Origin of the sequence: Mycobacterium sp. 852002-51163_SCH5372311 (assembly GCF_001667115.1) — a bacterium.
Classification (GTDB): domain Bacteria; phylum Actinomycetota; class Actinomycetes; order Mycobacteriales; family Mycobacteriaceae; genus Mycobacterium.
The window spans coordinates 1-55,292 of sequence record NZ_LZIJ01000120.1; the positions used below are offsets into that span (position 1 = coordinate 1).

General features: G+C 66.8%; 59 protein-coding genes and 1 pseudogene (1 of these 60 running past the window's edge). 24 read left to right on the top strand and 36 right to left on the bottom strand.

All coding sequences use genetic code 11. The features are described 5' to 3' along the window. Both A5791_RS14915 and A5791_RS14920 read right to left on the bottom strand, forming a co-directional pair. Positions 1-909, bottom strand: a 909-nt coding sequence (locus tag A5791_RS14915) for a class I SAM-dependent RNA methyltransferase (protein ID WP_067238186.1), incomplete at its 3' end; no start/stop codon positions are given. Further along, positions 906-2,903, bottom strand: a complete 1,998-nt coding sequence (locus A5791_RS14920) for an APC family permease (protein ID WP_067238028.1) — start codon at positions 2,901-2,903, stop codon at positions 906-908. The genes A5791_RS14920 and A5791_RS14915, both read right to left, overlap by 4 nt. 133 nt (positions 2,904-3,036) lie before the next feature. On the opposite strand from A5791_RS14920, the gene A5791_RS14925 reads away from it, so the two are divergent. Beyond that, entirely contained in the window at positions 3,037-3,720 is a 684-nt protein-coding gene (locus A5791_RS14925) for a TrkA family potassium uptake protein (protein ID WP_156661328.1), read from the top strand. Positions 3,721-3,745: 25 nt separating this feature from the next. Continuing rightward, a complete protein-coding gene (locus A5791_RS14930; RefSeq protein ID WP_067238034.1) occupies positions 3,746-4,432 on the top strand; it encodes a TrkA family potassium uptake protein in 687 nt (228 codons plus the stop codon). Here the strand turns inward: A5791_RS14930 and A5791_RS14935 are convergent. After that, entirely contained in the window at positions 4,429-5,121 is a 693-nt protein-coding gene (locus tag A5791_RS14935) for a DUF3159 domain-containing protein (protein ID WP_067238038.1), read from the bottom strand. The two genes, A5791_RS14930 and A5791_RS14935, sit on opposite strands and share 4 nt — an antisense overlap. 38 nt (positions 5,122-5,159) lie before the next feature. Next, positions 5,160-5,528 carry an OB-fold nucleic acid binding domain-containing protein gene (locus A5791_RS14940; RefSeq protein ID WP_067238040.1) on the bottom strand — a complete coding sequence of 123 codons (369 nt, stop codon included), beginning with the start codon at positions 5,526-5,528 and terminating at the stop codon, positions 5,160-5,162. A 148-nt stretch (positions 5,529-5,676) separates the two neighbouring features. Between A5791_RS14940 and A5791_RS14945 the strand changes: the two genes are divergently transcribed. Next, positions 5,677-6,375 (top strand): alpha/beta fold hydrolase, encoded by a 699-nt coding sequence (locus tag A5791_RS14945; protein WP_067238190.1) that lies wholly within the window; start codon positions 5,677-5,679, stop codon positions 6,373-6,375. Positions 6,376-6,496: 121 nt separating this feature from the next. On the opposite strand, the gene A5791_RS14950 is transcribed toward A5791_RS14945, so the two are convergent. Continuing rightward, a complete protein-coding gene (locus A5791_RS14950) occupies positions 6,497-7,294 on the bottom strand; it encodes a DUF3710 domain-containing protein (RefSeq protein WP_067238042.1) in 798 nt (265 codons plus the stop codon). Between the two features lie 48 nt (positions 7,295-7,342). Beyond that, a complete protein-coding gene (gene dut / locus A5791_RS14955; protein ID WP_067238045.1) occupies positions 7,343-7,807 on the bottom strand; it encodes a dUTP diphosphatase in 465 nt (154 codons plus the stop codon). A gap of 25 nt (positions 7,808-7,832) precedes the next feature. On the opposite strand from dut, the gene A5791_RS14960 reads away from it, so the two are divergent. Beyond that, positions 7,833-8,315: a DUF3093 domain-containing protein gene (locus A5791_RS14960; RefSeq protein WP_067238046.1), complete on the top strand. Its 483-nt coding sequence runs from the start codon at positions 7,833-7,835 to the stop codon at positions 8,313-8,315. A 9-nt stretch (positions 8,316-8,324) separates the two neighbouring features. Here A5791_RS14960 and A5791_RS14965 read toward each other — a convergent pair whose 3' ends face one another. Further along, positions 8,325-8,627, bottom strand: coding sequence for a DUF4193 domain-containing protein (locus A5791_RS14965; RefSeq protein ID WP_036468275.1), 303 nt, complete (start codon positions 8,625-8,627; stop codon positions 8,325-8,327). 215 nt (positions 8,628-8,842) lie between these two features. On the opposite strand from A5791_RS14965, the gene cei reads away from it, so the two are divergent. Beyond that, complete coding sequence (gene cei, locus A5791_RS14970; RefSeq protein ID WP_067238049.1) at positions 8,843-9,493, top strand: envelope integrity protein Cei; 651 nt, start codon at positions 8,843-8,845, stop codon at positions 9,491-9,493. 3 nt (positions 9,494-9,496) lie between these two features. Here cei and A5791_RS14975 read toward each other — a convergent pair. After that, positions 9,497-10,374: pseudogene (locus A5791_RS14975) on the bottom strand (inositol monophosphatase family protein). Positions 10,375-10,487: 113 nt separating this feature from the next. On the opposite strand from A5791_RS14975, the gene ppgK reads away from it, so the two are divergent. From ppgK to A5791_RS14990, 3 genes are all read left to right on the top strand, one after another. Then, positions 10,488-11,282, top strand: coding sequence for a polyphosphate--glucose phosphotransferase (ppgK, locus tag A5791_RS14980; RefSeq protein ID WP_067238052.1), 795 nt, complete (start codon positions 10,488-10,490; stop codon positions 11,280-11,282). Positions 11,283-11,470: 188 nt separating this feature from the next. After that, positions 11,471-13,039, top strand: a complete 1,569-nt coding sequence (locus A5791_RS14985; RefSeq protein WP_067238193.1) for an RNA polymerase sigma factor — start codon at positions 11,471-11,473, stop codon at positions 13,037-13,039. Between the two features lie 97 nt (positions 13,040-13,136). Beyond that, complete coding sequence (locus tag A5791_RS14990) at positions 13,137-13,910, top strand: cutinase family protein (RefSeq protein ID WP_067238057.1); 774 nt, start codon at positions 13,137-13,139, stop codon at positions 13,908-13,910. A gap of 93 nt (positions 13,911-14,003) precedes the next feature. Here A5791_RS14990 and A5791_RS14995 read toward each other — a convergent pair whose 3' ends face one another. Then, positions 14,004-15,614, bottom strand: coding sequence for an alkaline phosphatase family protein (locus A5791_RS14995; RefSeq protein ID WP_067238061.1), 1,611 nt, complete (start codon positions 15,612-15,614; stop codon positions 14,004-14,006). Positions 15,615-15,978: 364 nt separating this feature from the next. Between A5791_RS14995 and A5791_RS15000 the strand changes: the two genes are divergently transcribed. After that, complete coding sequence (locus A5791_RS15000; protein ID WP_067238064.1) at positions 15,979-16,383, top strand: RidA family protein; 405 nt, start codon at positions 15,979-15,981, stop codon at positions 16,381-16,383. On the opposite strand, the gene A5791_RS15005 is transcribed toward A5791_RS15000, so the two are convergent. Beyond that, entirely contained in the window at positions 16,335-16,688 is a 354-nt protein-coding gene (locus A5791_RS15005) for a DUF952 domain-containing protein (protein ID WP_067238066.1), read from the bottom strand. The genes A5791_RS15000 and A5791_RS15005 overlap by 49 nt on opposite strands. A gap of 127 nt (positions 16,689-16,815) precedes the next feature. On the opposite strand from A5791_RS15005, the gene A5791_RS15010 reads away from it, so the two are divergent. Beyond that, complete coding sequence (locus A5791_RS15010) at positions 16,816-17,001, top strand: hypothetical protein (RefSeq protein WP_067238069.1); 186 nt, start codon at positions 16,816-16,818, stop codon at positions 16,999-17,001. 64 nt (positions 17,002-17,065) lie between these two features. Continuing rightward, the gene (locus tag A5791_RS15015) at positions 17,066-18,040 is read left to right on the top strand and encodes a YihY/virulence factor BrkB family protein (RefSeq protein WP_082966938.1); all 975 of its coding nucleotides are present in this window, start codon (positions 17,066-17,068) and stop codon (positions 18,038-18,040) included. On the opposite strand, the gene A5791_RS15020 is transcribed toward A5791_RS15015, so the two are convergent. Then, complete coding sequence (locus A5791_RS15020; protein WP_067238196.1) at positions 18,041-18,280, bottom strand: DUF3039 domain-containing protein; 240 nt, start codon at positions 18,278-18,280, stop codon at positions 18,041-18,043. A gap of 95 nt (positions 18,281-18,375) precedes the next feature. Between A5791_RS15020 and A5791_RS15025 the strand changes: the two genes are divergently transcribed. The 3 genes from A5791_RS15025 to ideR all read left to right on the top strand — a co-directional run bounded on the left by A5791_RS15025 (position 18,376) and on the right by ideR (position 20,804). Then, complete coding sequence (locus tag A5791_RS15025) at positions 18,376-18,792, top strand: DUF3099 domain-containing protein (protein ID WP_369828075.1); 417 nt, start codon at positions 18,376-18,378, stop codon at positions 18,790-18,792. 175 nt (positions 18,793-18,967) lie between these two features. Then, positions 18,968-19,981 (top strand): sigma-70 family RNA polymerase sigma factor SigB, encoded by a 1,014-nt coding sequence (gene sigB / locus A5791_RS15030; RefSeq protein WP_156661332.1) that lies wholly within the window; start codon positions 18,968-18,970, stop codon positions 19,979-19,981. 130 nt (positions 19,982-20,111) lie between these two features. Next, positions 20,112-20,804, top strand: coding sequence for an iron-dependent transcriptional regulator IdeR (ideR, locus tag A5791_RS15035; RefSeq protein ID WP_067238074.1), 693 nt, complete (start codon positions 20,112-20,114; stop codon positions 20,802-20,804). Between the two features lie 28 nt (positions 20,805-20,832). On the opposite strand, the gene A5791_RS15040 is transcribed toward ideR, so the two are convergent. Next, on the bottom strand, positions 20,833-21,891 hold the full coding sequence (locus A5791_RS15040; protein ID WP_067238202.1) for a DUF4192 domain-containing protein: 1,059 nt from the start codon (positions 21,889-21,891) through the stop codon (positions 20,833-20,835). 111 nt (positions 21,892-22,002) lie between these two features. Here A5791_RS15040 and sthA point away from each other — a divergent pair, with 111 nt between their 5' ends. Next, the gene (gene sthA, locus A5791_RS15045) at positions 22,003-23,409 is read left to right on the top strand and encodes a Si-specific NAD(P)(+) transhydrogenase (RefSeq protein ID WP_156661337.1); all 1,407 of its coding nucleotides are present in this window, start codon (positions 22,003-22,005) and stop codon (positions 23,407-23,409) included. A gap of 10 nt (positions 23,410-23,419) precedes the next feature. Here the strand turns inward: sthA and A5791_RS15050 are convergent, their stop codons facing one another. Beyond that, positions 23,420-24,163, bottom strand: a complete 744-nt coding sequence (locus tag A5791_RS15050; RefSeq protein WP_067238080.1) for a serine protease — start codon at positions 24,161-24,163, stop codon at positions 23,420-23,422. A 180-nt stretch (positions 24,164-24,343) separates the two neighbouring features. Here A5791_RS15050 and A5791_RS15055 point away from each other — a divergent pair, with 180 nt between their 5' ends. Both A5791_RS15055 and A5791_RS15060 read left to right on the top strand, forming a co-directional pair. After that, complete coding sequence (locus tag A5791_RS15055; protein WP_067238083.1) at positions 24,344-25,330, top strand: proteasome assembly chaperone family protein; 987 nt, start codon at positions 24,344-24,346, stop codon at positions 25,328-25,330. A 48-nt stretch (positions 25,331-25,378) separates the two neighbouring features. After that, entirely contained in the window at positions 25,379-26,401 is a 1,023-nt protein-coding gene (locus A5791_RS15060; RefSeq protein ID WP_067238206.1) for an alpha/beta fold hydrolase, read from the top strand. Positions 26,402-26,475: 74 nt separating this feature from the next. Here A5791_RS15060 and A5791_RS15065 read toward each other — a convergent pair whose 3' ends face one another. The 3 genes from A5791_RS15065 to A5791_RS15075 all read right to left on the bottom strand — a co-directional run bounded on the left by A5791_RS15065 (position 26,476) and on the right by A5791_RS15075 (position 28,123). After that, on the bottom strand, positions 26,476-26,961 hold the full coding sequence (locus A5791_RS15065) for a peroxynitrite isomerase (protein WP_067238086.1): 486 nt from the start codon (positions 26,959-26,961) through the stop codon (positions 26,476-26,478). Positions 26,962-27,003: 42 nt separating this feature from the next. Then, positions 27,004-27,468 (bottom strand): transcriptional regulator NrdR, encoded by a 465-nt coding sequence (gene nrdR / locus A5791_RS15070; RefSeq protein WP_067238090.1) that lies wholly within the window; start codon positions 27,466-27,468, stop codon positions 27,004-27,006. 163 nt (positions 27,469-27,631) lie between these two features. Then, positions 27,632-28,123: a LysM peptidoglycan-binding domain-containing protein gene (locus A5791_RS15075; RefSeq protein ID WP_067238093.1), complete on the bottom strand. Its 492-nt coding sequence runs from the start codon at positions 28,121-28,123 to the stop codon at positions 27,632-27,634. 292 nt (positions 28,124-28,415) lie between these two features. Here A5791_RS15075 and lexA point away from each other — a divergent pair, with 292 nt between their 5' ends. Then, on the top strand, positions 28,416-29,111 hold the full coding sequence (gene lexA / locus A5791_RS15080; RefSeq protein ID WP_067238096.1) for a transcriptional repressor LexA: 696 nt from the start codon (positions 28,416-28,418) through the stop codon (positions 29,109-29,111). A gap of 16 nt (positions 29,112-29,127) precedes the next feature. Here the strand turns inward: lexA and A5791_RS15085 are convergent, their stop codons facing one another. The 9 genes from A5791_RS15085 to A5791_RS15125 all read right to left on the bottom strand — a co-directional run bounded on the left by A5791_RS15085 (position 29,128) and on the right by A5791_RS15125 (position 40,306). Further along, positions 29,128-31,521, bottom strand: a complete 2,394-nt coding sequence (locus A5791_RS15085; RefSeq protein ID WP_369828077.1) for a hypothetical protein — start codon at positions 31,519-31,521, stop codon at positions 29,128-29,130. A 414-nt stretch (positions 31,522-31,935) separates the two neighbouring features. Then, positions 31,936-33,096, bottom strand: a complete 1,161-nt coding sequence (locus A5791_RS15090) for an acyl-CoA dehydrogenase family protein (RefSeq protein WP_067238099.1) — start codon at positions 33,094-33,096, stop codon at positions 31,936-31,938. 86 nt (positions 33,097-33,182) lie between these two features. Continuing rightward, a complete protein-coding gene (gene hflX, locus A5791_RS15095) occupies positions 33,183-34,595 on the bottom strand; it encodes a GTPase HflX (protein ID WP_156661342.1) in 1,413 nt (470 codons plus the stop codon). 89 nt (positions 34,596-34,684) lie between these two features. Further along, positions 34,685-35,554, bottom strand: coding sequence for a diaminopimelate epimerase (dapF, locus tag A5791_RS15100; protein ID WP_067238101.1), 870 nt, complete (start codon positions 35,552-35,554; stop codon positions 34,685-34,687). A gap of 4 nt (positions 35,555-35,558) precedes the next feature. Then, the gene (gene miaA / locus A5791_RS15105; protein WP_067238216.1) at positions 35,559-36,506 is read right to left on the bottom strand and encodes a tRNA (adenosine(37)-N6)-dimethylallyltransferase MiaA; all 948 of its coding nucleotides are present in this window, start codon (positions 36,504-36,506) and stop codon (positions 35,559-35,561) included. Next, the gene (locus A5791_RS15110; RefSeq protein WP_067238105.1) at positions 36,503-37,198 is read right to left on the bottom strand and encodes a hypothetical protein; all 696 of its coding nucleotides are present in this window, start codon (positions 37,196-37,198) and stop codon (positions 36,503-36,505) included. Before A5791_RS15110 ends, miaA begins: the two co-directional genes overlap by 4 nt. Positions 37,199-37,227: 29 nt before the next feature. Then, positions 37,228-38,181: a DMT family transporter gene (locus A5791_RS15115; RefSeq protein WP_067238108.1), complete on the bottom strand. Its 954-nt coding sequence runs from the start codon at positions 38,179-38,181 to the stop codon at positions 37,228-37,230. A 69-nt stretch (positions 38,182-38,250) separates the two neighbouring features. Next, positions 38,251-39,231, bottom strand: coding sequence for a DMT family transporter (locus A5791_RS15120; protein WP_067238112.1), 981 nt, complete (start codon positions 39,229-39,231; stop codon positions 38,251-38,253). A gap of 85 nt (positions 39,232-39,316) precedes the next feature. Continuing rightward, positions 39,317-40,306 (bottom strand): DMT family transporter, encoded by a 990-nt coding sequence (locus A5791_RS15125; RefSeq protein ID WP_067238220.1) that lies wholly within the window; start codon positions 40,304-40,306, stop codon positions 39,317-39,319. 311 nt (positions 40,307-40,617) lie between these two features. On the opposite strand from A5791_RS15125, the gene A5791_RS15130 reads away from it, so the two are divergent. Next, positions 40,618-41,955 carry a DUF349 domain-containing protein gene (locus A5791_RS15130; RefSeq protein ID WP_067238115.1) on the top strand — a complete coding sequence of 446 codons (1,338 nt, stop codon included), beginning with the start codon at positions 40,618-40,620 and terminating at the stop codon, positions 41,953-41,955. On the opposite strand, the gene A5791_RS15135 is transcribed toward A5791_RS15130, so the two are convergent. The 4 genes from A5791_RS15135 to recA form a co-directional block, all read right to left on the bottom strand. Continuing rightward, positions 41,952-42,626: a hypothetical protein gene (locus A5791_RS15135; RefSeq protein WP_082966940.1), complete on the bottom strand. Its 675-nt coding sequence runs from the start codon at positions 42,624-42,626 to the stop codon at positions 41,952-41,954. The two genes, A5791_RS15130 and A5791_RS15135, sit on opposite strands and share 4 nt — an antisense overlap. Continuing rightward, positions 42,623-44,155 (bottom strand): tRNA (N6-isopentenyl adenosine(37)-C2)-methylthiotransferase MiaB, encoded by a 1,533-nt coding sequence (gene miaB / locus A5791_RS15140; RefSeq protein ID WP_067238118.1) that lies wholly within the window; start codon positions 44,153-44,155, stop codon positions 42,623-42,625. Before miaB ends, A5791_RS15135 begins: the two co-directional genes overlap by 4 nt. A 78-nt stretch (positions 44,156-44,233) precedes the next feature. Beyond that, positions 44,234-44,755, bottom strand: coding sequence for a recombination regulator RecX (gene recX / locus A5791_RS15145; RefSeq protein WP_067238121.1), 522 nt, complete (start codon positions 44,753-44,755; stop codon positions 44,234-44,236). After that, positions 44,721-45,761 (bottom strand): recombinase RecA, encoded by a 1,041-nt coding sequence (recA, locus tag A5791_RS15150; RefSeq protein ID WP_067238224.1) that lies wholly within the window; start codon positions 45,759-45,761, stop codon positions 44,721-44,723. Before recA ends, recX begins: the two co-directional genes overlap by 35 nt. A gap of 208 nt (positions 45,762-45,969) precedes the next feature. Here recA and A5791_RS15155 point away from each other — a divergent pair, with 208 nt between their 5' ends. Beyond that, positions 45,970-46,641: a (2Fe-2S)-binding protein gene (locus tag A5791_RS15155; RefSeq protein ID WP_067238227.1), complete on the top strand. Its 672-nt coding sequence runs from the start codon at positions 45,970-45,972 to the stop codon at positions 46,639-46,641. Between the two features lie 97 nt (positions 46,642-46,738). Here A5791_RS15155 and A5791_RS15160 read toward each other — a convergent pair whose 3' ends face one another. Then, positions 46,739-46,945 carry a DUF3046 domain-containing protein gene (locus A5791_RS15160; protein ID WP_067238230.1) on the bottom strand — a complete coding sequence of 69 codons (207 nt, stop codon included), beginning with the start codon at positions 46,943-46,945 and terminating at the stop codon, positions 46,739-46,741. Further along, the gene (locus A5791_RS15165; RefSeq protein ID WP_067238234.1) at positions 46,935-48,107 is read right to left on the bottom strand and encodes a glycosyltransferase; all 1,173 of its coding nucleotides are present in this window, start codon (positions 48,105-48,107) and stop codon (positions 46,935-46,937) included. The genes A5791_RS15160 and A5791_RS15165 overlap by 11 nt, the downstream gene beginning before the upstream one ends. 37 nt (positions 48,108-48,144) lie before the next feature. Between A5791_RS15165 and A5791_RS15170 the strand changes: the two genes are divergently transcribed. Beyond that, positions 48,145-48,576, top strand: a complete 432-nt coding sequence (locus tag A5791_RS15170) for a limonene-1,2-epoxide hydrolase family protein (RefSeq protein WP_067238124.1) — start codon at positions 48,145-48,147, stop codon at positions 48,574-48,576. 3 nt (positions 48,577-48,579) lie between these two features. Then, positions 48,580-48,978 (top strand): DUF5313 domain-containing protein, encoded by a 399-nt coding sequence (locus A5791_RS15175; RefSeq protein WP_067238128.1) that lies wholly within the window; start codon positions 48,580-48,582, stop codon positions 48,976-48,978. Between the two features lie 108 nt (positions 48,979-49,086). Here the strand turns inward: A5791_RS15175 and A5791_RS15180 are convergent, their stop codons facing one another. From A5791_RS15180 to pgsA, 4 genes are all read right to left on the bottom strand, one after another. Next, complete coding sequence (locus A5791_RS15180; protein ID WP_067238131.1) at positions 49,087-49,908, bottom strand: hypothetical protein; 822 nt, start codon at positions 49,906-49,908, stop codon at positions 49,087-49,089. An 18-nt stretch (positions 49,909-49,926) separates the two neighbouring features. Beyond that, positions 49,927-50,748 carry a phage shock protein PspA gene (gene pspA, locus A5791_RS15185; RefSeq protein ID WP_067238134.1) on the bottom strand — a complete coding sequence of 274 codons (822 nt, stop codon included), beginning with the start codon at positions 50,746-50,748 and terminating at the stop codon, positions 49,927-49,929. 139 nt (positions 50,749-50,887) lie between these two features. Next, positions 50,888-51,226, bottom strand: a complete 339-nt coding sequence (gene clgR / locus A5791_RS15190) for a transcriptional regulator ClgR (RefSeq protein WP_067238138.1) — start codon at positions 51,224-51,226, stop codon at positions 50,888-50,890. A gap of 123 nt (positions 51,227-51,349) precedes the next feature. Next, positions 51,350-51,940, bottom strand: a complete 591-nt coding sequence (pgsA, locus tag A5791_RS15195) for a CDP-diacylglycerol--glycerol-3-phosphate 3-phosphatidyltransferase (RefSeq protein WP_067238141.1) — start codon at positions 51,938-51,940, stop codon at positions 51,350-51,352. A gap of 56 nt (positions 51,941-51,996) precedes the next feature. Between pgsA and A5791_RS15200 the strand changes: the two genes are divergently transcribed. After that, positions 51,997-52,521, top strand: a complete 525-nt coding sequence (locus A5791_RS15200; protein WP_197504698.1) for an amino-acid N-acetyltransferase — start codon at positions 51,997-51,999, stop codon at positions 52,519-52,521. A gap of 25 nt (positions 52,522-52,546) precedes the next feature. Here A5791_RS15200 and A5791_RS15205 read toward each other — a convergent pair whose 3' ends face one another. Beyond that, positions 52,547-55,018 (bottom strand): DNA translocase FtsK, encoded by a 2,472-nt coding sequence (locus A5791_RS15205; RefSeq protein WP_067238147.1) that lies wholly within the window; start codon positions 55,016-55,018, stop codon positions 52,547-52,549. Positions 55,019-55,187: 169 nt separating this feature from the next. On the opposite strand from A5791_RS15205, the gene A5791_RS15210 reads away from it, so the two are divergent. Next, a protein-coding gene (locus tag A5791_RS15210) for a putative quinol monooxygenase (RefSeq protein WP_067238151.1) crosses the window boundary here: on the top strand, positions 55,188-55,292 show its 5' end (the start). It continues 210 nt past the right edge of the window; only the first 105 of its 315 coding nucleotides appear in the window; it begins with the start codon at positions 55,188-55,190; its stop codon lies beyond the right edge, outside the window.

The following is a 55,292-nucleotide window of genomic DNA, read 5'->3' on the forward strand; positions in this document are numbered from 1 at the left end:
GGGCAGATCAGCCAGTGCGGTCCGGGCCCCCCGCCCGGCCGCCCGGGAGGTGTCGACGGAGAGCACCCGCCCCGACTCCCCCACCGCTTCGCCCAGCGCCGCGGCGAAAACACCTGCGCCGCCGTAGAGATCCCACACCGTCATGCCGGCGCGAGGCTGGGCCCAGTCGACGACCAGGCTGCTGTAAACGCTCGCGGCGGCCCGATGCGCCTGCCAAAAAGCTGTTACCGGCACCTGCCAACTGCGCCGGCCTACCCGCTGCACGGCCTCGTAACTGCCTTCCATCACCTTGGTGGCGGTCCGCTTGCCGTGGCGCACGGTGCGGACCACGTGCCGGGTGCCGTCGTCGTCGAGGGCGACGTGCAGCTGCGCGCCGGGGGGCCAGTCCGGCGCGTCCAGCCCGTCGAGCATTCCGTCCGGTAGCTGCGCGCAGCGCAGCTCGGTCACCAGCTCGTCGCTGTGGTAGCGGTGAAAGCCGGGGCGACGGTCAGCGCCCACCTCGAGGCGGACCCGCGTTCGCCAACCGGTGGGGCCGGAATCAGGCAACGGGTCCGCTTGCCCGATCCAGCTGTGGCCGCCGAGCCGTTGCAGCTGATTGGCCACCACCTGCCCCTTGAGTTGCCGCGCGGCATCCGGCGTGACGAATGCCAGGTCGCAACAGCCGGCCCCGTCCACCCCGGCGATCGGGCACAGTGACTCCGTCCGGTCGGCTGACGGCTCGATCACTTCGAAAGCCACTGCGTGGCAATATGATCCGCGGTCGGCCGTGACCCGTACCCGCACCCGCTCACCGGGCAGCGCATAGCGGACGAACACCACCCGGCCCTCGTGATGAGCCACACAGCTGCCGCCGTTGGCAGGCGCACCGGTTACCAGAGTCAGCTCGGTGCAACCAGATTGAAGCGTCAATCGAAGATTCCCCGGCGGGCATCGCCTGGCGCGACGTGCGGCTGCAGGGTTTTGATCCGCTCCGACGAAGTCAACTGCCAGGGCACCGACGTCACCATCACGCCCGGCATGAACAGCAACCGGCCCTTGAGCCGCAACGCACTCTGGTTGTGCAGCAACTGTTCCCACCAGCGGCCCACCACGTACTCCGGAATGAACACCGTCACCACCGTGCGCGGTGACTCCTTGCTGACCCGCTTGACGTAATCGAGTATGGGACGGGTGATTTCACGGTAAGGCGAGGCGATGACCTTCAGCGGCACACTGATGTCGCTTTCCTGCCACTTGTGCACCAGCTCACGGGTTTCCGCGTCGTCGACGCTGACGGTGATCGCTTCGAGCACATCGGGGCGGGTGGCTCGCGCATAGGCCAGCGCACGCAGGGTGGGCAGGTGCAACTTCGACACCAGCACCAGGGCGTGATTGCGGCTGGGCAGCACGACATCGTCGCCGTGCGCGGCGGCTTGCTCCTCCAATTCGCGGCTGACGTTGTCGTAGTGCTTGCGGATCAGCTTCATGATCACGAAGAGAACGGCCATCGCGGCGATGGCGTATTTCGCGCCAGCTTGGAATTTGGTGACCAACACAACCACCAGAACCGCGCCGGTGGAGAGTAAGCCGACCGAGTTGACCACCCGCGAGCGCATCATCTTTCGCCGCACCCGCGGCTCGGTCTCGGTGCGAAGCAACCGGGTCCAGTGCCGGACCATGCCGATCTGGCTCAGTGTGAACGATATGAACACGCCGACGATGTAGAGCTGGATGAGCGCGGTGACCTCGGCGCGGAACGCGATGATCGCCAAGAGTGCCGCCCCCGCCAGAAACAGGATTCCGTTGGAGAACGCCAACCGGTCGCCGCGGGTGTGAAGTTGGCGCGGAAGGTAACTGTGCTGCGCCAGGACCGAACCCAGCACCGGAAACCCATTGAACGCCGTATTGGCGGCCAGCACCAGGATCAGCGCCGTCACCGCGGCGATCAGCAGGAATCCGATGTGAAAGCTGCCGAACACCGTCTCTGCCAGTTGCGTCACCAGGGTCTTCTGGTAATAACCCGGCGGTGTGTTGGAAAGCTGCGTCGCGGGATCATCGACGAGCTGAACCCCGAGCGTCTTGGCCAGCACAATGATGCCCATCAACAGCGTCACCGCGATAGCGCCCAGCAACAGCAATGTCGTTGCCGCGTTGCGTGATTTGGGTTTTTCGAACGCCGGCACCCCGTTGCTGATCGCCTCTACACCGGTCAGTGCCGCGCATCCGGAGGAGAACGCCCGGGCCACCAGGAAAACCAGCGCGAACCCGACGATCTTGCCGTGCTCGGAATGCATCTGGAAATGTGCGGACTCGGCTCGCAACGGGTTTCCCAATACGAAGATTCGAAATAGCCCCCAGCCGACCATGCCGATCACGCCGATGATGAAAGCGTAGGTGGGGATGGCGAAAGCCAGCCCTGACTCGCGAACCCCGCGCAAATTCATTGCCGTCACCAAAAGGATTGCGGCGACACAGAACCACACCTTGTTCTGCGCGACCACGGGGACTGCCGAGCCGATGTTCGACATGGCCGATGCCGTCGAAACCGCAACGGTGAGAACGTAATCCACCATCAGAGCACTGGCCACGACCAGGCCCGCGGTGTTGCCCAGGTTGGTGGTCACCACTTCGTAGTCGCCGCCCCCCGACGGGTAGGCGTGCACGTTCTGCCGATAGCTGGCCACCACCACCAACATGACCGCGGCCACCGCCAGGCCGATCCACGGCGTCAGCGCGTACGCCGCCAAGCCGCCCACCGACAGCATCAGGAAAACCTCTTCGGGCGCGTACGCCACCGAGGACAGCGCGTCCGAGGCGAACACCGGCAGGGCGATCCGTTTCGGCAGCAGAGTGTGACTCAGCCGGTCGCTGCGAAACGGCCGGCCGATGAGCAACCGGCGCGCGGCGGTTGAAAGTTTGGACACGAGAGCCAAGGGTAAGCCCACCCGGGTTTGGCGGTAGCGTTCCCTAGGCGAGAATTGTCCCCACCGAAATCGGCTGGCCAATGTGGCTTACCGATAAGCGTGGACATGCAGGACGCAGCCGGGAGGGCCGCAAGTGCGGGTGATTGTGATGGGGTGCGGCCGAGTGGGGTCTTCGGTTGCCGACGGGCTGTCCCGCATCGGCCACGATGTCGCCGTCATCGACCGTGACAGCGCGTCTTTCAACCGGCTCAGTCCGGAGTTCGCCGGCGAGCGAGTGCTGGGCCAGGGGTTCGACCGGGATGTACTGCTCAGGGCGGGTATCGAGGAGGCCGACGCGTTCGCCGCGGTCTCGTCCGGGGACAACTCCAACATCATCTCGGCGCGGCTGGCCCGGGAGACGTTCGGTGTGCAGCGCGTCGTCGCGCGGATCTACGACGCCAAGCGCGCCGAGGTCTACGAGCGTCTGGGCATCCCGACCATCGCCACGGTGCCCTGGACAACCGATCGGCTGCTCCACGCTCTGACGCGGGAGACCGAGACCGCCAAGTGGCGCGACCCGACCGGTACCGTCACGGTCTCCGAGGTGGTCTTGCACGAGGACTGGGTGGGACACCGCGCCACCGACCTGGAGCAGGCCACCGGCGCGCGGGTGGCCTTCATGATCCGGTTCGGGACAGGCATCCTGCCGGAGGCCAAGACGGTCATCCAGGCCGGCGATCAGGTCTACGTCGCCGCGATATCCGGACGAGCCGCCGAGGCGGTGGCGATTGCGGCCTTGCCGCCGAGCGAAGACCTGGACTCGGGACCGAGCCGATGATCCCGTCGACCGAGGAGCGCCGGAAATGAAGGTAGCTGTCGCGGGTGCTGGTGCGGTCGGCCGCTCGGTCACCCGCGAACTCGTGGAGAACGGCCACGACATCACCCTGATCGAGCGCAACCCCGACCACGTCGACGTCGACGCCATCCCGGCCGCGCACTGGCGGCTTGGCGACGCGTGCGAGCTGAGCCTGCTGGAGTCGGTGCACCTCGAGGAGTTCGACGTGGTGGTCGCGGCCACCGGCGACGACAAGGTCAACGTGGTGCTCAGCCTGCTGGCCAAGACAGAGTTCGCGGTCCCCCGCGTGGTGGCCCGCGTCAACGATCCCCGCAACGAGTGGCTGTTCACCGACGCATGGGGGGTGGACGTAGCGGTGTCCACGCCACGGATGCTGGCGTCCTTGATCGAGGAGGCCGTCGCGGTGGGCGACCTGGTGCGGCTGATCGAGTTCCGCAAGGGTCAGGCGAACCTGGTCGAGATCACCCTGCCCGACGACACCCCGTGGGGCGGCAAGCCGGTGCGCAAGCTGCAGCTGCCGCGAGACGCCGCGCTGGTGACGATCCTGCGCGGGCCCCGGGTCATCGTCCCCGAGGCCGACGAGCCGCTCGAAGGTGGGGACGAACTGCTCTTCGTCGCGGTCACCGAGGTGGAAGAGGAGCTCAGCAAGCTGCTGCTGTCGAGCCAGGACAATCGGGCGCAGCCCGGCGCTTAGTCGCGCTCGGCACCACCGACGGTCTCGCTGCCGCCGGGTGTCGGAGCGCCGTCAGCAGCCTTGTCAGCGGCCTTATCAACGGCTGGCATGGCACGGTGAGCGGCCTTGACCGCCGCGTATGTCCCGAGCGCGGCGACCGCGGTCAGCGGCCAGCCCATCGCGATCCGCGCTATCCCGAGCCAACCGGTCTTGTCCGCGTCGTACAACAGCTCCTGGACCACGAACCGGGCGGCGAAGACCAGCGTCCAGCACAGCGTGGCGACGTCGAACGCATACACCGCCCGGGATACGTTGCGCCAGCCCTGATCACGCCCGCTGGCCCAGCTCCACAGGTAACCGACCACCGGCTTGCGGATCGCGATCGACACCGCGAAAACCACCGCCCAGAACAACGACATCCAGATGCCCAGCAGGAAGTAGCCCTTCGACTCACCCATCGCATAGGCGATCAGCGCGCAGATGGCCACCCCGAAGAATCCGGAAAGCGCCGGCTGCGTCGTTTCCCGACGGATCAGCCGCCACACCAGGATCAAAGCGGCCGCGCCAACGGCGAACCCGATCGCCGGCAGCAGGCCGGCGACGCTGGAGGCCGCCACGAAGATCACCACCGGCACGGTCGAGTAGACGAGGCCGGCCACCCCACCAACCTGCGCGAGCAGCCGGTCCGGGTGGACACGCTTGGCGGTCACGGGAGACCCCGGTGAATCTCCCAGATCACTCGGAACGGTCACCGCTGAATCTCGTAGTGCGGGTTGTAGATGGCTTTGGACCCGTTCTCGAGCTTGCCCAGCCGGCCGTGCACTCGCAATGTGCGGCCCGAGTCGATGCCGGGGATCCGGCGTTGACCCAGCCAGACCAGCGTGACGGTGTCGCTACCGTCGAACAGCTCCGCGCGCACCCCGCCGGAGCCGCCCTTGCCGGTGGTTTCCACGCTGCGCAACGTACCCACCATCGTCACTTCCTGACCCCGGTGGCAATCGATCACGCGCTGCGCCCCGGTGCTGATGACTTCGTCGGACAGCTCCTCGCAGTCGCGTTCCTCCGGGTCCTCCGTCAACCGACGGGAGAGCCGGCGCAGAAAACCTTGGGCCCCCATGGCCACTCCTGACAGTGCTCAGCAATTGGCACGCTTCTCTATGCCAACGGCAACCGTAGACCTGTTGGTTCCCCGGCGCCACCGAGCCGAAACCGGCCCCACTGCCAGCTATCTTGGTGCACCCGCGGACGCCGGGCACTATCTAGGGGTGGCTGTCGATTTGCGCGGTGTCACCACGGTGCTGCTGCCCGGAACCGGATCCGACGACGACTACGTCGGCCGGGCGTTTTCGGGCCCCCTGCACGGCGTCGGCGCCGTGGTGGTCACGCCGCCGCCGCAGCCGCACCGGCTGATCGACGGATATGTGTCCGCCCTGGACGAGGCCGCTCGCTCCGGCCCGATCGTCGTCGGGGGCGTGTCGATCGGCGCCGCCGTCGCCGCCGCCTGGGCGCTGGCCCATCCCGGTCAAGCGGTGGCCGTCTTGGCCGCGCTGCCGCCCTGGACCGGAGACCCGGGCTCGGCTCCGGCCGCTTTGGCGGCCCGGCACTCGGCGTCCCAGCTGCGCCGCGACGGCCTGCAAGCCACCACCATGCAGATGCGGGCATCCAGCCCGCTCTGGCTGGCCGACGAGCTGACCCGGTCGTGGCGCCATCAGTGGCCGCAGCTGCCCGACGCCATGGAGGCGGCGGCGGCCTACATCGCCCCGAGCCGAACCGAGCTGCAGCGGCTGACTGCGCCGCTGGGAGTGGCCGCCGCGGTCGACGACCCGATTCACCCGCTGCAGGTCGGTGTCGACTGGGCGAGCGCCGCGCCACGCGCAGCGCTGCGCACGGTGACGCTGGATCAGATCGGCGCGGACGCCGCCGCGCTGGGCGCGGCCTGCCTGGCCGCCCTCGCCGACGCTTAGCTACGGCTTGAGTGCATCGAGCCTGCGCTCAGGGCTGCACGATCGCCGGCAGGTGCGCCCTGGGCGCAGGCTCGGCGCCGCCATTGCAGGCTCGGCGCCGATACCGCGCGATCTACGCCGGCTAGCCGCCTGTGGTCGTGCGCAACTGCTGCATCGCCGATCCCTCGGCACCGCGGCGCGCGGTGGGCTGGCTGGACTGCTCTTGGGCCTCTGTCTGTTGGGAGACCGCCTGCGCGGCCTGTTGCGCGGCCGCCTCACGCAACTGCTCGACCATCGGCTCGGGCAGCTGGACCAGCAGTGGCGTGCGCACCGGCAGCGGCGTGTCGCCGCGACGAACCACGGTGTCCGCCAGTGCCGTGCGCGCTTCCTCGACCAGCGCGTCGATGGTCTCGTGTGAGCCGTTGACGACGCAGCGGATCATCCAGCGGTAGCCGTCGACCCCGATGAAACGCACCACGCCCGAGGCGGTGCCGACGACTTCCCGACCCCACGGGCCATCCTTGATGCTGACCTGGGCCGAGTCTTGGCGTAACGAATCGGCGAGTTCTCCGGCCACCTCACGCCACAGGCCGCCCGTCTTGGGTGCCGCATATGCGGCGATGGTGAAACGGCCATTGGCCGTGACGACCCACACCGCGCTGGGCACCCCGCTCTCGGTCAGCTCGACCTGCAGCTGGCCACCCGCCGGCATGGGGATCAGCACCGAGCCGAGGTCGAGTCGGGCCAGCTCCGCATCCGCCGGGTCGTCGAAGTCGTCGATGTCGAACGGGCCTTCCAGCTCCCCGTCGGCTGGCTCGGCTGCGTTCTCTGCGGCCGTTGGCGCTGGCTCGGAGCCGGCGGGCTCTGGCGTTTCGTCCGCCGGCTCGACGGGAGCCTTCGCGCTGTCGTCTTTGCCTGAGCGTCTACCGAATGCCGCCATCAGCGCCGCTCCTCTCCATCGGTCTCTCGTTCTGCATCGTCGCCGGCGTCACAAGCTTGCATGACCGCCGGAGGAACCGTGACCGCCGTCGCCACGGGAGGTTTCGGCCAGCCCGGCCTCGTCGAAGGAGGAGACCTCCACCAGCTCGAGTAGCTCGACCCGCTGCACCAGCAGCTGGGCAATCCGGTCGCCGCGGTGCACGTCGATCGGCGTGTGTGGGTCGAGGTTGATCAGCGAAACCTTGATCTCACCACGGTAGCCCGCATCGATGGTCCCCGGACTGTTGACGATCGAAAGCCCCACGCGGGAAGCCAATCCCGAACGCGGGTGGACCAAGCCCACCATCCCGTATGGGACGGCGACCGCGACGCCCGTGCGCACCAGGGCGCGATGCCCGGGTGCCAGCTGTACATCTTCTGCGCTGTACAGATCGACGCCGGCATCGCCGTCGTGAGGGCGGCTGGGCAGGGGCAGACCCTTGTCGAGACGGACTACGGCCAGACTGGTCGACACGGGGCCACAGACTACCCTTGACCGCGTGTCCGGTACGCGTATAGCGCCGCACAGCGTGCGATATCGCGAACGACTGTGGGTGCCATGGTGGTGGTGGCCGCTGGGCTTCGCGCTGGCGGGGCTCATCGCCTTCGAAGTCAACCTCGGCATCACGGCGCTGCCCGACTGGCTGCCCTACGCAATCCTGTTCACCGTCGCGGCCGGAGCGCTGCTGTGGCTCGGCCGGATCGAGATCCGGGTCACCGGTGAGTCACCGGCCAGCGAGGTCGAGCTCTGGGCCGGCGAGGCGCATCTACCGGTCACCGCCATCGCGCGGTCCGCCGAAATCGTCGCCTCCGCCAAGTCCGCGGCGTTGGGCCGTCAACTCGACCCGGCGGCGTTTGTGCTGCACCGGGCATGGGTTGGCCCGATGATTCTGGTCGTCCTCGACGACCCTGATGACCCCACGCCGTACTGGCTGGTGAGCTGCCGTCACCCCGAGCGGGTGCTGTCGGCCCTGAGAAGCTGAGTGCAGCTGTCAGGCGGCGCAGTCGGTACAGATCATGACGCCGTTCTTCTCGCTGGCGAGCCGGCTGCGATGTTGCACCAGGAAGCAACTCGAGCAGGTGAACTCGTCCGCCTGCTTCGGAATGACGCGCACAGACAGCTCTTCACCGGACAGGTCGGCGCCGGGCAACTCGAAATTCTCAGCGGATTCGGATTCGTCCACGTCGACCACGGCCGAGGCCGCCTCGTTCCGCCGCGCTTTGAGCTCCTCCAGCGAGTCCTCCGAGACGTCGTCAGTCTCGGTGCGCCGTGGAGCGTCGTAGTCGGTAGGCATCGTCCTATCCCCGTCCTATCCCCTCTTGCCTAAAACCCTCTGTGCCCTTAAACCCGCAATATCCCAAGCAACGCTTTGTACCAGCGTCGAACGCATCCACCAAATGATTCGTGCCCGGATCGCCGCTCATTAGAGTGTGATTTACGTCACACCACTGAATTGACTCTTGAGTTCGCCCTTAAACAGTGCGTTTGGCGTCCGACTAGAGTGCACCTGTGGTCGCACAAATCACCGAAGGTACCGCTTTCGACAAGCACGGTCGGCCCTTTCGGCGACGCAACCCCCGGCCCGCCATCATCGTGGTGATCCTCCTGACGATCATGACCGGCATCATCTGGACCATTGCGCTAACTCGGCCGGCGAAGGTCCGCGAGGCCGTGGCGTGTAACCCGCCACCGCAGGCGGCCGAGTCGACGACGGTCAAGGTCGGTGAGCCGGTGTCGCGGTCGGAGATGACGGACGTGGCGCCGGCCAAACTCAGCGAAACCAAGGTCCGCGTCCTCAATGCCAGCGGTCGCGGCGGTCAGGCCGCCGACGTTTCCGGCGCGCTGCGGGATCTGGGCTTCGCCCAGCCGTCGGCCGCCAACGACCCGGTCTACGCCGGAACCCGGCTGAACTGCCAGGGCCAGATCCGTTTCGGCACCGCCGGGCAGGCCACTGCGGCCGCGGTCTGGTTGGTGGCGCCATGCACCGAGCTGATCCACGACAGCCGCGCCGACGACTCGGTCGATCTGGTCCTCGGTACCGAATTCAGCGCGCTGGCGCACGACGACAACATCGACGCCGTCCTCGCCACCCTGCGCCCGGGGGCTACCGAGGCCGCCGATCCCGCACTGTTGTCCAAGATCCACGCCAGCAGCTGCTGATCGTCAGTCGGGAATCGGCTCCAGGCCCTTGCACCGCTTGAGGGCCGCCAACAGCTCGTCTGCGATTCCGGGCGCTGCCGCCACCACCAGTCCCGCGCTGCCGTCCGGTGAGCTGTAGTCGGGCAGCACTACCCGTGCGCCCGCCTCGGCGGCGATGAGCGCACCCGCCGCGCAGTCCCACGGCTGCAGGCCGTGCTCGTAGTAGGCATCCAGCCGGCCCGCCGCCACCATGCACAAGTCCAGCGCGGCCGAGCCGATCCTGCGCACGTCACGGACCATCGACAGCATCCGCGCCACCAGCGCCGCCTGGACGGTGCGGCGCCGCAGCGAGTACGCGAAGCCGGTGCCCACCAACGCCATCGACAACTCCTCGACGGCGGTGCAGCGCAACGGGTGCGTCCCCTGCTCGTCGGCGACCTGCGCGCCCCGCCCGCTCGCGGCCGAATACACGCGCCCGGCGACGACGTCGGCGACCGCGCCGGCCACCGACACGCCATTGATCTGCGCTGCGACCGACACCGAGTACACCGGGATGCCGTACACGAAGTTCACCGTGCCGTCGATGGGATCCAGCACCCAGGTGACGGTGTCGGCGGGCGAGACCGTCCGGCCACTGGGGCCGCCGCCTTCCTCACCCACGATCGGATCCCGGGCCGCAGCTGCGCCAGCCGGTCACGCAGCAGGCGTTCGGTCTCGGTGTCGACCACCGTAACCGGATCGGTCGGGGTGCTCTTCGTCCTCACGACCTTGACGTCGGCCGCGGTGGGGGTAGCGCCGCCGAACACCTGTGCACGACGGGTTCGCACGAACGCAGCGGCTTCGGTGGCCAGCGTCTCGGCGGCTGAGCGCAGCCGCTCCGGGTCGTTGTCAGCGGGCGTCACCGCTATATCGCATCACAGTTGCCGGGCACGGCGCCCAACTCCTCAACCGCGGCAATCCCCGGGTTTAAGGTGGGCGGGCAGCCCCAACCGTCTCGTCTCGCCGAGGAGATTCGATGACCAGCACCGATCCCCTGTCCGAAACAACCGGCGCCGCGGCGCAACGTCGTGGATTCGGCATCGACGTCGGCGGCAGCGGCACCAAAGGCGGAATCGTCGACCTGGACACGGGTCAGCTGATCGGCGACCGGATCAAGCTGCTGACCCCCCAACCGGCTACCCCCTCGGCCGTCGCCAAGACCATCGCCGAGCTCGTCAACGCATTCGGGTGGACCGGTCCGCTGGGCGTGACCTACCCCGGCGTGGTCACCCACGGCATCGTGCAAACCGCGGCCAACGTGCACAAGTCCTGGATCGGGACCAGCGCGCGCGACATCATCAGCGCCGAACTGGACGGCCAAGACGTCACAGTGCTCAACGATGCGGACGCGGCCGGGCTCGCCGAGGAGCGGTACGGAGCGGGAAAAGGCCACACCGGGCTGGTGGTGGTGCTCACGTTCGGCACCGGAATCGGGTCCGCGGTCATTCACAACGGGACGCTGATACCCAACACCGAGTTCGGCCACCTCGAGGTCGACGGCAAGGAGGCCGAGCATCGAGCGGCGTCCTCGGTCAAGGAGAACAACGGCTGGAGCTACAAAAAGTGGGCCAAAGAGGTGACCAAGGTGTTGATCGCCATCGAGAACGCGATGTGGCCGGACCTGTTCATCGCCGGCGGCGGCATCAGCCGCAAGGCCGACAAATGGATACATTTGCTGGAAAACCGCACCCCGGTGGTGCCGGCGGCCCTGCAGAACACGGCCGGGATCGTCGGTGCGGCGATGGCCTCGACCACAGACGTCACGCACTGAAAACGCGTTGAATTTTGCCTGCTGGCGCAGTATGGGCGCCCACTGTCGTTACAATGGTCAGCGGCGGCCGCCCAACCGATAACGCGCGAGTATTCACGCTGGTATCAACGCCGACATTCGACATAGCAGACACTTTCGGTTAAGCACGCCCAGATCCACCGGAAGTGAGTCCGACCGAAGGGGTCTATGTGGCAGCGACCAAGACGAGCCCAGCAACTGACGATCCGGTGAAGCGCACCGCGAAATCGTCCGGGTCTTCTGGCTCTCACGGGTCTCCGGCCAAGGCAGTTGCCAAGCGTTCGCCGGCGAAGGCCGGCAACGGCACCGCCGCCCCCGCAAAACGGGCCACCAAGACTGCGTCCAAGGCCACCAAATCCGCCGCCACCGCCCAGGCAGCCGAGGCCCCCAAGAAAAGCCGTGCAAAAGGCGCTGACGCAAAGGCGACGTCGGGCCGCGGTGCCAAGGCCAGTGCCAAAGGAGCCCCCGCCGCGCAGGACGCTGACGTCCTCGCCGGCGCCGATGACGCGGAAGCCACCGAAGACCTCGACGCCGACCTTGACGTGGAGCCCGACGAAGACCTCGATATCGATGCCGCCGATCTCAACCTCGAAGATCTCGAGGAAGTCGCCGCCGAGGCCGACGAGGTCGATCTCGAAGCTGAAACCGAGGGCGACGACACTGAGGCCGTCGCGGTCCCGGCGCCCGCCGAAGCCGCCGCCGAAGACGAGGAAGAGATCGCTGAACCCACCGAAAAGGACAAGGCCTCAGGCGATTTCGTTTGGGACGAGGACGAATCCGAAGCGCTGCGACAGGCGCGCAAGGACGCCGAACTCACCGCATCCGCCGACTCGGTACGCGCTTACCTCAAGCAGATCGGCAAGGTGGCGCTGCTCAATGCCGAGGAAGAGGTCGAGCTGGCCAAGCGGATCGAAGCGGGCCTGTACGCCACGCAACTGATGGCCGAAATGGCTGAGCGCGGCGACAAGCTACCCGCCGCTCAGCGCCGCGACATGATGTGGATCTGTCGCGACGGCGACCGTGCGAAAAACCATCTGCTGGAAGCCAATCTGCGGTTGGTCGTTTCGCTGGCCAAGCGCTACACCGGTCGCGGCATGGCATTCCTCGACCTGATCCAGGAAGGCAACCTGGGCCTGATCCGGGCGGTCGAAAAGTTCGATTACACAAAGGGGTACAAGTTCTCCACCTATGCGACGTGGTGGATCCGGCAGGCGATCACGCGCGCCATGGCCGACCAGGCGCGCACCATCCGCATCCCGGTGCACATGGTCGAGGTGATCAACAAGCTGGGCCGTATTCAGCGCGAGCTGCTGCAGGATCTGGGCCGCGAGCCCACACCTGAGGAGCTGGCCAAGGAAATGGACATCACGCCCGAAAAGGTGCTGGAGATCCAGCAATACGCCCGCGAGCCGATCTCGCTGGATCAGACCATCGGCGACGAGGGCGACAGCCAGCTCGGCGACTTCATCGAAGACAGCGAAGCCGTCGTGGCCGTCGACGCCGTGTCCTTCACGCTGCTGCAGGACCAGCTGCAGTCGGTGCTGGAAACGCTGTCCGAGCGCGAGGCCGGTGTAGTACGGCTGCGCTTCGGCCTCACCGACGGCCAGCCCCGTACCCTCGACGAGATCGGACAGGTCTACGGCGTGACCCGCGAGCGCATCCGCCAGATCGAGTCCAAGACGATGTCAAAGTTGCGTCACCCCAGCCGTTCTCAGGTCCTGCGCGACTACCTGGACTGAGCGACACGTCCGGTCGTCGCCGATGACCAGACAGCGCGATCAAAATCCGATCACGGAGTTGAACGTCAGCGCTCGTAAGTCGTGGTTTAGTAACCACATGCATGGGCACCGCGGCAGGGTCGCACGACACATCCCTCGTTTGCTTGCTCCGGCGGTGGTCGCGGCGTCGGGAGTGGGCGCTTCGGTCCTCGCGTCGGCAATCCCTAACGCCTCCGCCGATCCGTGTCCGGACGTTCAGGTGGTGTTCGCCCGCGGCACCGACGACCCTCCTGGGCCCGGCCCGACCGGACAGGCATTCATCGACTCCCTGCGCCCGCGCGTTGGCGCAAAATCGTTCGACGTATATCCGGTCAACTACCCCGCTACCTTTGACTGGACGAACTCGGGCAAGGATGGCATCAGAGACGCGGGCGCGCATATCGTTTCGATGGCGCACGACTGTCCCAATACCAAGATGGTGCTTGGCGGTTATTCCGAAGGCGCTGCCGTGATGGGCTTCGTCACGTCACCTGCCGTACCGGCTGGGATCGATCCGGCGAGCGTACCCAAACCGATGGACCCCGAGGTGGCCAACCACGTCTCCTCGGTCGTGCTCTTCGCAATGCCCAACGACAGGACGATGAACTTCTTCGGCGAGCCGCCGGTCGTCATTGGGCCGCTCTATCAGCCCAAGACCATCCAGGTATGCGCTCCCGAGGACCCGATCTGTTCCGACGGGATGAATTTCGACGCACATAAGACGTACTCGACCAACGGCCCAATAATTGACACGGGCGCGGCCTTCGCGGCCAGTCGTCTCGGCGGAGGTCCTGCCGCACCGGCGACTGCCGTCGCGACGCCGTCACAGCCAGACGGAGGCGCTGGCAGCTAATCCGTGCCGAAGCGTTCGTTCGCGCGGCAGGACGCTTTCCACTACGTACGCGAAGTGCCCTACGCCTGGGTGGCTCCCAGAAGAAGGCTCACGCTAGGGCCAGTAGTCGTTCATCGCAGTGGCGAACTTGTCATTGTTGGTGAGCCGGGGAAGTTGGAGCGAGTCTTCGATGGTGCGCAGCAGGCTGTAGTGGTTGTTGTAATGGCCTGCAATGAAGTGGCCTTGGCGCATACCGGAATTCGGGGACGGGATGACGATCATGGGAACGTGGTTGCCTTCGTTGCCGATGCCGAGTGAGATGTTGTTGTAGTCCTCGTCCCATGTGATGAAGATGGCGCTGCGCTGCGTTTGGAACGCGGGCGAATTCACGATGATGGGTAGCGTGTCCGCGAGGAACTTATCGCCGGACTTGATGTTGTACTGATGATCTGTGAGCAGGCTGATGATGAACTCGAGGTTGATGGGTCCTTCCATGTTGTGGTTTTCGTCCGCAGCCCACCACACGTAGTTCGGGGTGGTGGCGGGCGAGGCGAGGTCCGTGGCCATCCGCTCCAGCGGCAACACATGTTGCTGGCAGCGAGTGGGGTTGGAGACGATGTCGTGGAAGGCGAGAAATGGTAGTTCGCCGGGGCTGTAGGGGCCCGAGGACTGCGTGAAACACGGGGCAGGCATGGACTGTTCGTAGCTGGCCCAGCCCTTGCCCGCTCTCTCGACGTTGTCGACCAGGTTCGGTTCGTCGAAGCAGTCCAATTCGCAGTTGTAGTTGAAGCCGAAGTCTGATCCGCCGAGGATCGGGTAGTAGTTCGGAATGCTGGGGTGGGTTTGGGCGTAGTAGTTCGCCCCGTATCCGTAGTTGTCGATGAGGCCGTTGATGTATGGGGCATTGCGGCTGCCCTTGATGTCCTTTACGCCATGGTTCTCGAGATAGATCATGAACACGTGGTCGAGGGGGCCGACTTTTGACATGGGTGGTGTCGGTGGCGGTGGCGCGGGCAGTGGAGCACCCACAGTGAACGAGATGTTGTCGGCGTAGGCGTTGTTGTAGCTGCCGAATACCGGATTGCAGTCTTTGAAAGTCACGACCACACGGGCGCTTTGGGTGCCCACGGGAATCGTTCCGGTGGTTTGACGTTCGAGAAACGCCGTCCTCAACCGGCGATCGAGCACAGTGACGGGGCCGATCTTGCCTGTGCCCACCTGCGCTTGGTTCGCGTCCAAGAAGGTGACTGTGACAGTCGTTGCGGACGGGTCTTCCAGGAAGCCTCCGAGCCATCCGCTCAACTTGTAGGGCACGGCGCCGGTGGCGGGCAGGCCGCGGAGGTCGACGGTTTGGGTAAGCGTCGATGTAGCCACGTTTCCACCGCCGAAGAACTGAACTGCGCCGTCCGGGGGTCCGTTCTGAGCGCGCGGAAATCCTAGGGCTGCGGGCAAAGTTGGCCCAGGCGACCCGAGGGGCCACGGCAGGCGGCGCTGGGTGCCGTACTTGATGACAGTCGGTGTGCCGGTCACGGTCCAGCCCGGGATGGACACCGAACTGTATCCCGACAACGACGGGTCGCCGAGCTCGGCGCCCGGGTTGACCAACAGATTCGGGCTCTGAACGTCGAAGGGGTCGACGGCTGATGCCGGCCCGGTATCCGTCGAGAAGATCAGCAGAGCAACTCCCGCGAGCGCACCAACCACACGCCATGAGCGACAAGACATCAGGCAATCACCTCTGTGGTTTGAGACGCTCGCATTGCTCCGTTGATGGTGGCCCACGCACCGCTATCCACCTATGTGGTTGTGCAAACTGATACCGAGGGGATGCCGTTTGGTGACCGCGTCGATGATGCGATCGCAGCGGAAATCGTGTAAAGGCCGCACGGTGATGGGTTTCGCAATTCGACGTGGTCAAAGCTGTTGTGGCAGCTGTCCGTAACGGCGCGCTAGGTGTATCAAGTACGAATTATGTTGCGGTACAACACCCTTTCACAAACCGTCAAGGACGCGTCAGCGCGGCGCCCCGATCCCTCGCAGCGCCGAAAATTCTGATGCGCCAACGGCGGCATGGACGTAGGGTCAGCACATGCCAGCCGGTCGCCAAAATGTCTCGTCGGGATCCGATTTCGAATCGATCGTGGGGTATTCGCGCGCGGTGCGGGCGGGCCCGTACGTGGCGGTGGCCGGAACCACCGGCAGCGGTGACGATCTCACCGCGCAGACCCGAGACGCTCTGCGCCGCATCGAGGTTGCGCTCACCCAGGCGGGCGCGACGCTGACCGACGTGGTCCGGACCCGCATCTATGTGACCGACATCTCTCGCTGGCGCGCAGTCGCAGAGGTACACGCGGAGATTTTCCGGCAGATACGTCCGGTAGCCACCATGGTCGAGGTCTCCGCGCTGATCGAACCCGGCTTATTGGTGGAAATCGAAGCGGACGCCTATGTGTCGGCCAGCAACGGGAAGCTGCCGTCAGGTGCCGGTGAATAGGCGGTGACCTTGATCACAGCGCTCGCCGGCAGCGCGCCGTACAGATGTGGGAACAGCATCGACTGCGGATCCGTCGCCACTCCCGGCTCCCAGCGCACCGGTGCGTCAAGCGCCTCCGGGTCAATGTAGAGCAGAAGCAGGTCGCTCCGACCGCGGTAGAGCCGGTTGGCCGGCAGATGCACCTGGCCCGGGGTCGACAGGTGCACAAACGGCGCGCCCCCGTCGGGCCGGATTTCACCGCAGCTGCCGACGCGCGACCACTTCTCGGCCGGGCACAGGTGCACCAGTACACGCGCGGACGGCATGATAGCCAGCTTGCCTGACGAACGAGTGGGAATCCGTGAGAAACGACACACCTGACAACGGCCGGGGAACAAGGCGAAAACCCCAAACGTCTGACACAGTTGAAGACACGCCAGAAACGGAGACGCCATGAACGCAACTCTGACCAGTCCCGAACTGACTAGAGCTGACCGCTGCGACCGCTGCGGCGCAGCCGCCCGCGTCCGTGCCAAGCTGACTTCCGGAGCTGAGCTGCTCTTCTGCATGCACCACGCGAACAAGCACCAGGCGAAGCTGACCGAGCAAGCCGCCGTGCTCGAGGTAAGCGGAAGCTGAATTCATAAACTCCTCCACCACCAGAGTGGGCTGTGCGAGCAGTCATCGGTAATGCTGGATAGGTATGAGTGCCCAGGCAGCCAAGCCGTCGCGCCACCATGTGTGGCGAATAAGTAAAAGGGCGTTATCGAAAAGCTGGGATGACTCGATCTTCTCGGAGTCCGCGCAAGCGGGCTTCTGGTCGTGCTTGTCCCTGCCGCCGCTACTGCTGGGAATGCTGGGCTGCCTGGCCTTCGTAGCGCCGCTCTTCGGCGCGGACACGCTGCCCGCCATCGAGAAATCGTTGGTCACGACCGCTCACAGCTTCTTCGCCCCCAACGTGGTCAACGAGATCATCGAGCCGACCATCCGCGACGTCACCAAGCACGCACGTGGCGAGGTGGTGTCGCTGGGCTTCGTCATTTCGCTGTGGGCGGGATCGTCGGCGATCTCCTCGTTCGTCGATTCGGTGGTGGAGGCGCACGACCAGACGCCACTGCGGCATCCGGTGCGACAACGATTGTTTTCGTTGTTCCTGTACGTGGTAATGCTGCTTTTCCTGGTGGCGACCGCGCCGCTGGCCGTCGTAGGCCCACGCAAGGTCGCTGAGCACATTCCACCGACGTTGGGCAACCTGTTGCACTACGGCTACTACCCGATGCTGGTTTTCGGCCTCATGTTGGGCGTGATGGCCCTGTACCGCGTTTCCCTGCCGGTACCGCTGCCGTCGCATCGGCTGATGATCGGCGCCATCTTCGCGACAGGGGTGTTCGTGACCGCCACGCTGGGGTTGCGGTTCTACCTGAAATGGATCACCAGCACCGGCTACACGTACGGGGCCTTGGCCACGCCGATCGCGTTTCTACTGTTCGCGTTCTTCGGAGGCTTCGCCGTCATGTTCGGCGCCGAGCTCAACGCCGCGATCCAAGAGGAGTTCCCCGCGCAGGCCACCCATGCCCACCGGTTGCGTCGCTGGCTGGTCGCGCGGGTGCGCAGCGACCCGGAATACCAGCCTCCCCCGTCACAGGACAACATTGCCCCGGCGGACCAGGCGAGCTGATCAGCCCTTTTTGAGCTGTTCGTAGATCTGCTTGCATTCCGGGCATACCGGCGAGCCCGGTTTGGCCGCGCGTGTGACGGGAAATACCTCACCGCACAACGCCACAACGTGACTGCCCATGACGGCGCTCTCGGCGATCTTGTCCTTGCGGACGTAGTGGAAGTACTTGGGCGTGTCGTTGTCGGTCCCGTCGTCGACGCGTTCGTCGGTATCAGTGCGTTCGATCGTCTGGGTCTGCATACCCGACATTGTGTCACCTGGTCGAGTGTCACCTTGACGACCTGGCGCTGGCGGCCGGAACCAACGGCGAAACCGGATAAGCCGGAATCGATCTGGTGTGGGAGAGTGGAGGGATGAAGCGCGGCTCCGACCAGGGGTTCGACGACGACGGCAGGCCAGTGCTCATTACCGCCGCCGCGCCCTCGTACGAGGAAGAGCATCGCGCCCGCGTGCGTAAGTACCTGACGCTGATGGGGTTCCGCATTCCGGCTCTCATCTTGGCCGCCGTCGCGTACGGCGCCTGGCACAACGGCCTGATCTCGCTGCTGATCGTGGCGGTGTCGGTGCCGTTGCCGTGGATGGCCGTGCTGATCGCCAACGACCGGCCCCCGCGCCGCGCCGACGAGCCGCGCCGGTTCGACCGAGTCCAGCGCCGGACGCCCTTGTTCCCGACGGCCGAGCGGCCCGCGCTCGAGGCCCGGCCACATCCGGCCGGCCAGTTCCACCCACCCGGCCACGACGACCTCGCTTAGGTCCACCGCGCTCCGAGTCTCCGAATAGCGCCCACTGACCGCACTTCTCAGGACATTCTCAGGTCCACGGCACATTTCTGCACGTCAAGGCGTGTGAGATGACAAACCGCTGGGAACTCTCACTAAGGGTTTGTCGTTAGACCACATGACAGCACAAGCCGATCGGGAGGGCGCAATGGCGAACGCAGCCATCAGGGGGGCCAACGCAGGCATCAGAGGGGCCGACCCCACCACACGGGCCACCACGAGCCGCATCGAGAGCGATCTGGATGCGCAGAGCCCGGCGGCGGACTTGGTACGCGTGTACCTGAACGGCATCGGCAAGACGGCGTTGCTCAACGCGGCCGACGAGGTCGAGCTGGCCAAGCGCATCGAGGCCGGCCTGTATGCCGAACACCTGCTCGAGACCCGTAAGCGCCTCGGCGAGAACCGCAAACGAGAGTTGGCGGCTGTGGTGCGCGACGGTGCGGCCGCCCGCCGCCACCTGCTGGAAGCCAACCTGCGCCTGGTCGTGTCGTTGGCCAAGCGCTACACCGGGCGTGGCATGCCGCTGCTGGACCTCATCCAGGAGGGCAATCTCGGGCTGATCCGCGCCATGGAAAAGTTCGACTACACAAAGGGATTCAAGTTCTCGACGTACGCCACGTGGTGGATCCGTCAGGCCATCACCCGCGGCATGGCCGACCAGAGCCGCACCATCCGGCTACCCGTGCACCTGGTCGAACAGGTCAACAAGCTGGCGCGGATCAAGCGCGAGATGCACCAGAATCTGGGCCGCGAAGCCAGCGACGAGGAGCTCGCCGCCGAATCGGGCATACCGGTCGAGAAGATCAACGACTTGCTCGAGCACAGCCGCGACCCGGTGAGCCTGGACATGCCGGTCGGCTCCGAGGAAGAAGCCCCGCTGGGCGACTTCATCGAGGACGCCGAAGCGATGTCTGCCGAGAACGCGGTGATTGCCGAGTTGCTGCATGTCGACATCCGCAGCGTGCTGGCCACGCTGGATGAGCGCGAGCACCAGGTGATCCGGCTGCGCTTCGGTTTGGACGACGGCCAGCCGCGCACGCTGGACCAGATCGGCAAGCTGTTCGGTTTGTCCCGCGAGCGGGTCCGCCAGATCGAGCGCGACGTGATGTGCAAGCTCCGCCACGGCGAGCGCGCCGACCGGCTGCGCTCGTATGCGAGCTGACGACGCCCCCCACAGCTAGGTAGCAGACAGTATGCCCGCCGCGTCGCGGCGGGCATACTGCTTGCCTAGGACGCGTTGGACCCATTCACGCAGCTGGCCAAGTAGACTCAGCGTCAATGGAGGGTGCTGGATGAACGAGCTGGTCGATACCACCGAGATGTACCTGCGGACCATCTACGACCTCGAGGAAGAGGGCGTGACGCCGCTGCGTGCCCGGATCGCCGAGCGGCTCGACCAAAGCGGGCCGACGGTCAGCCAGACGGTATCCCGGATGGAGCGCGATGGACTGCTGCATGTGGCCGGCGACCGCCATCTGGAACTCACCGACAAGGGCCGGGCGCTGGCCGTCGCAGTGATGCGCAAGCACCGCCTCGCCGAACGACTGCTCGTCGACGTCATCGGTTTGCCGTGGGAAGAAGTGCACGCCGAGGCATGCCGGTGGGAGCACGTGATGAGCGAGGACGTCGAGCGGCGGCTGGTCAAAGTGCTCAACAACCCGACCACTTCCCCGTTCGGCAACCCGATTCCGGGTCTGTTGGACCTGGGCGTGGGCTCGGAGTCCGACGCCGACGGGGTCAACCTGGTGCGGCTGACCGAGTTGCCTGCCGGATCGCCGGTGGCAGTGGTCGTCCGCCAGCTGACCGAGCACGTGCAGGGCGACATCGATCTGATCACGCGGCTCAAAGACGCCGGCGTCGTGCCCAACGCACGGGTGACCGTCGAGACCAGCCCGTCGGGCGGCGTGACCATCCTCATACCTGGACACGAGAACGTCACCCTGCCACACGAGATGGCGCACGCCGTCAAGGTCGAGAAGGTCTGACCCCTAGCTGGCGAGAAGACGCAACCTGTTAGCCCGCGCGCCGGCCGAACGTCTGTCGCGGCGGCAGCCGCACACCGAGTTGCCTGGCGAGCCGATAACCGGTGAGCGCGAGTTCACGGATGCGCTCGGGCCGCAGGCCGGACTGCAATGCCGTGTCCAGCATGCCGGCCATCCGATGGTCGCCATCGCAGCGCAATGCGGCCTCCAGCGACACCCCCGCCAGCGGTCCGTCGCCGCGCACGTAAGCGCTGAAGGCCAGCAGCACCAGCGCCTCCACCCGCCACGGCGGCGGCAGCCTTCGCGACAGCTCAGCCCACAGCGCCTCCGCTTCACCGGCATTCGCACCCACTGCGAGCGCATAGAGCATGTCGCGAACCTGCCCGTCGGTCAGCGCGCAACCCAGCTCCGCCGCCTCCGCATCGGGTAGCACCTGGCCGCCTGCGACCCGGGCGGCAGCGGCCATCGCCTTCTCCACGTCGACGCGACACCGGCCCACCGGGTCCGTGCGATGTGCCAGCTCGCGCGCGGTTGCTTGCTGTTCGACAGCTGCGGCCAGCTCCGCGCTGCGCATCGTGTCTTCGACGGCGATGACGGCCTGCAGATCGGCGCGGCGCGGGTAGAGGCGACGGCCGTCCAGTACCGCCGCGACGGCCAGCGGCGATGCCGACGGGTCGTCGATCAGCCCACCCCTGCCGCAACCGTCGACGCAGTGCCACCGGCCGCCGCGAGCCACCCGATCCACCACATGCGCCGCCCACAGCACGACGCCGTGTTGCGACAGCGCGTCGGTGAGCTCTTCGGACAACTCGCGGTAGTCCTCGTTGCAGCACGGACACTGCGCGCCCTCGGCGTCGACGAAAACCGCGACCGCCGCCGCGGGATCGGCGGCCGCGGCAACCTCGGCGAGGTGCTCGATCCGGTCGGGCAGCTCGTCAGAGAGGTCGACGCGCAACACCGACCCCAGTTCGTCACCATCCATCGACACCACCACCAGTGATTTCTCCGGCACGAAGCCGAGGACTGCCGGTAGCGCGGCGATCAGCGCCGCGGGACGGTTGAGTTCAAAGTCAGATCGATGCGTCGTCATGGGCACCAACGTGGCAACCGCCACCGTCAGCCTGCACTCGCACAATGAGATTGAGCTGTCGTCTGTGGAGAAAGTCGCGACTGTGGGCTCTATCGTCTATGCATGGGTTCGATGCAGGAGTACGACATCGTCGTCATCGGTTCGGGGCCCGGCGGCCAGAAGGCCGCCATCGCCGCGGCCAAGCTGGGTAAAACTGTCGCGATCATCGAACGGGGCCGCAGTCTCGGCGGCGTCTGCGTCAACACCGGCACCATCCCCTCGAAGACGTTGCGCGAGGCCGTGCTCTACCTCACCGGGATGAATCAGCGCGAGCTCTACGGAGCGAGCTACCGCGTGAAAGATCGCATCACCCCTGCCGATCTGCTGGCACGAACCCAGCATGTGATCGGCAAGGAAGTCGACGTGGTGCGCAACCAGTTGATGCGCAACAGGGTCGACCTGCTGATCGGGCACGGCCGGTTCGTCGATCCACACACCATCTGCATCGAAGACCCGGGCCGCCGCGAAATGACCACTGTCACAGGGGATTACGTCGTCATCGCCACCGGCACCAGGCCGGCTCGACCGTCCGGCGTCGAATTCGACGAGCAACGCGTGCTCGACTCCGACGGCATCCTCGATCTCAGGTCGCTGCCGTCCTCGATGGTCGTGGTCGGTGCGGGTGTGATCGGCATCGAATACGCGTCCATGTTCGCCGCGCTGGGAACCAAGGTGACCGTGGTGGAAAAGCGCGAGACGATGCTGGACTTCTGCGACCCCGAGGTGATCGAAGCGCTGAAATTCCACCTGCGCGACTTGGCGGTGACCTTCCGGTTCGGCGAGGAAGTGACCGCGGTCGACGTGGGCTCCGCGGGCACGGTCACCACGCTGGCCAGCGGCAAGCAGATCCCCGCCGAGACGGTGATGTACTCAGCGGGGCGCCAGGGTCAGACCGACCACCTCGATCTGGAGAACGCCGGGCTGGAGGTCGAGGGCCGCGGCCGGATCTGGGTCGACGGCAGCTTCAAGACCAAGGTGGAACACATCTACGCCGTCGGTGACGTGATCGGGTTCCCCGCGCTGGCCGCGACATCTATGGAGCAAGGCCGCCTGGCGGCGTACCACGCCTTCGGGGAACCGGTGGACGGCATCACCGAACTGCAGCCGATCGGCATCTACTCGATTCCCGAGATCTCCTACGTCGGGTCCACCGAGGTGGAGCTGACCAAGAACGCAATCCCCTACGAGGTGGGTGTGGCCCGGTACCGGGAACTGGCCCGCGGCCAGATCGCCGGCGACTCCTACGGCATGCTCAAGCTGCTGGTGTCCACCGACGACCGCAAGCTGCTCGGGGTGCACATCTTCGGCACCAGCGCCACCGAGATGGTGCACATCGGGCAGGCCGTGATGGGCTGCGGCGGCACCGTCGACTACCTCGTCGACGCGGTGTTCAACTATCCGACGTTCTCCGAGGCATACAAGGTCGCCGCGCTCGACGTGACCAACAAGATGCGCGCCCTCAACCAGTTCCGCCGCTGACCCGAGCAGGTCAGCAGCCGTCGTCGTAATCCGTCGGCGCTTTGTCCCCCGGGCCGCCGGCTTCGGCACGGGCCAGCAGCTGCGCGATGTGTTCGTCGAACGGCGCCGAGTACGACATGTCCGCCTGGCATCCGCCGCCTTCGGGGCCGCCGATCACGGCGGTCACCGCGGTGCCATTGACCCAGGGCGCGCCGCTGGTGCCGCCGACCAGCCCGTCGCAGGCCAGCGCGGGGAAACCGTCCGGGGTGATTGCGGTGGTGGCCTGGCAGTTGATCGGCGAGCCGTCCGCTCCGGCCGGATAGCCGGTCACGGTGACGCGGGTCCCGGGGGCCGGCGCGGTGCCCAGCACCAGGCCGGAGCCGGCGTGCGCCTCCAGGGACCCACCGTGCTGATTGCTGACCCGGGCGATCGCGTAGTCGGCTCGCGGATCCTTGGTGGCGACCCAGCGTGAATCGAGGTAGACGTCGTCGACCTGCCACAGGTCGGCCGGCTCGGCGTGGCCGGAGAAGCCAGGGGCAAACGTGGCGCGGAAGCCGCCCAGCAGGCAGTGCGCGGCGGTCAGCATGAGGTTCCCGCTGCTGGAGTGCAGCACCGAACCCGTGCAAAAGTGCACCTTGCCGCCCTCGGGGAAGATCGCGCCCACCCGCGGGTCGGGCAGTGCGGGAGCCGCGGCGGGACCGTCCCCGGCGGGGTCGCACGCCAGCAATGTCGTCAGGCTCACCAGCGAGCACAGCCATACCGTCGGGAAGCGCATCGCGTTTCATCATGCCTTTCGGGGTGCGCGCCCACGATGGCCGGCGTCGAATACCCTGCGGCGCTATTGCGTTTCGACGAGCAGGAAAGTCTTCGATTCGTTGTTCGATGTGGGTGCCCGTGTGATGTGAGGGACACTGGTTAGGGCACCCTGGAGATAACTGGGAGGGAGGCAACACCGATGGCGCGCCATCGCAACCCGGATGACGACTACTACCAGCCAGGGCAGCCCGGCATTTACGAGCTGGAGTTCCCGGCACCGCAGTTGTCGACGTCCGACGGCCGCGGCCCGGTGCTGGTGCACGCACTGGAAGGGTTCTCCGACGCCGGTCACGCCATCCGGCTGGCGGCTGCCCACCTCAAGGCGGCCCTGGACACCGAGCTGGTCGCGTCGTTCGCGATCGACGAACTGCTGGATTACCGCTCGCGCCGCCCGCTGATGACCTTCAAGACCGACCACTTCACCCACTACGAAGATCCCGAGCTGAGCCTGTACGCGTTGCGCGACGCCGCCGGCACACCGTTTCTGCTGCTGGCCGGCATGGAGCCGGACTTGAAGTGGGAGCGCTTCATCACCGCGGTGCGTCTGCTCGCCGAGCGCCTCGGCGTGCGGCAGACCATCGGTCTTGGCACCGTGCCGATGGCGGTCCCCCACACCCGGCCGGTCACCATGACCGCGCACTCGAACAACGCGGAGCTGATCGCCGACTTCCAGCCGTGGATCTCCGAGATCCAGGTCCCCGGCAGCGCGTCCAATCTGCTGGAGTACCGGATGGCCCAGCACGGTCACGAGGTCGTCGGCTTCACCGTGCACGTCCCGCACTACCTGACGCAGACCGACTACCCGGCTGCGGCCCAGGCACTGCTCAAGCAGGTGGCCAAAACCGGGTCGCTCGAGCTGCCCCTGACCGCACTGTCCGAAGCAGCCGCGGACATCCAGGCCAAGATCGACGAGCAGGTGCAGGCGAGCGCCGAGGTCGCCCAAGTGGTGGCGGCGCTGGAGCGCCAGTACGATGCCTACATCGAGGCCCAGGAGAACAGGTCACTGCTGAGGCGCGATGAGGAGCTGCCTAGCGGCGACGAGCTTGGTGCGGAGTTTGAGCGATTCCTGGCTCAGCAGGCAGAGAAGAAGTTCGACGACCCCCCTGACCACCCAGACCCGACCTGATCGCCCTGAGCCGTCCCGACAATGACGTTGGGAGAGAGGTTTCGCGAGATGACCGAGCGAAAGCGCAATCTTCGCCCGGTGCGGAAAGTGACTGCGCCTTCGCTGCAGTTCCGCACCATCCACGGCTATAAGCGGGCGTTCCGGATCGCCGGTGAAGGTCCGGCGATACTGCTGATCCACGGCATCGGCGACAATTCCACCACCTGGGATGGCGTACACGCCCAGCTCGCCCAGCGTTTCACCGTCATCGCCCCGGACCTGTTGGGCCATGGGAAGTCCGACAAGCCGCGCGCCGACTACTCGGTCGCGGCCTACGCCAACGGCATGCGCGACCTGCTCAGCGTGCTCGGCATAGAGCGGGTGACCATCGTCGGCCATTCGCTCGGCGGTGGGGTGGCGATGCAATTCGCCTATCAGTTCCCCCAACTGGTCGAGCGATTGATCCTGGTCGGCGCCGGCGGCGTCACCAAGGACGTCAACTTTGTGTTGCGGTTGGCCTCGCTACCGATGGGCAGCGAGGCAATCGCGTTGCTGCGGTTGCCGCTCGTGCTGCCGGCCGTGCAGGTTGCCGGCAAGGTAGTCGGCAAGGCCCTGGGAACCACCGCGCTGGGACACGACCTGCCGAATATGCTCCGCGTGCTGAACGACCTCCCCGAGCCGACGGCCTCGGCCGCGTTCAGCCGCACCTTGCGCGCCGTCGTCGATTGGCGCGGGCAGATCGTCACCATGCTGGACCGATGTTATTTGACCGAAGCCATCCCGGTGCAGATCATCTGGGGCAGCAGGGACTCGGTGCTCCCCGTCCGGCACGCCACGATGGCCCATGCCGCCATGCCGGGCTCGCGGCTCGAGATCTTTGAAGGCTGCGGTCATTTCCCCTTCCACGACGACCCCGCTCGGTTCATCGACATCGTCCAGCGCTTCATCGACAACACCCAGCCCGCCGAATACGACCCGGTTGCGCTGCGCGCACTGCTCAGCAGAGGCGGCGAAGGAACCGTCCACGGGCCGGCCGACACCCGCGTCGCCGTGCTGGAGGCCATCGGTTCCGACGAACGCAGCGCTACCTGATCCTCGCGACCTCGTACAGTCGGACCGCGAGCTCGACTCTCGCTGCGAGACAAGCGGATTGAGCTGCGCGGCCTTCACTGCTTGCGGTGCAACACCGCGGCGAGGTGGTCCTGCACCGGCTGGCCGACCGCGCCCATCCGCACCGTGTAGGACAGCTCGTCGCCGTCGATCAGGAATGAACGGCCCAGCGCGCTAACGTTTTTGGCGGTCGGGGTCAATCCGATCGACTCGGTGGTGAGCTCCATTTCGATGCGATCGCCGCTCACCGAGTAGTTGCCGACCTCGATTTCGGTGATGCCGCTCGGATGAGCCAGAACCAGCTCGACATGTCCGGGTTCCGGGGCTCGCAGAAACCCCGTCTCGGCATGCAACGGCTTCCCGTCGGCCACTGCTTTGGTCTTTTGCGAGTAAGCCAGAAACGGTTTGCCCACATGGGTGAATACGACTTCTTCGAAATACTCGAAAGGCTCGATCGTCGGGTACTTACCGGTGCCGCGACCCGCCCAGGTACCGAGCAGTGGTGCCAGCGCTTCAAGGTTCGGGTGCAGGTCGACAGCCATAAAAGCAGCGTAGTCCGGCGACCTTTCGCGCAGCGCGTCGCGTCAATTCGGAGTCGATACTTTGCGGTGCGCCCGAAGCACCTCGATCTCGCGCTCGAAATCGTCGGCCGAAGAAAATGACCGGTATACCGAGGCGAACCGAAGGTAGGCAACCTCGTCGAGTTCGCGCAGCGGCCCAAGGATCGCGAGTCCGACCTCGTGACTGGGGACTTCCGGCGAGCCGGCCGCGCGCACCGTGTCTTCCACCTGCTGGGCCAGCAGATTCAGCGCATCGTCGTCTACCTGACGACCCTGGCATGCGCGACGCACACCGCTGATGACCTTCTCTCTGCTGAACGGCTCCGTGACACCGCTGCGCTTGACCACCGCAAGCACCGCGGTTTCGACCGTGGTGAACCGTCTCCCACACTCCGGACACGACCGGCGTCGCCGGATGGCCTGCCCTTCATCGGTTTCTCGCGAATCGATCACCCGGGAATCCGGATGCCGGCAGAACGGACAGTGCATCGCCGCTCCTTTGCCGTGCCGACATTCGGGTATCGCAGACGACTCCGAGAGTACCTGTGCGCTCGCCGGCCGAGCCAACACTGGCGCCATACACCCCGATTCGCGCCGGGTGCCACCGCGCGGCCATGGCGGTAAGCGGTTTTCGCAGTACACCGCGTTGCCGTCAGCCGACGGGCGCGATGAGGGTCTGGCCCGCGACCAGTGTGGGCGATTTCAGGTCGTTGAGTTCGCGGATGCGCTCGGCCACCTGGCGGTGCGGTGCGTCGGGTGCCACCCGTGCCGCCACATCCGGCAGCGATTCGCCGGGTTCCACCCGAACCACGGCAAGCCGGTCGGGCACGTGAGCGGCCGGAGCGGTGGTCTCGCCGTTGGCCAATTGCCCGAAATGAGCGATCAGGCCCAGCCAGAGAGTGATGATGCCGGCCAGTAGTGCCAGCCCGACCGTCGTCGTGAGTCGTACCGGGCGCCTGCGGTGCGGGGCCGACGACATCGCGACGCCGGTGCCGCGGTAGCGCGTCGGCGCACCGGCCGGCCGGGTCGGGCCGGGAGGGCAGGACCACGCCGGCCGCCCGTAACGAGGCCCCTGTAGCGGGCGCCGCAGCTGGCCGGTGCTGCCGGTCCGCGGCGAGTGCGAGATTGTGTGGATGGTTGTCATGTGCGTCCTCCGGTCAACTGATCCTCGCTCGTGTGTTCGACAGTAGTCGCTCGCATGTTCGAATACCGAACATTTGAGCGAAGCGTGTCGCACGAGCAAAACGCTAGACCGCCCCACCGACAAGTTCGTCGGTCGTTATCACTGGCATGCGGCCGGAATACCCGATCTTGCGAAGAGTTACACCATTGTTATTCAGCAGCTCTAGGGCGCTTCGGCGCGCTCTCCGCCGAAGCGCGACACACCCGTCGAACACATGTTTGATTCTGTCGGCCCCTGCGGCTACATTCGAGGCATGAGTGACAGCAACGACACTTCAGCCGGCGCGGACGGCCGCTTGCGGGCGGTGGGCTCCGGACTCACCGAGCGACAACGCACGATTCTGGACGTCATCCGTGCTTCGGTCACCACCCGCGGATATCCCCCGAGTATCCGAGAAATCGGCGATGCCGTCGGCTTGACGTCGACATCCTCAGTGGCACACCAACTGCGGACTTTGGAGCGCAAGGGCTATCTGCGCCGTGATCCGAACCGGCCGCGGGCCGTCGATGTACGTGGCGCCGACGATGCCGCGGCGACGCCTGTCACCGACGTCGCCGGCTCCGACGCCTTGCCGGAGCCGACCTTTGTTCCCGTTCTCGGACGCATTGCGGCCGGTGGACCAATTCTTGCCGAGGAGGCGGTCGAGGACATCTTCCCGTTACCGCGTGAACTGGTGGGCGAAGGCACGCTGTTCCTGCTCAAGGTGGTCGGCGACTCGATGGTCGAGGCCGCGATCTGCGACGGCGACTGGGTTGTGGTCCGCCAGCAGCACGTTGCCGACAACGGCGACATCGTCGCGGCCATGATCGACGGTGAGGCCACGGTCAAGACTTTCAAGCGCGCAGGTGGTCAGGTGTGGCTGATGCCGCACAATCCGGCGTTCGATCCGATCCCCGGCAACGAAGCAACCGTGCTGGGCAAAGTGGTCACGGTGATCCGCAAGATCTAGCTGTTAGCGGGGGTTCTCAGTCTGCTTTGGTGAAGCCGTTGGCTTCCGCGACTTCCTCACTGGCCAGCCAGAATTCGGGAAGAGTGTCCTCGTAAAGCTCGCTGCTGGGCGTGTAGTACAGGCCGAAGCGCGCACTGGCCTTGATCGGGTATCCCTCGGGAGCCTGGTAGGGGTCGTCCAGCGGCAGGTGAATGGTCGGGCGTGCGGGCTGAGGTTGCCGCGGCGCAACCGACGCGCCAGCCGAGCCTTCCGGCGCGGCTTCCGGAATTACGTCGGGCATCTCTGCCGATTGTTCTGTAGCTTCGTCGGCGGCTGCGTGCCGGCCCATTCGTGACGGGGTGACTGACGCAGTGGTCGCGGCGGCCGCAGCGGCCGCAGCGACGTCGGAGGCTTCGGGTGCCGCAGGGGTTTCGGGAAATGCGGTTTGCGGTCCCGCGTCCTCGGGCGGCGCCTCAGCAAAAACATCGTCGGAGTAGCCTGCTTCCGGCGGCGCCTCGGCAAAAACATCGTCGGAATAAACCGTTTCGGGCGGCGCTTCGGCAAAAACGTCGTCGGGATAACCCGCTTCCGGCGGCGCCTCGGCAAAAAGGTCCTCTGAATAGGAGGCCTCGGGCGGCGCCTCAGCAAACACCTCTTCCGAATAGCCCACATCGCGAGGTTCCTCGCCGAAGACCTCCTCGGTACTGCCGGTCGGAGCAGCGCCACTCACCCCACCATCGTCGACACCGGAATCGGGAATGCCGGCATCGGTCAGCACGGGTATGGAAGTGGTATCGACGTCGTCGGGGTTCTCCTGCTCTTCGAAATCCCGGTCCGCGACGTCTTCCTCGCGAGATGCCACATCGGGTCCGGCGAGCGAATCGCGACCAAATTGGGCGGCGGCGGAGGACTCGTCTTCGGGTCCAACGGCGGTAGCCGCGGAACGCGACCAGCTGATCCTCGGCGCGGATCGGTCTTCCGGTGCCGGCCGCTCCGGCGCATGAGCGTCGGACGGGGCCCTTTGTTGGGAGGCGAATTCGGCATCTTCGTGGGCCCACGGCTCGGCGGCCGTGACGTCGTAGCCGGGGTCCGGCCCATGGTCCGGGTCGTAGGTCGAGGTCTCGTAAGCGAAGGCGGCATCGCGGGCACGGCTATGCCGGCGGCGTCCGTTCAGCACCAAGAGCAGCGACAACAGCAACATCAGCACCGGAATGATCGCCAGCAGATACCACCAGTGCCAGCCGAACTTCTTCGCATGCGCAGGCGAGGCCGCACCGCTCGGCTGGTTCTGCCCCGGCACCTGCAAACCGGACAGCAACGGCGCCAGGTTGGCCGGATCTGTGCTGAACGTGTTGGTGGCGCGGTTCCACGAGATCATTCCGCCGGTGAACTTCTGCGAGATGACGTCGCCGTCCACCGCCTGGTCACCGACCGGTGCCCCCAGCTTGCCGAGTGGTCCCTTGAGCTTGTCCCAGGCTGTCTTGATGGCGCCGCGCACGACGAATGCACCGTGGTCAGGCGTCCAGAAGATCACCGGCTTGTCGGGTCCGGAGAACACGGCGATCCGGCTCGACGGGATGGCCCCGTTCGACTCGTTGGCGACCGGAAATCCCAGCTCGCTGCCGACCGGCCCACCCAGCGACTCGTATTTGGCCAGGATGTCGCTTTCGACGGCATTCGCGCCGGTGGCGGGGCTGTAGTACACCTTGCCGCCGGCGAATTCCTGAGCGATCCCGTCACCACCGATGGGATTCTGACCGCCCTTCTTGGCGCCCAGCGGACCGGCGGCACCGCCCGCCGCGCGCCAGGCCATGTTTATCGCGGCGGCAGGATCGAGCTCGACCTGTAAGTCCTTGAGCTGACTGCCCAGTACCGCGGGCTCGGTGGAGAACTGTTTGTTTTTCCTGTTCCAGGAGACGGTCCCGCCGCTGAACTTCTGGGAAACAACGTCACCGTCGTAGGTTTCGTCTGCGACGGGGACGCCCAACACGCCGCCTGAGCTGCCGAGCTTGTCCCAGGCCGCATTCAGCGGGCCGCGCACCACGTGCGCACCGTGATCGGCTGTCCAGTAGATGACCGGCTTGTCGCTGGCTGAAAAGGTGGCCACCCGGCTTTCGGGTCCGGCCAGCCCCGGAACTTCGTTGATCGTCGGGAACCCCAGGTCGCTGCCGGCCGCGCCGCCCAACGACTCGTACTTTTCCAGGATCGGCCCATAGACGAATTTGGCGCCGGTGTCCGGGGTGAAGTACATCTTGCCGCCGACGAACTCCAGGGCGAACCCGTCGCCGACGGGATAGACGTCACCCTTCCGCGCGCCCAGGGGGGACGAGTCGCCACCAGCCTTGTCCCATGCCGCCATCATGGCGTTCTCGGCTTCGCCGATCGGAGAAGCTGTGGCAACAGGCGTCAGCAACACCGCGGCCACCACCATGGCCGCCAGGCTGACCAGCGCCCGACCGAGCAGCTTGCCCAATTGACCTCTCTGCCCGTTCACCAAGCCTCCCAGCCGGCGGATCTGCCCTTATCGGTGGCCGCGCCCGCCATTCCCCATCGACAGTCAGTCTTGTCGCCGGGCTCGCATAACTTTGCTAGAGCGAATGACAATTGCGAAGTCAAATCCGCAATATTTCGAAAACAGATACCCCGCCGATGTCGAAATGATGCCAATTCAGTGCCGGCTCGCGTCTCGCACCGTCGTGGGCAAACACAGTTGACGTGGGTGTTTGCCGGGCTGACCTGGTCCCCCACCGCCGTGGCAATCGACGAGTTGGTACGCGAAGACACAAATGCCGACGTTACGTGACGCGCTCATCCCCACGACAATGCGGACCCTTTTCCCGGTCCTTTAGACGCTCAGACTGCGGCCGATGATCTCCTTCATGATCTCGGTCGTGCCGCCGTAGATCGTCTGCACGCGTGCATCGAGATAGGCCCGAGCGACCGGGTATTCCCGCATGTAGCCATAACCGCCGTGCAGCTGCAGACAGCGGTCGATCAGATGTACTTGCTTCTCGGTCGAGTACCACTTGGCCATCGCGGCTTGCTCGGCCGTCAGCTTTCCTTCCAGGTGCAGCGCCAGGAACTGATCGACCATGATGCGCACGATCGTGGCCTCGGTGGCCAGTTCGGCCAACAGGAACCGGGTGTTCTGGAAATTACCGATCGGCTTGCCGAATGCCTTGCGCTCTCTGGTGTATTGCAGCGTCTGCTCCAGCACAGTCTCCATGGCGGTGGCGGCCATGACGGCGATGTTGATCCGTTCCTGCGGCAGGTTCTGCATCAGATAGATGAAGCCCTTACCCTCCTCGCCGAGCAGGTTCTCCAACGGAACTCGCACATCGGTGAACGAGAGCTCGGCGGTGTCCTGGGCGTCCAGCCCGATCTTGTCCAGGTGCCTGCCGCGTTCGAAACCATCCATGCCGCGTTCGACGACCAGCAGGCTGAACCCTTGCGCACCCTTTTCCGGATCGGTCTGGGCCACCACGATCACCAGATCAGAGTTGATGCCGTTGGTGATGAACGTCTTCGACCCGTTGAGCACGTAGTGGTCGCCGTCTTTGACCGCCCGCGTCTTGATGCCCTGCAGGTCACTGCCGGTCCCCGGCTCCGTCATCGCGATGGCGGTGATCAGCTCGCCGGTGCAGAATCCGGGCAGCCAGCGCTGCTTCTGCTCGTCGTTGGTGAGTCTCAGCAGGTAGGGCGCCACGACGTCGTTGTGCAGGCCGAAGCCGATCCCGCTGTAACGTCCGGCGGTGGTTTCCTCGGTGACGATCGTGTTGTACCGGAAGTCGGGATTCCCCCCGCCGCCGTACTCCTCGGGTACCGCCATGCCCAGGAAGCCCTGCTTGCCGGCCTCCAACCAGACTCCGCGGTCGACGATCTTCGCCTTCTCCCACTCGTCGTGATGCGGCGCCACGTGACGGTCGAGGAAAGCCCGGTAGGACTCGCGGAACAAGTCGTGTTCCGGTTCGAAAAGAGTGCGCTGGTACTTGATGGCGCTGCCCATGGATTTACCTCCGGCCAGAAATGTCTGCAGCCCAACATATACCAACCGGGTGGTTGGTCGGCGGCGGCCCGCGCCGAGCTGGCCGGCTAGACGGAGAACTCCCGCAGGCTCGCGGCCAGCGCCACCGGAACCCGGGCCCGGATGCGGGTGCCTTCGGGGTTGTGTTCTGCCTCCTGCACCCGGCCGTCAGCATGCACGCGGGATACCAGGTCACCACGGTCATACGGGATCACCACGTCGACGGCGGTGTCCGTGGGGACGGCGAGCTCGGCCATCCGCCGCCTGAGTGCGTCGATGCCGTCGCCGGTGCGGGCGGAGACGAACATCGCCCCGGGCAGCTCGTGGCGCAGTCTGGCCAGCATGAGGTCGCCGGCGGCGTCGGTCTTGTTCACCACCAACAGCTCTTGGGGCGCGTCCGCGCCATGGACACGGTGGTCGGCGATCACTTCGGAGATCACCTGACGGACCGCGCTTATCTGGGCCAGCGGGTTGACGTCGGAGCCGTCGACGACGTGCACCAGCAGGTCGGCGTCGACGACCTCCTCGAGGGTGGACCGGAAGGCCTCGACCAGTTGGGTGGGCAGGTGGCGCACAAAGCCGACGGTGTCGGTCAGCACGAACGGTCGGCCGTCGTCAAACTCGGCGCGCCGGGTGGTGGGCTCCAGGGTGGCGAACAGCGCGTCCTCCACCAGCACGCCGGCCCCGGTCAGCGCGTTGAGCAGGCTGGATTTACCGGCGTTGGTGTAGCCGACGATGGCGATCGACGGTATGTCGCTGTGCAGCCGGCGGCTGCGCTGCGTGTCGCGGGCCTGTTTCATCGCCTTGATATCGCGTCGCAGCTTGGCCATCCGCTCGCGGATGCGGCGCCGATCCGTTTCTATTTTGGTCTCACCGGGGCCGCGCAGCCCCACGCCTCCCCCGCTGCCGCCGGCGCGGCCGCCGGCCTGCCGCGACATCGACTCACCCCAGCCGCGCAGCCGCGGCAGCATGTACTCCATCTGGGCCAGCGACACCTGCGCCTTGCCTTCGCGGCTGGTGGCGTGCTGGGCGAAGATGTCGAGGATCAGCGCCGTGCGGTCGATGACCTTGACCTTGACCGCCTTCTCCAGCGCGGTCAGCTGCGCCGGGGACAGCTCACCGTCGCAGATGACGGTGTCGGCGCCGGTCGCCAGTACCACTTCTCGCAGTTCGGCCGCCTTGCCGGAGCCGATATAGGTCGACGGGTCGGGCCGGTCACGGCGCTGAATCAGCCCTTCGAGCACCTGCGAGCCGGCGGTTTCGGCCAGGGCCGCGAGCTCGGCCAGGCTGGCCTGGTTGTCAGCGGCGCTGCCGTCGGTCCACACGCCCACCAAGACCACGCGCTCCAGTCGCAGCTGGCGGTACTCGACCTCGGAGACGTCGGCGAGTTCGGTGGACAACCCCGCGACCCGGCGTAGCGCGGACCGGTCTTCGAGAGCGAGTTCACCGAGGCTCGGTGCGGATTCAGGGATGCCCGTCATCGGCGAGTCTGCCTTCTCGGGCCAATCGGGATCTGTCATAACCAATATCGATGGTGGCACGCCTGTCGCCGGCGCGCATCCGAATAAATTCAGGCCGGCGCGCTCCACCAAGCGTCCGAGAGCTCGCCGTGGGCCACCAGAACCGACGGTCCCCGTAGGTAGCTGGTGGCGCTGGTGACGGTGACCACGACGTCGCCCCCCGGTACCCGCACGGTGAGCGTTCCGGTGTCTGCGCCGGCGAAACCCAGCGCGGCGACGGCGGCCGCGACGGTTCCCGTTCCGCACGAACGCGTTTCACCCACGCCGCGCTCGTGCACACGCATCCGGATCAGCCCGGCCTCGGGTGCGGTGAGCACTTCGATGTTCACCCCCGCGGGAAACTGGGCGGTGTCAAAGCTGACCGGGGCCGCGACGTCCAGGGCCGCAAGCTCGTCGGGGGTCAGCCGCGGATCCACGCACGCCAGATGCGGATTACCCACGTCGATTGCCATCCCATGAAAGCGCCGGCCACCGATGACGGCTTCACCCGCGCCCAGCCGGTTGGCCTTGCCCATGTCGACGGTCACGTCGGCGCTGGTCGCATCGACGCGGTGCACGTTGACCAGCCGCGGGCCGGCCAGTGAGCCGACGACGAATTCGTCGCGTGCCTCCAACCCGGCCGCGCGCAGGTAATGCGCGAACACCCGCACGCCGTTGCCGCACATTTGCGCCGTCGACCCGTCGGCGTTCCGATAGTCCATGTACCAGTCGTAGGAGCTGACGCCGTCGGGCAGCCGCTCGAGCGAACCGGCGCGCACGGCCGCACCCGCAGTAGTGACCCGCAGCACCCCGTCGGCGCCCAGTCCCCGGCGCCGGTCGCACAGTGCGGCGACTCGTCCAGGGGTGAGCTCCAGCGCGGCCTCCACGTCGGGCAGCAGCACGAAGTCGTTCTGGGTGCCGTGGCCCTTCGCGAACATCACCTGATCAGGATATGTGTCGCCACAACCGCAATGCTTCCCCGGCGATGCGGTCGGCGTCCCCCGCCGCGTCGAGCCAGTGGATCCGGTGGTCGCGGCGAAACCAGGATCGCTGCCGCCGCACGTAGCGGCGGGTGCCCACGAAGGTCTGCTGCTGCGCGGCCCGCAACCGCTCGGCTTCCGGCGCGGCTTCGGGACCGGCGTCCAGGGCGGCGATCACCTGCGCGTAGCCCAGCGCGCGTGACGCGGTGACCCCGTCGCGCAGGCCCTGCCGCAGCAGCGCGCGTACTTCCCGCACCAGGCCGCGTTCGAACATCATTTCGGTGCGGTGCGCCAGCCGCTCGTCGAGAATCGCTGTATCACAGTCCAATCCGACGATGGCAGTGTCCCACCGCGGGGTTCCGATGCGTGGCGCGGACGCGGCGAACGGCCGGCCGGTGAGCTCGATCACCTCGAGGGCCCGCACGGTGCGTCGGGCGTCGGTGGGCAGAATCGCCGCGGCTGCGGCCGGGTCGCGGCTGGCCAGCTCGGCGTGTAGCCGGCCCACCCCGACTTCGGCGAGCCTGCGCTCCCACCGCACGCGGACGGCGGGATCGGTGGCCGGAAACGACCAGTCGTCCAGCAACGACTGGACGTAGAGCATCGAGCCGCCCACCACAATGGGCACGGCTCCCCTATCCGCGATCGCCTCGATGTCGGCGCCGGCGGCCTGCTGGTAGCGCGCGACGCTGGCGGTCTCGGTCACGTCCAGGACGTCGAGCTGCCGGTGCGGGATGCCGCGACGCTCTTCGATCGTCAGCTTGGCGGTGCCGATGTCCATGCCGCGATAGAGCTGCATCGCGTCGGCGTTGACCACCTCGGCAGCGGTTCCGGCGCGGCCCAGTCGCTCGGCGACGTCGAGCGCCAGCCGCGACTTGCCGGTGCCGGTCGGGCCGATGATGGCAAGCGGTCTCACGGCTGCCATACGCCCGCGAAGTAGCCCACTCCGTAGGGCGCCCCACGGTGAAGCTCCTTGGCGGTTCGTGGTCCGGGCTCGGCCAGCCCCGCCAGCACTTGGAATGCCACCCTGCCCAGGATCTGGCCGGGCAGCCGGGTCAATGCGGCGACGTCGCCGCTGGCCAGCGCGTCATCGAGGGCCAGCTGCGCGTCCGCGTTGCCGGGTTGGTAGCCGCCGGGAGCGGCGGGCGTCAGGGTGTTGGCTCCGTCGGCCACGATCAGCACACCGATCGGATCGCTCGACGTGTCGAGCTCGGCACGCAGCCGCCTGCCGAGGGCGAGGGCGGCATCGGCTTCGTGGTCGCTGCGGTACACCCGGACCTGTGCACTGGCGTCGGGACGGGCCCGGCCCCGGACCCAGGCACCGATCAGCGCGCACAGGGGTAACTCGGCCGGCGCCTGCGCCGGCCCGGGGTCCTGCGGACCGAGGTGCACCCGCACGTCGACGCCGAAGCCTGCGAAGGTGCCGACGCGGTCGGGACCCACCACCTCGTCAGCGCGGCCGGTTCCGACCACGACCCAGCCCGACGGCAGCAACCCGGCCGCCGCCGTCACCGCCGCGGTCAGGTCGGCCAGCTCGGCAGCGGCCCCACCGGCGAGCTCGGGAACGAGCACCGGCGCGGACGGAACGATCGCGATGCCGCTCAGCACGTCACCAAACTAGCGTCTCGGGGGTGGGCCTAGGCGGCTCCCTCGACGACAGGTTCACCGCCGGGGACCGCAGCGTCACCGAACGAGCCCGTGGCGTCTTCGCTGTCTTGCCCAGCTTCGGCGACCATTGTCGCGGCCTCGCCCCGAGCCAGCGCCACGGTTGCGATGATCACCAGTGCCACACCTGCGACCAGCACAAACGCCTCGGCTCCGCTGGCTGTCAGCGCCTCGCCGAGTAGCGTGACACCGAGCACTGCCGCCACCACGGGCTTCGTGACAGTCATCGTGGGCAGTGAAGCGGTCAGCGCACCGGCACGGAAAGCCGACTGCTGAAAAATCATCCCGGCCAGCGCCGCGGGCAGCCAGGGATAGAACTCCGGAGTACGTAGCACGGCTCCGAAGCCGTCGTCGTGCAGCACTTCGACGACTCCCTTCGTCAGCACCGCGAACAGCGCCAACGACGAACCCGCCACGAACGCCAACAACGCAGCTGCCACCGGACGGCCCGCCCAGACGCGCGCGGCGACCACACACGCCACCAATACCGGGCCCATGACGGCGCCGACGATGATCCAGGTGTGCAGCGACGTACGCGGCTGGCCGACGTCGGGATGGCCGACAATGATGACCACCGCCAGGGCAGCCGCCAGGACGAACGCCCAAACCCACTCCCAGCGGGTGATGCGGTGCCCGGTCATCCGGGCGTAGATCGGCAGGGCGAACAGCAGCGCGGTCACCTGAAGCGAAGTCACCAGCATCACCGACCCCCAGACCAAGGCGACCGCTTGCAGGCTGTAATTCAGCACCGCCATCATGCCGCCCAGCCACCACCGGGTGTCGCGCAACGACAAGCCGAATAGCTGCAGGTGGCCGACGTGCTCGTCGGTGATCTCATGCGCGGAGCGCTGCCGGATCACATCGCCGATCGCCGATGCCAGCGCCGCCAACAAAGCGACGAGCGCGGCGAATTCAACTTTCGACATTGATGACCCTCAATTTCCGACCCGCACCCTCACCAAGCTAGCGGCTCGGCGAAACCGCCCGGGCGCGGATCAACGGGTCGGGCCGGGGCTGCGAGCCAGGGCCGCCGGCTCGCCGGCCGCCCGGGCCCATCCCGCATTCGGTATTACCCGCGGATCGGTGATGATCGGGATGCGCCCGCTCTCGATCGCCTCTTCGGTCACGTTCTCCGCCTCGCCCCGGGCCAGGGCGAAGGTCGCGACGATCACCAGCGCCACACCTGCGGCCACGACGAAAAATCCGGTCCGGGTGGTGTGCAAAGTCTCACCGAGCACGATGATGCCGAGCACGGACCCGACCAGCGGCTTGGCGACAACCGACGTCGGCAGCGAGGCAGTCAGCGATCCCGCGCGGTAGGACGACTGCTGGAAGATCATGCCCCCGGCCGCAGCGGCCAGCCAGAAATAGAACTCAGGAGCCAGCAGCAGCGCACCCACGCCGCCGTGCACCACTTCGACCACCCCTTTGGTGAGCACCGCGAATAGCGCCAGCGAGCAGCCTGCAACCACCGCCAGCAGCACCGCGGCCACCGAGCCCGTCCAGAACCGGGCACCCAGCACGCAGAACACCAACAGCGGACCCATCACCACGCCCACCGCGGTCCACGTTCCCAGTGAGCCGCGTGACGTGCCGCTGCCCGGGTCGCCGATGGTCACGACCACCGCCAGCGCGGCGGCCAACAGGACCGCCCAGGCCCACTCGCGGCGGGTCACCCGGACCTTGGTGAGATACGCGTAGATCGGCAGGGCGAACAGCAACGCCGTCACCTGCAGCGCCGTCACCAACATCACCGAGCCCAGCGCCAAGGCCACGGCCTGCAGCACGTAGTTGGCGATCGCCCCGCCGGCGCCGAGCCACCACCGGGTGTCGCGCAGCGACAAGCGGAACAGCTCGAGGTGGCCAACTTCCCTGTCGGTGATCTCCTCCGCGGACCGCTGCCGAAAGACGTTGCCGATTGCCGAAGCGAAGGCCGCGAGCAGCGCAAGGACCACGGCGATGTCGACTTTCGCCATTACTGATTACCTCCCCGATGTCCACCCGGGGAGCCGTTGCTCGGCGCGCCGTCAGCGCTTACCGCGAGTCCCGCGCAGTCCACGTTCAACACCTACTCAATCGATCTATATCCGACCTGTGCGTCGGCGATGCGTCGTCAAACTCTTCGGACGCGACGAGGAGACCCGGCTCGCGGCTGAGGGAAAGCTCCTCCCCGGCCCCCGAAACCATCGTGGCGGCCTCGCCGCGGGCCAGTGCGGTCGTCGCGACGATCACCACCACGACGGCGGCGGCCAGGCCGATCAGCTCCGGACCGTCGGCGCCGAGGGTTTCACCCAGCACGGTGACTCCCAGCAGCGACGCCACCAGTGGCTCGGCCACCGTCATCGCCGGTAGCGACGCGGTCAGCCCGCCGGCCCGGAACGACGACTGCTGGAACACGGTCCCGATCACCGCGGCCAGCAACCAGAAGTAGAACTCCGGCATGCGCAACACGGCGGCGACTCCGCCATGAGAAGCGTCGCTGAGGACATCGACGACGGCCTTGGTGAGCACCGCGAACAGCGCCCATGAGGACGCCGCCACCAGCGCCAGCAACACCGCGGCCACCCGGCCCGCCCAGATCCGCGCGCCCAGCACGCAGCACACCATCGCGGGTCCGATCACGACCGCCACCACGGCCCAGGTCTGCAGTGACGCCCGCGGGTAGCCGGCGGCCGGTTCACCGACCGCGACGAAGACCGCCACCGCCGCGGCCAGCAGGACCGCCCACCCCCACTCCCGGCGGCTCAGACGATGTTTAGTCACCCAGCCGTACACCGGCAACGCGAACAGCAGCGAGGTCACCTGTAGGGCCTGCACCAGCACCACCGAACCCAAGCCCAAGGCCACCGCCTGCAGCGCCGCGCTGGCGACGGCCGCCACTCCGCCCAGCCACCACCGCGCATCCCCCAATGACATGCGCAGCAGCTCGACGTGGCCGACCTGATCGTCGTCGGTGATCTCCTGCGCTGACCTCTGACGGACCACGTCTCCCACGCCCGATATGAGCGCGGCGAACAGCGCGAGCAACGCCGCAATGTCAATGTTCGCGATGTTCGCGATGGTCGCGATGGTGAATGCCTCCCACCGACCCGGCCGAAAAGCCCCCCGGGATCCTCCGATGTCGTGTGCCGCCACGCTACCGGCGCTGGCCGACATCGCCCTATGGTCCAGCAGAGGGTGGAACCGATTTGTTATCCGCCGCTTGCATTTCCGCAGCTATGCGGGTGCGCGCCGGCAAGCGACCCGCACACCGCCCGCCAAGCTGCTTGAATACTGTTGGAGCCGGTAGACGAAGGTGCCGCTGAGCGCGGCAGGTGCGCGGGATGTCGCCGCGCGGACGGTCAAAGGGAGGTGACGACGGAATGGCGGCTGACGAGCCCCGCGGCAGGGAATCACCGGGTTCACCCAAGCCTGCGCCACGGCCGGGACCGCGGCCCCGTCCCCGGCCGGCGCCGCGACCCGTCGCGCACCCGTTCGTCGTGGCTCCGCACAGCGACCCACACCAATTCGGGCGCGTGGACGACGACGGCACCGTCTGGCTGATCACCCCGGCCGGCGAGCGAGTCATCGGATCGTGGCAGGCCGGTGACCCCGAGGCCGCGTTCGCCCATTTCGGCCGGCGATTCGACGACTTGAGCACCGAGATCACGCTGATGGAGGAGCGGCTTACGTCGGGAACCGGCGATGCCCGCAAGATCAGGGCCAACGCTGTCGCGCTCGCCGAGACGCTGCCGACGGCGGCCGTGCTGGGCGACGTCGACGCGCTTACGCAGCGATTGACCAACCTGATCGCCCGTATCGACGTCATCGTCGTCGCCGATCGCTCCCGACGGGAGGTTCATCGGGCCGAGCAGACCGCCCGCAAGGAGGCGCTGGCCGCCGAGGCCGAGGACCTGGCCGCCAACTCGACCCAGTGGAAGATCGCCGGCGACCGGTTGCGGGCGATCCTCGACGAATGGAAGACCATCACCGGCCTGGACCGCAAGGTCGACGATGCGCTGTGGAAGCGCTATTCGGCGGCCCGGGAAACGTTCAACCGGCGCCGCGGGTCCCATTTCGCCGAGCTGGACCGGGAGCGATCGGGGGTGCGGCAGTCGAAGGAGCGCCTGTGCGAACGGGCCGAAGAGCTTGCCGGGTCGACGGACTGGACTCCCACCAGCGCCGAATTCCGCAAGTTGCTGACCGAGTGGAAGGCGGCGGGCCGGGCGACCAGGGACGTCGACGACGCCCTGTGGCGTCGCTTCAAGGCCGCCCAGGATGCGTTCTTCACCGCCCGCAACGCCGCGACCGCCGAAAAGGACGCGGAGCTGCGGGCCAACGCGGCGGCCAAAGAGGCGCTGCTGACCGAAGCGGAGAAGCTGGATACCGGCAACCTCGATGCCGCCAGAGCCGCCATGCGCTCGATCACCGACAAATGGGACGCGATCGGCCGGGTGCCGCGGGAACGCACAGCCGAGCTGGAGCGACGGCTGCGGGCCGTCGAGAAGAAGCTGCGCGACGCCGGCGACTCAGGGTGGTCGGATCCGCAGGCCCAGGCCCGTGCCGAGCAGTTCCGCAACCGCGCCGAGCAGTTCGCGCAGCAGGCCGAGAAAGCCGCAGCCGCCGGCCGTACCAAGGAAGCCGAGGAGGCCAGGGCCAACGCCGAACAGTGGCGGCAGTGGGCTGACGCGGCCGCACAAGCGCTGACCCGCCGGTCCTAACGGCCGTCTTTTCCCTCGTCTTTTTCCTCGTCAGAATGAGCCGTGGCATCGTCAGCACCGTCCGGGGTCGCTCGGTCTTCCGGGGTCTCTGGGTCGTCTGCGGTCCCGTCCAAGGCGTCCAGCAGTGTCCTGGACTGCTGTTGCGCAACGACTCGACGCCGTTGCTCCTCGGCCGCGAGCTGCACGATGGTGCGCGCCCACACCACGCGGGTCCAGTGAAAGGTCAGCAAGATCACGGTGATCCAGGCGACGAAAAGCCCCACCCCGGGCCCGGGATGGCCTGCGGTCACTGTCTGGCGAGACCAGATGGCGAGCATTCCTGCGCCGCAGGCCAGCGCCGAACCCGCCAGCGCAATCCAGGCCAGCGCCCAGCGCCGGGTCAGCAGCGCCAGCATCGAGAAGCCGACGCCGAACACCAGCGCCAGCCAGGCGAACACCCGGGAAGGCAGCGCCACCGCCGCCGCGCCGGCGCCGTGACTGCTGAACAGCACATCCCACCCGCGCACATTCCCGGTGTGCGAGAGCGCGAACGATCCCAGCAGCACGAACACCAGGATGGCGACGACGAAACCCCTTGGACCCGGCTCGATCTCTCGAGCGATCCGGCGTTCCGCCGCCTCGATCTCGGATCGGAAGGCGTCGAAGTCGGTTCCGTTGGGGTCTGCGTTCATCGACTGCATCCGAGCGGATCGACCGAGGCGGTTTCGGCCGGCCGGCCGATACCGGGCATGCCGAGACCAGTTGGGCCCATGCCGCGGGGCCGCTGCCCGGCGGCGTGCGCGTCGCCGGCCCGCGTGCGGCGGCGGGTCAGGATGCCGGCATCGGCGATGAGATGGTGCGGCGCGGCGTCGGTGACCGTCGTGGTGACGATGTCGCCCGGCCGGACCTCGTCGTACGCAGCGAAATGCACGAGCCGGCCGTCGCGCGCCCGCCCGCTCATCCGCGCGGTGCGGGCGTCTTTGCGTCCCTCGCCGGTGGCAACCAGCAATTCGACCTGCTGGCCGACGATGGCTCTGTTGCCCTCGAGGGATATCTGCTCCTGCACCTCGACCAGTCGCTCATAACGTTCCTGCACAACCGATTTCGGCAGCTGTCCGTCGTATGTGGCCGCGGGTGTGCAGGGCCGCTGGGAGTACTGGAAGGTGAAGGCCGCGGCGAACCGGGCTTGCCGCACCACGTCGAGCGTCGCCGCGAAGTCCTCTTCGGTTTCACCAGGGAAGCCCACGATCAGATCGGTGGTGATGGCCGCGTGCGGCATGGCTGCCCGGACCCGTTCGATGATGCCCAGATAGCGCTCGGCGCGGTAGGACCGCCGCATCGCCCGCAGTACCCGGTCGGAGCCGGACTGCAGCGGCATGTGCAGCGCGGGGCAGACATTCGGCGTCTGCGCCATGGCTTCGATGACGTCGTCGGTGAACTCGGCGGGATGCGGAGAGGTAAACCGTACTCGCTCCAGGCCGTCGATACGACCGCAAGCCCGCAGCAGCTCCGCGAACGCGCCACGGTTTCGCGGCAGCGCCTGGTCGGCGAAGGAGACGCCGTAGGCGTTGACGTTCTGGCCCAGCAGCGTGACCTCGAGCACCCCGTCGTCCACCAGCGACCGCACTTCGGCCAGGATGTCGGCCGGACTGCGATCCACCTCTTTGCCGCGCAGCGACGGGACGATGCAGAACGTGCAGCTGTTGTTACATCCGACGGAGATGGAAACCCAAGCAGCGTAAGCGGATTCGCGGGCACTGGGCAGCGACGACGGGAACTGCTGCAGCGCCTCGGCGATTTCCACCTGGGCGGCCTTGTTGTGCCGTGCCCGGTCCAGCAGCGTGGGCAGCGACCCGATGTTGTGCGTGCCGAAGACGACGTCGACCCACGGTGCTTTGCGCAGCACCGTGTCTCGGTCCTTCTGGGCCAGGCATCCGCCGACCGCGATCTGCATATCGGGGTCGCGGCGTTTGCGCGGCGCCAGGTGGCTGAGGTTGCCGTACAGCTTGTTGTCGGCGTTCTCCCGCACGGCGCAGGTGTTGAAGACCACCACGTCGGCGTCGGCGCCCTCGGCTGCTCGCTGGTATCCGGCCGCTTCCAGCAGGCCCGCCAGCCGCTCGGAATCGTGGACGTTCATCTGGCAGCCGTAGGTACGCACCTGGTAGGTACGCGCCGACGACGCAGCCTTTGAGGCCACGGTCGCCGCGTCTGACGCCACCATCGAACTCACGGGGCCATGGTACGGCGGTGGCACCCCTGCGACTGTTGCGGCCAAGCTCAGCCGCTCTGGACCGACGGGCTATACGCTGCGGCGCTCGAGCTCGAGGTCCAGCTGCGCGCTGACCACCTCGTAGGCCAAGGCCTGGTCGTAGCCACGTCGTGCCAGCATCGCGAGCAGCCGGCGAGCCACTCTCGTCTGGTCGCCGACCAGGTTCTCGCGGCGCAGCCTGACCCGGACCAGTTGCTCGGCGCGCTCCCGCTCAACACCGGCGTCCACCTCGGCCAGCACCTTGGTGATCACGTCGTTGTCGACGCCCTTGGTGCGCAGCTCGGCGACCAAAGCCCGCTTGCCCTTTCCGGCGCTGGACCGGCGTGCCTGCACCCATTGCTCGGCGAACGCGGCGTCGTCAACTAGGCCGACGGCCGCCAGTCGGTCCAATACCCGGTCGCTGACGTCCGTGGGATACCCGCGTTTGGCCAGCTGGCCGGACAACTCGGCCCGGGTACGCGACCTCGCGGTGAGCAGGCGCAGGCATAGTGACCGCGCCTGCTCCTCGCGAGACGGCTCAGAAATCGACGGGGGCGGGCAAGACTTCGTCATCGGTAACGACCGCGCCAATGCCGAGCTTTTCCTTGATCTTCTTCTCGATCTCGTTGGCCACGTCGGCGTTCTCCATCAAGAAGTTACGAGCGTTCTCCTTGCCCTGGCCGAGCTGCTCACCCTCGTAGGTGAACCAGGAACCGGACTTGCGGATAAAGCCCTGATCCACACCCATGTCGATGAGTGAGCCCTCCCTGCTGATGCCCTTGCCGTAAAGGATGTCGAACTCGGCCTGCTTGAAGGGTGGCGACACCTTATTCTTCACGACCTTGACCCGGGTGCGGTTACCGACCGCATTCGTGCCGTCCTTGAGAGTCTCGATCCGGCGCACATCCATCCGCACCGATGCGTAGAACTTCAAAGCCTTTCCGCCAGTTGTCGTTTCGGGTGAGCCGAACATGACTCCGATTTTTTCGCGGAGCTGGTTGATGAAGATCGCAGTGGTTCCCGAGTTATTCAGCGCGCCAGTCATTTTCCGCAGCGCCTGGCTCATCAGCCGGGCCTGCAGGCCGACGTGGCTGTCCCCCATCTCGCCTTCGAGTTCGGCGCGTGGCACCAGTGCCGCCACCGAGTCGATGACCAGGATGTCCAGCGCACCGGAGCGGATCAGCATGTCGGCGATCTCGAGGGCCTGTTCACCGGTATCCGGCTGACTGACCAGCAAAGAATCGGTGTCCACACCGAGCTTCTTGGCGTACTCCGGGTCCAGGGCGTGCTCGGCGTCGATGAACGCCGCGACGCCGCCGGCGGCCTGGGCGTTGGCCACCGCATGCAGTGCGACGGTGGTCTTACCCGAGGATTCCGGGCCGTAGATTTCCACGACCCGGCCGCGCGGCAAGCCGCCGATGCCCAAGGCCACGTCCAGTGCGATGGACCCGGTCGGAATGACCGAGATCGGTTGACGCATCTCGTCGCCGAGACGCATCACCGAGCCTTTGCCGTAACTCTTCTCGATCTGGGCTATTGCCAGTTCGATAGCCTTCTCGCGGTCGGGGGCTTGCGTCATGGTGCCTCTCCTGTAGTCGGTGTTCGGTGACCGGTATTGGTCGGTTAGCCGTGACATTAGGCGTGGGGTCCGACAAATCGGTTCCACCGATGGTCCCCACAGTAGACGAACACCTGTTCGATACAAGTCAGACACGCCGTAGCGATGGTGTGTGGAAGTATCAGCTACCGAAACAGCGGCGGATTTCCCTCGGGAGGAGCGGTCCGGCATCGACATCTCTACGGAGCTGGCCGAAATATCGTCCTACGGCGGGTTTTTCGCGCTGACCGTGGGCGGCGACGCAACGGGATGGCATCCGGTCCGCCAGTCCTACGCCGACGGCTGCGTCGACCTGATCGACGCCACGGTCCGGCGCTACCGCGTCACCGACCTGCGCGTCGGCGCTTCGCTGGTTCACCTCGGCCATGCCGCCCGGCTGTGGTCCCCCGTTCTCGCGTGCGTGGTGGCCCACGGCGTCATCCCAGATCTGACGGACCTGCAGCGTGCCGACCACGGGACGCAGTTGCGCCTGCCCGAGCCCGTCGGCGAAGCCGTCCGCTCACCATCGGCGGACCTGTTGTATCGCCTTGTCGTAGAACAACATATGAAGCCACTGGCCGCCGGTATGCCGGTCAAGGTGGCGCCCAGGTTGTTGACGGGCAACATCGCGTCCGCGCTCGTCGGAGCGTCGACGGCGCTGCTTTCGGCACGGCCCGACCTGCGCCGCGAGATCGTCACCATCGCCGAAGCCCTGCTGAATACCGGCGACCTGGCCGGGTCCGGCACCATCACCGACCCGGATCTGGGCTTCCGGCGAAACAGCTGCTGCCTCTATTACCGCACCCCGGGCGGTTCACTGTGCGGCGATTGCGTGTTCGACCGCGCACCGGGCTCGGGCTAGCGAACCGAGGCTGCGGCCATGGCGCCGAAACTGCGCTGAGAGCGCCCAAGCCAGCCCGCCGGCAGCCCTGGACGCAGGGTCGATCCGCAAACCAGCATCACCACTGTTCGCGGGGCACGTCGAAATCGACGCACAACGCCCGCCAGACGTCACGGGGATCCACGCCGTCCTCGATCGCTTGTGCGGCGGTACGACCGCCGAAGTCGCTCAGCACGTGGTCGACCAGCACCGATGCGCCGTATACCGTGCCGAATCGCAGGACGACACGCTCGTGGAACTCCGTCAGCCGCACGTCAGCCAACATACCCAGCGGCAAGCGCAGCACGGCACACCGCGACCGGATCAGCGACCCCGCCGACACTGGCGGCAGCTGCTCGCGCCGCTTCGCGATATCGCGGCGACAACAGCACCTCCCCCACCGCTGCCACCAGCGCATCGGCGGTCAGCGGCCGGATCAGCCGCGCGCTGCCCTGACGCACCACGCGATTGGCCATCTCCCATTGGTCTCCACCGCCGGGAACCACCACCAACGGCACCGCGGCCAACAGCGTCTTGGCCACCATGCCGTGGCCCCCGCCACAGATCACAAGATCGGCATGGGTCAACAGTTCGGACTGGCGCCCCAGTCCCACCACCGCCCACGGCGGCACGGTCAGATCCGCGCCGCCAAGCCGCGATACCACCAGCCGCGATCCCGGCGGCAATGTGTCGCCCGGTGTCAGGCAGTGCAGGGCGACTTCGGCCAGTCCGGTCGTCCCGGTCAATGCCGTCGAAGGCGCGACCACTACCACAGGCCCCGCGCCCGCGGGAATCTCCAGCACCCGATCGGTCGGCTCGAAGTGCAACGGACCCACCAGCACCGCCTCGGACGGCCAGTCCGGACGCGGCACTTCCAGGGCTGGCAACGTGGCAATCAGCCGTCGCAGCGGCCCCGGGTCTCGCGCAGGCAGCCCGATCTCGACCCGCACCATCGCACGTTGCTCCAGGCCCGCGCGCCAGGAGCGTGCGGTGAGCGCCCGCATAGCGGCGTCTCGCAGCCGGCCGCGGATACCGGTACCCGGCGCCAGGCCACTGCCGATCGGCGGCAGGCCCTTTGACGGCAGGTACAGCGGATGCGGGTTGAGTTCGATCCACGGGATGCCCAGCAGCTCGGCGGCCATGCCACCGCCCGCGGTGATGACGTCGGACACCACCAGATCGGGCGCCAGGTCGCGCAGCGCCGGTACGTTCAGCACCGCCATCCGGGCGGCCCGGCGGTGGATCCGGGCGCCGGCGTCCAGATCTTCGTCGTCGGCCACCAGCCCGTCCAGTTCGACGGCCTCAACTCCGGCACCGCGCGCGGCCTCGAGCCATTCCACGCCGGTGAACAGCGTGGGCTGGTCGCCCGCCGCCAGAAAGCGCTGGCACAGCGCGATCGCGGGAAAGGAGTGCCCGGGATCCGGCCCGGCGACCACCGCGACGCGCACTCGCCCTACCCTGCCATAGACGAATACGCTGGCGACCATGACCGAGCTGACACAGACAACCACCGATAACACCCGCACGGTCGAGGCTTTCCTGAACGCCTTGCAGGACGAGGACTTCGAGACCATCGAGGCGTTGTTCGCCGACGACCTCGTCTACGAGAACGTTGGGTTGTCCCGCATCCGTGGCGGGCGCCGAACGGCGAAGCTGCTGAGCAGGATGCAGGGCCGCATCGGGTTCGAGGTGAAGATCCACCGCATCGCCGCCGACGGCAATGCGGTGCTCACCGAACGAACCGACGCGCTGATCGTCGGGCCATTGCGCATCCAGTTCTGGGCCTGCGGGATCTTCGAGCTCCGCGACGGACGGATCACGCTGTGGCGCGACTACGTCGACGTCTACGACATGCTCAAGGCAACGCTTCGCGGCCTGGTCGCCGTGGTGGTGCCGCCGCTGCGGGCGACCCTCTAGCCCATGAGCTCCGACACCGGCCGCACCAAGCCGAACGCGATCCAATACATCCGCTACTGCTATGGGGCGCGGCTGCCCGACTCAATGCTGGACTGGGTGCGAAACGACCTGGCGGGCAAAGGCGCAACCGCCCGAATGATGATCCGCGTTGCGGTTCCCGCCGTGCTGGTGCTGGCGCCGTTCTGGCTGATCCCGACGACGCTCGAAGTCCACCTGAGCATGACGTTGCCGATTCTCATTCCGTTCGTGTACTTCTCGCATGCGCTCAACAAGATCTGGCGCCAGCACATGCTGCGGGTCCACGGCCTGAATCCCGAGCTCGTCAACGAACGCGCCCGTCAGCGCGATGCTCATCTGCACCAGGCGTACATCGAACGGTATGGTCCGCGGCCCGAGGATTAGTGCCGTTGGCGGCGACCCGCTTCGCCCGGCTACGCCGCGCTTGCGATCGCCGCTAGTCTCGATGGCGGCGACCCGCTTCGCCCGGCTACGCCGCGCTTGCGATCGCCGCTAGTGCCGTTGCAATCCGCTGAGTTCGTCGAAGGCCTGCGCCCAGCCGACCAGCCGGTCGGTGGCGTCGACCAGCTCCGCGCGGTAACGCTGCTGAGAGAACCCGACGGCGCCGGGAACCGCCTCGCCGTTCGCCGAAGACACCAATTGCGCTGCGGCGGTGACCATTACGTTGTACTGACGAACGCCTTCGCTCAGCTGCGCGGTGTAGGCGTTGATGGTGGGCGCCAGATGTGACCGCGACGATTCGGCGTAGTACGCCGCGCGCTCCATCGACACCACCTGGGCGGCGGTGGCCGCCATGGCCGCTGATGTCCGGTTGGCCGCGACCGTCAGGTCACGGATTTCGGCCGTCGGCAATATCGCCCCGCGCTCCATGACGCCCAGCAGCGAGAAAAACCCGCGTTCGGAGGCGCCGAGCGCGGACATCGCGGGCCGCGCCGCCGAGCCGGGCGGGGGCAGCCGGCGGATGTTCGCTGGCCGCGGCGCCGGCAACGGTTCCTTGCGCAGCCAGCGGTAGCGAAGCAACAACAGCGTTGCCGGAATGGCTTCGCCAGCGGCGATCAGCAGCGTGATCAGCAACACCCAGAACGGTGTGCTCCACGACGCCAGCAACGTCGTCACAAGTCCCCAGAACACGACGCCGGCACTGAAGATCAGCCCCCATCGCAAGGCTCGACGACGACGGCGAAGCCACCGCGCGCGCGGATCGATCACGGCGTTGACCTTCGCGGCGACCAGGTCGGACCAATCCCCCACGGTGTCAAAGCCGCGCCGGAGCAATTCGCGCCATTGCCCGTCCTGGATCGTTTTCACCGTCATCTGGGACCCTCCGTGTGACTACTGGCCAAACGGCTTCTCAGCGACCGTCCCGCGGCTGGGGTCGGCGGCTGCCGGCGTCGCCGGGGTGCCGGGCGCCGCACCACCGGTCGGCAACGCTTCCCCGCGCATCGAGGCGCGGATCTGCTCCAACCGGGAATGACCGGCCATCTCCACGCCGGCCTGCTGAACCTCGAGCATGCGGCCTTGAACAGAGCTTTGCGCAAGCTCAGCCGACCCGAGCGCGTTGGCGTAACGACGTTCGATCTTGTCCCGCACCTCGTCCAGGCTCGGGGTGTTGCCCGGTGCGGCGATCTCGCTCATCGACCGCAGCGACGCGCTGACCTGCTCCTGCATCTTCGCTTGCTCGAGCTGGCTGAGCAGCTTGGTGCGCTCGGCGATCTTCTGCTGCAGCACCATCGCGTTCTGCTCGACGGCCTTCTTGGCCTGGGCCGCCGCGCCGAGAGCCTGGTCGTGCAACGTCTTGAGGTCTTCGACGCTCTGCTCGGCGGTCACCAGCTGGGCGGCGAACGCTTCGGCGGCGTTGTTGTACTCGACGGCCTTGGCGGCGTCTCCGGCGGCGGTGGCCTGGTCCGCCAATGTCAGCGCCTGGCGCACGTTGACCTGCAGCTTCTCGATGTCGGCCAACTGCCGGTTGAGCCGCATCTCGAGTTGGCGCTGGTTGCCGATCACCTGTGCCGCCTGCTGGGTCAGCGCCTGGTGGGTGCGTTGCGCTTCCTCGATGGCCTGCTGAATCTGCACTTTGGGGTCGGCGTGCTCGTCAATCTTGGCGTTGAACAGCGCCATGAGGTACTTCCACGCTTTGACGAACGGATTGGCCATGTGTGAGCTCCGCCTTCGGTTCGGTTGCCTTGTGCTGTGCCTGTGTGGGCTGCTTACCCTGCCGCTCAATTTAGTGCGTCAGCGGCGATCTCCCCACCCTTCGTGCGCTTCTGCTTGTCTGCGCCGCCTCTTTGGGCACTCAGGCCACCGCCAGCGACACGACAGGCGGGATGACGACCTTCGTGCTGGCGTCGATAGCAGGGCCGCCTGCCGGTTTGGCCGGCTCGGTGTAAGCAGCGTGTTCCTCGCGGGCCAGCTGCTCACCGGCACCGATGAGCACCGCCGACAACGGGAGCTCCAGCGCGTCGCAGATAGCGTTGAGCAGCTCGCTGGAGGGCTCCTTGCGGCCGCGCTCGACCTCCGACAGATATCCGAGACTCACCCGCGCCGAGTCGGACACCTGCCGCAGTGTCCGGCCCTGCGACATCCGGGCCCGGCGCAGCACGTCGCCGATGACCTCCCGCACCAATAGGGCCATGGAGCTCTCCTCTGTGTCTAAAACGCCTGCAGTGTCTAAAGCGCCTGCACGCTCGGGTCACGCCGGCATCCGAAAGCAACGGTCATCAGGTCAACGCGGGCAGCGGTGGTGTTGGTTCCCCGATCAGCGGGGTGTCTGGCGAACTTCCCGCACCGCGGAGGCCACATAATCGATGCCGGTGACGATCGTGAGGATGATCGCGATGGCCATCACGACTACCGCCGACGCGTGCAGCGCACCCGAAAGCGGCAAGACGAACAGGCCGATCGCCACCGCCTGAGTCAGGGTCTTCAGTTTGCCGCCCCAGCTCGCGGGAATGACGCCCCGCCGAATAACCGACAACCGCAATACCGTCACGCCAACCTCGCGGGTAAGAATCAATATCGTGACCCACCACGGCAAGTCGTGGAGCATCGACAGTCCGATCAATGCCGAGCCGATCAGGGCTTTGTCGGCGATCGGGTCGACGAACGCGCCGAATTCGGTGGCCATGCCGTAGTTGCGCGCCAGCTGACCGTCCAATCGATCGGTGAAGCAGGCAACGGCGAAAATCGCCCACGCCACGATGCGTGCCGACGTGACGTGGCCGCCCCCGTAAAACAGTGCGAACAGGAAAATCGGCACCATCACCAGCCGCAGACCGGTCAGCCCGTTAGCCAGGTTGGCGATGCGGGCGCGGCCCCCTACAGAACTCACTTGAGGCTGCCCCGACACGGCAACAGAATAACGGTCGACCAGCTGAACCGTCCTTGATGTCGATACTGTTACCCGTGACCGAAAGCCCAGGGGATCACCGGCCGCTGGTTCGGCGTGCGCGAACATCCGACGTTCCCGCGATCAAACGACTCGTCGACACCTACGCGGGAAAGATCCTGCTGGAGAAGAACCTCGTGACGTTGTATGAGGCCGTGCAGGAATTCTGGGTGGCCGAACACCCCGAACAACCAGGGCATGTGGTCGGGTGCGGAGCGCTGCACGTGCTGTGGTCCGACCTCGGCGAAATTCGCACCGTCGCAGTCGATCCGGCCATCACCGGCCACGGTATCGGCCACGCCATCGTCAACCGGCTGCTCGAGGTCGCGCGTGAGCTGGAGCTGAAGCGCCTGTTCGTATTGACCTTCGAGACGGAATTCTTCGCCCGCCACGGATTTACCGAGATCGAGGGCACGCCGGTCACCGCGGAGGTGTTCGAAGAGATGTGCCGCTCCTACGACATCGGGGTGGCCGAATTCCTCGATCTGAGCTACGTCAAGCCGAACATCCTGGGCAATTCCCGAATGCTGCTGGTTTTGTAAGCGCGAGCAGTAGCTGACATAGGCGCTACTGCTCGTCGCAACTGTCCGCACCGGTACCGCGGATCGCGGCCAGCGTCGCGGCCAACTCGTCGGGCTTGACCAGCACCTCGCGGGCCTTGGACCCTTCGCTGGGCCCAACGATGCCACGGGTCTCCATCAGGTCCATCAACCGGCCGGCTTTGGCGAAGCCCACCCGCAGCTTGCGCTGCAACATCGACGTGGAGCCGAACTGGCTGGACACCACCAACTCGACGGCCTGCAGGAACACGTCCATGTCGTCGCCGATGTCCGGGTCGACGTCGGTGCGCTCGCCGGTCGGCTTGGCGGTGGTCACGCCCTCGGTGTACTCAGGCTCGGCCTGGTCCTTGCAGGCGTTGACGACGGCGTGGATCTCCTCGTCGGTGATGAACGCGCCTTGCAGCCGGACGGTCTTGCTGGCACCCATCGGCAGGAACAGGGCGTCGCCCATGCCGATGAGCTTTTCCGCGCCGGCCTGATCCAGGATCACCCGGCTGTCGGTCAGCGACGACGTCGCGAAGGCCAGCCGGGAGGGCACGTTGGTCTTGATGAGGCCGGTGACGACGTCGACCGACGGGCGCTGAGTCGCCAGCACCAGGTGGATGCCGGCGGCCCTGGCCTTCTGGGTGATCCGCACGATGGCGTCTTCGACGTCGCGCGGCGCGGTCATCATCAGGTCGGCCAGCTCGTCGACGATCGCGACGACGTAGGGGTACGGCCGGTACTCGCGCTGGCTGCCCAGCGGCGTCGTGATGGCGCCGGATCGCACCTTGTCGTTGAAGTCGTCGATGTGGCGCACCCGAGACGCCTGCATGTCCTGGTAGCGCTGCTCCATCTCCTCGACCAGCCACGCCAGCGCGGCCGCGGCCTTCTTCGGCTGGGTGATGATCGGCGTGATCAGGTGCGGAATGCCCTCGTACGGCGTCAGTTCCACCATCTTCGGATCGATCAGGATCATCCTGACCTCTTCCGGCGTGGCGCGCGTCAGCAGCGACACCAGCATCGAGTTGACGAAGCTGGACTTGCCCGATCCGGTGGAGCCGGCGACCAGCAGGTGCGGCATCTTGGCCAGGTTGGCCGAGATGAAGTCGCCTTCGATGTCCTTGCCCAGGCCGATCACCAGCGGGTGGTCGTCGCGGCGGGTCGACGGCGCGGTGAGCACGTCGGCCAGCCGGACCATCTCCCGGTCGGTGTTGGGCACCTCGATGCCGACCGCGGACTTGCCGGGGATCGGCGCCAGCATGCGCACGCTCTCGGTGGCCACTGCGTAGGCGATGTTCTTCTGCAGCGCCGTGATCTTTTCGACCTTGACGCCGGGCCCAAGCGAGACCTCGTAGCGGGTGACGGTGGGTCCACGGGTGCAGCCGGTGACCGCGGCGTCGACCTTGAACTGGGTGAGCACCTCGCCGATGGCGCTGGCCATGTGGTTGTTGGCCGCGCTGCGCTTCTTGGGCGGATCGCCGGCCACCAGCAGGTCCAGCGGTGGCAACGTGTAGAGACCCTCGATTGGCCCGGCGCTTTGTTTACGTCCGCGGCCACGCTTTCTGCGGGCCACCAATGGGTCCGGAACCGTGGGTGTGTCGTCCTCGATTTCGGGGGCGTCGGCCGTCGGCCAGGCCTGCGGCTCCTCGTCGAGGGACTGGTCGTAGTAGCCGTCGGAGAAGTCTTCGCGCGGGGTTTCTTGGATGTCCGCGTCGTCCTGCTCGTCGTAGAACTCGTCGTCCGCGCACTCACGCTGGAACAGCCGGGTGCCGAACATGGCACGCATCGCATCGGGCACTTCGCGAATCGTCGTCCCGGTCAGCAGCAGCAGGCCGAACAGCGCGCCGATGAACAACAGCGGCGCCGCGATCCAGGCCGTCAACCCATCCGACAGCGGCCCGCCGATGGCGAAACCAATGAATCCGGCCGCCCGCTGGCGTGCAGCCGGCGCTTCCGGCGATCCCGCCCACAAGTGGCACAGGCCCAGCAAGGAGAGCGCGATCAGGCTTGAGCCAAGGATCAGCCGGGGGCGCGCATCGGGATTGGGCTGCGTGCGCATCAGACCTATCGCGACCGCCGCAGTGACCACGGGAAGGACCACGACGGCCGAGCCAATGAACGTCCTCAGCACCATGTCCACCCACGCACCGATCGGCCTGGCGGCGTTGAACCACGAACTTGCGGCGACGACGACGGCGAGGCCCAACAGGACCAGCGCGATTCCGTCCCGGCGATGCCCCGGTTCGATGTCGCGGGCCCTGCCTATCGAGCGCGCAGCGCTGCCCGTGCCCCTGGCCGCCATCAGCCATGTCGCGCGCGCCGCCCGGCCGAACCCAAGGCCGGCGGAGACCAGCACGGACCGAGACTGGCGCCGTACCGGCCTTTTGCGAGGTGCCGCCGGCCGCGCACCGCGGGTGCGACCTCGTGAAGCGGTTCGCGAAGTGGCCCGTGACCTGCTCGTTCGTGATCCGGAGCGGGCAGCGGTCTTACTAGCCATGGGGGCAAGCCTAGTCGCAATTACCTCATATGCACCAACCGCCACACTGGTAACGGCAAGCTCCTCCGCCCATGTGCTCGTCCCGTCGGCAGAATCCGTGAGTAGGGTGACAAACGTTGACCCAGCGTCGATCCCGCCGCCACCGCTCGCCGCCACAGGAGGCTCCACTATGCCCGTCGTCGTCGTCGCCACCCTGACCGTCAAGCCCGAGTCGGTCGACACCGTCCGCGACATCCTCACCACCGCGGTCGAAGAGGTGCACGACGAACCGGGC

Excerpts from the sequence above, each read along its gene's own strand:
- A5791_RS15090 (WP_067238099.1), bottom strand. The coding sequence starts at position 33,096 with ATGGGCAGCGCCATCAAGTACCAGCGCACTCTTTTCGAACCGGAACAC.
- A5791_RS15010 (WP_067238069.1), top strand. The coding sequence starts at position 16,816 with ATGAACGCAACTCTGACCAGTCCCGAACTGACTAGAGCTGACCGCTGC.
- A5791_RS15085 (WP_369828077.1), bottom strand. The coding sequence starts at position 31,521 with ATGGTGGTGGCCGCGGTGTTGCTGACGCCTGTTGCCACAGCTTCTCCG.
- A5791_RS15065 (WP_067238086.1), bottom strand. The coding sequence starts at position 26,961 with ATGGCTGTCGACCTGCACCCGAACCTTGAAGCGCTGGCACCACTGCTC.
- A5791_RS15180 (WP_067238131.1), bottom strand. The coding sequence starts at position 49,908 with ATGACGGTGAAAACGATCCAGGACGGGCAATGGCGCGAATTGCTCCGG.
- A5791_RS14990 (WP_067238057.1), top strand. The coding sequence starts at position 13,137 with ATGCATGGGCACCGCGGCAGGGTCGCACGACACATCCCTCGTTTGCTT.
- A5791_RS14930 (WP_067238034.1), top strand. The coding sequence starts at position 3,746 with ATGAAGGTAGCTGTCGCGGGTGCTGGTGCGGTCGGCCGCTCGGTCACC.
- A5791_RS15160 (WP_067238230.1), bottom strand. The coding sequence starts at position 46,945 with ATGTTGGCTGACGTGCGGCTGACGGAGTTCCACGAGCGTGTCGTCCTG.
- A5791_RS15170 (WP_067238124.1), top strand. The coding sequence starts at position 48,145 with ATGACCGAGCTGACACAGACAACCACCGATAACACCCGCACGGTCGAG.
- A5791_RS15205 (WP_067238147.1), bottom strand. The coding sequence starts at position 55,018 with ATGGCTAGTAAGACCGCTGCCCGCTCCGGATCACGAACGAGCAGGTCA.
- ppgK (WP_067238052.1), top strand. The coding sequence starts at position 10,488 with ATGACCAGCACCGATCCCCTGTCCGAAACAACCGGCGCCGCGGCGCAA.
- A5791_RS15000 (WP_067238064.1), top strand. The coding sequence starts at position 15,979 with ATGCCAGCCGGTCGCCAAAATGTCTCGTCGGGATCCGATTTCGAATCG.
- sthA (WP_156661337.1), top strand. The coding sequence starts at position 22,003 with ATGCAGGAGTACGACATCGTCGTCATCGGTTCGGGGCCCGGCGGCCAG.
- A5791_RS14950 (WP_067238042.1), bottom strand. The coding sequence starts at position 7,294 with ATGGCGGCATTCGGTAGACGCTCAGGCAAAGACGACAGCGCGAAGGCT.
- sigB (WP_156661332.1), top strand. The coding sequence starts at position 18,968 with ATGGCGAACGCAGCCATCAGGGGGGCCAACGCAGGCATCAGAGGGGCC.
- A5791_RS14965 (WP_036468275.1), bottom strand. The coding sequence starts at position 8,627 with ATGCCTACCGACTACGACGCTCCACGGCGCACCGAGACTGACGACGTC.
- A5791_RS15120 (WP_067238112.1), bottom strand. The coding sequence starts at position 39,231 with ATGGCGAAAGTCGACATCGCCGTGGTCCTTGCGCTGCTCGCGGCCTTC.
- miaB (WP_067238118.1), bottom strand. The coding sequence starts at position 44,155 with ATGGTGGCGTCAGACGCGGCGACCGTGGCCTCAAAGGCTGCGTCGTCG.
- A5791_RS14940 (WP_067238040.1), bottom strand. The coding sequence starts at position 5,528 with ATGGGGGCCCAAGGTTTTCTGCGCCGGCTCTCCCGTCGGTTGACGGAG.
- nrdR (WP_067238090.1), bottom strand. The coding sequence starts at position 27,468 with ATGCACTGTCCGTTCTGCCGGCATCCGGATTCCCGGGTGATCGATTCG.
- A5791_RS15040 (WP_067238202.1), bottom strand. The coding sequence starts at position 21,891 with ATGACGACGCATCGATCTGACTTTGAACTCAACCGTCCCGCGGCGCTG.
- A5791_RS15175 (WP_067238128.1), top strand. The coding sequence starts at position 48,580 with ATGAGCTCCGACACCGGCCGCACCAAGCCGAACGCGATCCAATACATC.
- recX (WP_067238121.1), bottom strand. The coding sequence starts at position 44,755 with ATGACGAAGTCTTGCCCGCCCCCGTCGATTTCTGAGCCGTCTCGCGAG.
- A5791_RS15115 (WP_067238108.1), bottom strand. The coding sequence starts at position 38,181 with ATGTCGAAAGTTGAATTCGCCGCGCTCGTCGCTTTGTTGGCGGCGCTG.
- A5791_RS15060 (WP_067238206.1), top strand. The coding sequence starts at position 25,379 with ATGACCGAGCGAAAGCGCAATCTTCGCCCGGTGCGGAAAGTGACTGCG.
- A5791_RS15050 (WP_067238080.1), bottom strand. The coding sequence starts at position 24,163 with ATGCGCTTCCCGACGGTATGGCTGTGCTCGCTGGTGAGCCTGACGACA.
- pspA (WP_067238134.1), bottom strand. The coding sequence starts at position 50,748 with ATGGCCAATCCGTTCGTCAAAGCGTGGAAGTACCTCATGGCGCTGTTC.
- A5791_RS15055 (WP_067238083.1), top strand. The coding sequence starts at position 24,344 with ATGGCGCGCCATCGCAACCCGGATGACGACTACTACCAGCCAGGGCAG.
- ideR (WP_067238074.1), top strand. The coding sequence starts at position 20,112 with ATGAACGAGCTGGTCGATACCACCGAGATGTACCTGCGGACCATCTAC.
- A5791_RS15020 (WP_067238196.1), bottom strand. The coding sequence starts at position 18,280 with ATGCAGACCCAGACGATCGAACGCACTGATACCGACGAACGCGTCGAC.
- A5791_RS15075 (WP_067238093.1), bottom strand. The coding sequence starts at position 28,123 with ATGACAACCATCCACACAATCTCGCACTCGCCGCGGACCGGCAGCACC.
- clgR (WP_067238138.1), bottom strand. The coding sequence starts at position 51,226 with ATGGCCCTATTGGTGCGGGAGGTCATCGGCGACGTGCTGCGCCGGGCC.
- recA (WP_067238224.1), bottom strand. The coding sequence starts at position 45,761 with ATGACGCAAGCCCCCGACCGCGAGAAGGCTATCGAACTGGCAATAGCC.
- hflX (WP_156661342.1), bottom strand. The coding sequence starts at position 34,595 with ATGACGGGCATCCCTGAATCCGCACCGAGCCTCGGTGAACTCGCTCTC.
- A5791_RS15005 (WP_067238066.1), bottom strand. The coding sequence starts at position 16,688 with ATGCCGTCCGCGCGTGTACTGGTGCACCTGTGCCCGGCCGAGAAGTGG.
- A5791_RS15135 (WP_082966940.1), bottom strand. The coding sequence starts at position 42,626 with ATGAACGCAGACCCCAACGGAACCGACTTCGACGCCTTCCGATCCGAG.
- A5791_RS15130 (WP_067238115.1), top strand. The coding sequence starts at position 40,618 with ATGGCGGCTGACGAGCCCCGCGGCAGGGAATCACCGGGTTCACCCAAG.
- A5791_RS15015 (WP_082966938.1), top strand. The coding sequence starts at position 17,066 with ATGAGTGCCCAGGCAGCCAAGCCGTCGCGCCACCATGTGTGGCGAATA.
- A5791_RS14995 (WP_067238061.1), bottom strand. The coding sequence starts at position 15,614 with ATGTCTTGTCGCTCATGGCGTGTGGTTGGTGCGCTCGCGGGAGTTGCT.
- lexA (WP_067238096.1), top strand. The coding sequence starts at position 28,416 with ATGAGTGACAGCAACGACACTTCAGCCGGCGCGGACGGCCGCTTGCGG.